Raw genomic sequence first — 51,898 nt, forward strand, 5'->3', positions numbered from 1 at the left:
GCTGACCGCGCGCACGCCGACGCCCTGGTCGATGCTGAAGCTGCCGGTCTTGACGATGCCCTCCTCGAGGCTCCAGCCTTCGCTGCGCGTGTACTGGAAGTACAGGTCGGCGTCGTCCACCCTGTGTGCGGTGATCTCGGCCAGGGCCTTGCCCAGGTGCGATTCGTCGAGGCCGAAGGGCGTGAGCAGGAGCTTTTGCGCCGTGGCGAGGCGCTCGATGGTGGGTTCGCGGGAGATCATTCCTGATTATTGCTCGCCCCCAGGCTTCGCGCACTTCGTGTCGCTTTCGCCCACCCCCTACCGGGGGCAACACCAGAGGCCCGGCAAAGCCGGTTCCTCGGTGTTTCTGGAATTAGTTCTGGGCCAGCTTCCTGGCCCGGGCGATCGACATCAGGATGCCCAGCCCCAGCCCCAGCGTGACCATGGCGGTGCCGCCATAGCTGATGAACGGCAGCGGCACGCCCACCACCGGCAGGATGCCGCTCACCATGCCCATGTTGACGAAGGCATAGGTGAAGAAAATCATCGTGACCGCGCCCGCGAGCAGGCGCGAGAACAGGGTCTGCGCCGCAGCGGCGATGGCCAGCCCGCGGAAGATCAGCAGGATGAAGGCCGCGATCAGCGCCAGGTTGCCGACCAGGCCGAACTCCTCGGAATAGGCGGCGAAGATGAAGTCGGTGGTGCGCTCGGGAATGAATTCGAGGTGCGTCTGCGTGCCCTGCATGAAGCCCTTGCCGCCGACGCCGCCCGAACCGATCGCGATCATGCCCTGGATGATGTGGAAGCCCTTGCCCAGCGGGTCCTTGCTGGGGTCGAGCAGCGTGCACACGCGCTGCTTCTGGTAGTCGTGCAGCACGCGCCAGTCGACGCCGTCGGCGCACAGCTGCGACTCGAAGCCCACGATCAGCGTGACCGCCACGGCGCCGATCACCACCGGCGGCACGATCAGCTTCCAGGGCAGCCCGGCAAAGAAGATCACCGCCATGCCGGCCGCCAGCACCAGCAGCGAGGTGCCCAGGTCGGGCTGTTTCATGATGAGCCCGACCGGCACCGCCAGCAGCACCGTGGCCACCACGAAATCGAGCGGCCGCAGCTGGCCCTCGCGGCGCTGGAACCACCAGGCCAGCATCAGCGGCATCGCGATCTTGAGGATTTCGCTGGGCTGGATCACCACGCCCACGTTGATCCAGCGCTGTGCGCCCTTCTTGGTGATGCCGAACAGCGCCACCGCGATCAGCAGCGCCACCCCGGTCGCGTAGAGCGGCACCGCAAACATCATCAGCCGCTGCGGCGGCACCTGGGCCACCACGAACATGATGAAACCCGCCAGCAGCATGTTGCGGCCGTGGTCGGCAAAGCGCGAACCATGGTCGTAGCCCGACGAATACATGGTCAGCAGCCCGGCGAAAGCCAGCAGCAGCACGGCGAAGGCCAGAAAACCGTCGAAGCCCTGGAAGATGGGCGCGACCCGGCGCGCCAGGGAGGGCTGGTTGAACACTGCGGACATGGGGGCGGATTATCCGCGCCCCGCGGCGCACCTCAGCCGAAGCCGAGCTGAACGACCGTGCGCCCCGGTCGGCTTTCGAGCGCCAGCCGGGCGCCGATGGCGGCGGCGCGCTCCGCCAGCGCCCTGGGCACCTGCAGCGCATCGAAGCCCCGGCCGTCGTCGATCACGCGCAGCTGCACGGCGCCGGCCAGCGCTTCGGCCTCGATCCGGAGGGTCCTGGCCTGGGCGTGCTGCAGCACGTTGGAAATCGCCTCGAACAGCAGGAACTGCAGTTGCCGCATGGCTTGGGCGTCGAGCCGCTTCACGTCGGGCACCTCGTCCACCGCCCATTCGAACTGAATGCCCGCGGCCGCCAGGCGCGGCTCCAGCCGGTAGCGCAGTGCCGCCAGCAGGGCGCCGACGTCGCCTGGCGGCAGGTGAATGGAGTCGATGGCCAGCTTGAGCTGGTCGAGCGAGTCGCACAGCGTCCGCAGCAGTTCCTCCGGCCTGGCCTGGCCCGACTGCAGTTGCCGGATGGCCGAGCTGATGTGCGAGCCCACGCCGTCGTGCATGTCGCGCAGGATGCGCTCGCGCTCGTGGGTGCGCGCCTGGTCGCGCGCCACCTGTTCGAGCGCGGCGAAGGTGGATGCGAGTTCACGCTCGCGCTGCGCCACGCGTTCGGCCAGGGCAGCGACCGAGCCGCGCGCCTGCACGCTTGCGGCATGGAAGCGCCGCAAGACGATCAGCAGCAGCGCGATGCCGAAGAACACGGAGGAATAGCGCACCCAGGTGGTCTCGCCGTAGGTGTCGCTCAGGCGGATCACGAGCCAGTCGCGGGTGCCGAAGCCCAGCGTCACCAGTGCGGCGGCAGCCACGAGCACGCGGCCCACGTTCGGCCGCCGGATGGTGGCCACGGCAAAGGCACCGACGAACAGCGCAACGAACACGATCTCCAGTGCGAGCCAGCCGGTGAGCCAATAGGGCTGTTCGCGGTGGAGCGCGAGGGCGGTGGCCATCACGGTTCCGGGCACCACGCCGGCCATCGGCCAGCGCAGCCAGCGCATGCGCGGGCTGCCGTCCCAGCCTGCGAGCTGGTAGCAGAACATCATGGCGGACGCGGCCCAGCCCGCATAGCAGGCGGCCATGAGCACGCCCCAGGCGCCCCAGGGCAGCGGCGGCTCGGCGATCACGCCGTCGGCCACCCGGATCGCCCAGCAGAACTCGGCCAGCGCGGCCCAGAAATAGAGGCTGTCGCGCCGGCGCCATCCGGTGGCAGCGGCATCCACCTGCGTGAGCCACAGCGCCAGCGCGATGCTGCCGACAATCAGGCTGAAGGCGGTCAGGAGCACCGAGCCGGTGAAGCGCCAGGCATAGGCGCTTTCGAAGAGATCGGTGCGCACCGGCGCCGCGGCTCCGATGGTCACGCGCGAAAGCCCGGCCCGGCGGGCGCTGTCGGCGCGTATGCGAACCTGCAGGCGGTTCTCGCCGGCCTTCAGCAGGTGCCCCGGCACCGGCACGTACAGCGGCGCCTTGGCGTAGTCCGCCCCGTTGCCGCGGGTCAGGTCGCCGTAGACCTGCAGCAGCGCGTCATTGAGCCACACCTCCAGAACGCTGCCGGCGCGTGGAATGAAGATGCCCCAGGGCACCTCGGGCTCGGCTTCGAGCGTGAATGGCAGCTCGAAGGTCGCGTAGCCGGGGCGTCCGCCGTGCTGGCGGTCCCAGTGGTAGGAGAGTTCGACGGGCGCCTTGTGCGTGGCGCCGTCGACGGTGGTCCACACGGTGCCGCGGCGCAGTTCGATCGTGCCCTCGGCCGGCGCGGCCGCCGCCGGCTGCGCCGCCAGCATCAGAGTTGCCGCGAGCCATAGCTCAGCAAGCGCCCTGCCCGCCCGCCCGAACATGCGTCCGGCCACGCGATTCACCCCGGATGGGACAGCAGGCCGAGGCGCGTGGCCTCGAACACGGCCTCGCTCTTGGAGTGCACGGCCAGCTTGCCGTAGAGATTCTTGATGTGCGTCTGCACTGTGTGCACGCTCAGGCCCTTGAGGCGCGCGATCTCGGCATAGGAAAAACCGCGCGCTATCAAGGTCAGCACCTCGTGCTCGCGCGCGGACAGCAGGCTGGGCGCCGTGGTGGTGCCGAGGGCCGCCTCGGGTGGCGCGGCGGCGAGCGTTCCGGCCAGCTGCAGGCTGCGGTACTTGGCCAGCACGCGCCGCGCGATCATGGGCGAGATCGGCGAGGCGCCGGCCTTCATCTCGACGATGGTCTGCGCAATGTCTTCCGGCGCAGCGTCCTTGTGGATGTAGCCGACGGCGCCGGCCTCGATGCTGGCAAGCACGTTTTCCTCATCGCCGAAGACCGAGATCACCAGCGGCTCGCAGCCCGGAAAGCGCGCCACGGCCTCGCGGATCACGTCGAGCCCGCTGCCGTCGGGCATGCCGAGATCGACGAGCAGCACGTCGGGAATGATGGTGGTCTGGGCCATCCACGCCAGTGCCTCGTGCACCGTGCCGGCGCTACCGAGCCAGAAAAGGCTGGCGCTGCGCTGCACGCTCGCCTCGAAGAAGGCGCGCGCGCGGCTGTCGTCCTCGACCACGAGCACGCCCCAGCGGTGCGTCTTCCCGGTGTCCGTTGCCTCGATATTCATGGGCTTGAGCATAAGCTTCGGCGCAACGCAAAAGAGCCGGCGGACCTCCCGTTTTCATGGGATGCGGACAGCGGCGCGGGCCGTTGAAACTCGCTTCGACTTGCGAGTCCGGTCGCGCATTTCGGTTGAATACTTTTTGCCTCTCGGCATCGTCCATGGACCCTGTGGCAAACCAGCTTGCCCGTGCAGTAAGCCCTCATATCGAAGCCTCGTGCGCCGACGACCGCGTCGGGCGCACGGTCCTCATGCAAAATCAACCGGCTCCTTCCAGGGAGCTGTGTAGACCGCACCACTTCCAGTCTCCGCCCCGCATGGACCCGCAAACCACTCACCTGTTGTATCTGCACGGATTCCGCTCCTCGCCCCGCTCCACCAAGGCGCGGCTGATGGCAGCGCGCGTGGCCCGCGAGCACCCGGACCTGCAGTGGTGGTGCCCGCAGCTGCCACCCTCGCCACGCGAGGCCATCGACATGGTGATGAAGGGCATCGCGGACTGGCCGCGCAAGTCGATGGCCGTGGTCGGGTCCTCGCTGGGCGGCTTCTATGCCACCTACGTGGCCGGCATGACGCGCTGCCGCGCCGTGCTGCTGAATCCGGCGGTGCATCCGGCGCGCGACCTTGCGCGCTACATCGGCGACCAGACCGCCTGGCACGACCCGGCCGAGCACTTCTATTTCAAGCCCGAATACATCCAGGAGCTGCGCACCATGGAGGTCGGCGCGCTCACCCGCCCCGAGCGCGTGCTGGCCATCATCGCCAAGGGCGACGAAGCGCTCGACTGGCACGAAACCTCGGCACGCTACCCCGACAGCAACATCAAGCTGATCGAGGGCGGCGACCATGCGCTGTCCGATTTCGAGGAAAACCACCTCGACGACGTGATCGCGTTCATCAATCCCGTCTGAAGCCCGGCAGGCATCGCGCAGCAGCCAGGCCCGTGCGCGTCCCCAAGTCTGGGACAATCCGGGCATGTTTGTATTGTTTGAAGAAGCCGGCAAGTACCTCGGCGGCCGCGTGCTGTCGGAGGCCGAAGCATCGGCGCAGGTCGAGCTCGACACCGGCAAGCGCGTCAAGGTCAAGGGCGCCAACATCGTTCTGCGTTTCGAGAAGCCGGCCCCGGCCGAGCTGATCGCCGAGGCGCGCGCGCTCGCAGCCACGATGGACCTCGACCTGGCCTGGGAATTCGCGCCGGAGGGCGAGTTCGGTTTTGCCGACCTCGCGTCCGACTATTTCAGCGACAAGCCCACGCTCGCGCAGCAGGCCGCGGCGCTGTTCGCGCTGTTCGAAGCGCCGCACTACTTCCGCCGCGCGGGCAAGGGACGCTTCAAGAAGGCGCCAGCCGAGATCCTGCAGCAGGCGCTGGCCGCCATCGAGAAGAAGAAAGTGGTGCAGGCGCAGATCGTCGAATGGGCCGCCCAACTGGCCGAGGGCATCTGCCCGCAGCCAATCCGCGAGCAGCTCTACAAGATCCTGTTCAAGCCCGACAAGAACGCGCCCGAATACAAGGCCGTGGTCGACGCCGCGCGCGCCACCCAGCGCCCGCCGCTCGAGTTGCTGGAACGCGCCGGCGCCATCGACTCGCCCTACCAGTTCCACTGGCGGCGCTTCCTGTTCGAGAACTTTCCCAAGGGCACGGGTTTCCCGGCACTCGCCGCGCCGCCCATCGTGGACGAGCTGCCGCTGGCCGAAGGCGTGCAGGCATTCTCGATCGACGACTCGCAGACCACCGAAATCGACGATGCACTCTCGGTGCAGGGCCTTGGCAGCGGCAGCGTCACGGTCGGCATCCACATCGCCGCGCCCGGCCTGGCACTGACGCCGGGCAGCGCCATCGACCAGGTGGCGCGCGCGCGCATGTCCACGGTCTACATGCCGGGCCACAAGATCACCATGCTGCCCGACGATGTCGTGAGCACCTACACGCTGCTCGAAGGCGGCGACCGGCCCGCGGTGTCGCTCTACGCGCGCTTCGACGAAGCCACGCTCGAACTGCAATCGACCGAGACGAAGCTCGAACGCGTGCCGATCGTGGCCAACCTGCGGCACGACCGGCTCGACGCGGTGGTCACGCAGCCCTGGCTCGAAGACGCTTCGTTCACGAGCGAGAACACGCCCGAGGCCGCTGCAAAGCTGCGCGCGCCGCTGTCCTTCCTGTTCCGCCTCGCGAAAGAGCTGAAGGCCCGGCGCGAAGTGGTGCGCGGCAAGCCCGAGAACTTCAACCGGCCCGACTACAACTTCCGCCTCGTGGGCAACGACGGCGAACCGGACGGCAGCGAGCAGGTGCAGATCACCACGCGCCAGCGCGGCGCGCCGCTCGACCTGATCGTGTCCGAAGCCATGATCCTGGCCAACAGCAGCTGGGGCGGCTGGCTCGGCGAGCTCGGCGTGCCGGGGCTCTACCGCAGCCAGGCCAGCCTGGCGCCCGGCATCAAGGTGCGCATGGGTACGCGGGCCCTGCCGCATGCGGGCCTGGGCGTGAAGAGCTATGCCTGGAGCACCTCGCCGCTGCGCCGCTACACCGACCTGGTGAACCAGTGGCAGATCATTGCCGCCGCGCGCCACGGCAAGACCGCCGCGCTGGCCGCGCCGTTCAAGCCCAAGGATGCGGACCTGTTCTCCATTCTCTCGGGCTTCGACGCCGCCTACGCAACGTACAACGCCTACCAGGGCGGCATGGAGCGCTTCTGGACGCTCAAGTACCTGCAGCAGCGGGGCATCACCGAGCTCGAGGCGACCGTCATCAAGGACATCCCGAACGGCGCGCTGGTGCGCGCGGACACGCTGCCGCTGGTGTTCCCGGTGGCGGGTCAGCAGGAGCGCGGCGCGCGCCTGCGCGTGAAGCTCGGCGAGATCGACGAAATCGCGCTCGACGTGCACGGCACCGTGCTCGAGCGCCTCGACGCGCCCAAGGTGGATGTCGAGGCCGAGGAGGAAGGCGGCGACGAGGAAGCGGAAGAAGTCGCCGGCCCCATCGCCATTGCAGTCGACCTCAGCGACAGCGAGGCGGCCCCGGAAAACACGCCGGCATGAGCACCGGTCATCCCATGCGCGCCAAGGAACGTCGTCCATGAACTTCAGGGATCTGAGCACGCTGCAGATCGCACTCGGCGTGTCGGTCATCGCGCACGCCGCACTTCTGGCGGTGCGTTTCGTCGATCCCGAATCGTTCAACCGGGTCTTCAGCGAAACCCCGCTCGAGGTGATCCTGGTCAACAGCAAGACCAATGACAAGCCCGACGCCAAGACCCGCGTGATGGCCCAGACCTCGCTCGCGGGCGGCGGCGACCTCGAGCGCGGCCGCGCCACCAGTCCGCTGCCGCCCTCGAGCTTCACCGCCGTCGGCGACTCGATCGAGGAGGCGCGGCGCCAGGTCGAGGCCATGCAGGCCCAGCAGATGCAGCTGCTCGCGCAGCTCAAGCGCGACCTGGCGGCCATGCCTGCGCCGGACCCGCGCGCCTCGGGCGATCCGAAGGAAGCCATCGCCCGCGAGGAAAAGCGGCGCCAGATGGTGGAGCTGCTGGCCGAGATCGAGCGGCGCGTGAATGAAGAAAACGCGCGCCCCAAGAAGCGCTACCTGAGCCCTTCCACGCGCGAGGCGGCCTACGCCATCTACGTGGACACGCTGCGCCGGCGCATCGAGGTGCGGGGTACCGAGAACTTCCCCACGGCCGCCGGCAAGAAGCTCTATGGCGAGCTCAAGATGACGATCACCATCAACCACGACGGCAAGATCCTCGACACCGTGGTCGACGAAAGCTCGGGCGACATCGTGCTCGACCGCCGCGCCAAGGCCATCGTGCACAGCATCGGCAGCTTCGGAAAGTTCACCGACGCAATGCGAAAAGAGACCGACCAGATCGTGCTGCAGTCGCGCTTCAAGTTCACGCGCGACGAGACCATCGAGCTCTCCTCCCAATAGACAACAGCGAATCCACGCGCCATGGATCTGTATTGCGTAATGGGCAACCCCGTCGAGCACAGCCGCTCGCCGCGCATCCATGCCCGGTTTGCCGAACTCTGCGGGCAGCAGATGGACTACAGCCGCCGGCTCGTTCCGGTCGGCGCCTTTGCCGAAGGCGTGGCCGCCTTCCGCCGGGAAGCCGCCGAGCGCGGCGACACGGCGCGCGGCTGCAACGTGACCGTGCCGTTCAAGTTCGACGCCGCCGCGCTCGCGCTGCACACCAGCGAGCGCGCCGTGCTTGCGCAGGCGGTGAACACGCTGCGCTTCGAGGCCGACGGCAGCATCCACGCCGACAACACCGACGGCATCGGGCTGGTCAACGACATCGTGCGCAATGCCGCCGTGCCGCTGGCGGGCCGCGAGCTGCTGCTGATCGGTGCGGGCGGCGCCGCAGCGGGCGTGCTCGGGCCGCTGCTGGACGCCGGCGCTGCGCGCATCGTGGTGGCCAACCGCACGGTCGGCAAGGCCATGGCGCTGGTGCAGCGCCATGCGGCATTGGCGCTGAGTCATGGCGCGGCGCTCGAAGCCTGGGCGCTCGACGAGGTGACCGGCAATTTCGACGTGGTGGTCAATGCCACGGCCTCCAGCCTCGCTGGCGATGCGGTGCCGGTGCGCGCGCAGGTGCTGCGCCCCGGCGCGCTCGCGGTCGACCTGATGTACGGCCCCGCGGCCGCCGGCTTCATGGCCTGGGCCGAAACGCACGGCGCCGTGCCGCGCGACGGGCTCGGCATGCTGGTCGAACAGGCGGCCGAAGCGTTCGAGTTCTGGCGCGGCGTGCGCCCGCCCTCCGCGCAGGTGCTGGCCGAATTGCGCGCTTCACTCGCCGCCGGCCAATGAAGCGGCTGCTGCGGCTGGTGGCCTGCCTGCTGGTGGCGGGCGTGGCACTGGAGCTTTTCTTCGTGGGGCGCATCGCGGCCATGGCGGTGATCGATCCGCAAAGCACCGCGTTCCAGCGCAGCGAAGCCTGGCAGATCGCCATCCACCAGGGCCGCAAGGGTGCCTGGCGCCAGGAATGGGTGCCCTACGCGCAGATCAGCGACAACCTCAAGCGCGCCGTCATCGCGAGCGAGGATGCCGACTTCATCGACCACAACGGCGTGGAATGGGAAGCCATCGAGCGTGCGCGCCAGCGCAACGCCAAGGCCGAGGAGCTGGCGGCCAGGCGTGCGGCGCGCGCCATTGCGCGCGGCAAGCCGGTGCGGCCGGTGCAGCTGCGCGGCGGCTCCACCATCACGCAGCAGCTGGCGAAGAACCTGCTGCTCTCCGGCGAGCGCACGCTGCTGCGCAAGGGCCAGGAGCTGGCGCTTGCGATGGCGCTCGAGGTGCTGCTCGACAAGCGGCGCATCCTCGAGATCTACCTCAACAACGTCGAATGGGGCGAAGGCGTGTTCGGCGCCGAGGCGGCGGCCCAGTACTACTTCAGGAAGCCCGCCTCGCGCCTGAGCGCAGCCGAAGCCGCGCGCCTCGCCGTGATGCTGCCGAGCCCCAAGTTCTTCGAGCGCCGCATCGGCTCGTCCTACCTCAGCGGGAGGGCGTCGACGATCGTGGCGCGGATGCCGTCGGCCGAGCTGCCCTGAGGGCTTCGCGCAGCGCTTCGATGGCCAGCACGGCTGCGAAGCCGATCACATAGGCCAGCACGTCCCACCAGTCGGCGGTACTGCCGAGCACGATGCGCAGGGCGCGGTTCGAAATGTGCAGGTGCCAGGCCGATGCCAGGAACTGCCCCAGCTCGACCGCCAGGCCCACGCCGAGCGCGGCCAGCCCCACTGGCAGCACGCGCGCGGCGACGAAGGTCTTGAAGACGAGGTAGACCCACGCCACGGCCAGCACGTCGCCGAAAAAGCTCCGCAGCCAGCCCCAGAGCGCGCCGATGGTGGCCAGCAGGATGAGAACAAGGAACAGGGCCATCGCCCACGCCAGACAAAGAGGATCGAAACGCCATCGCATGCCCCGTATCATCGCGCCCATGCTGGCAAAGCTCACGGGTTGGTTGTTGTTGGGGATCGTCCGGTTGCTCACCGGCGCCCAGGCACGCTGGTACGGCTGCCCGCCGAAGGCCGAGCAGCGCATCTATTTCGCCAACCACCAGAGCCACGCCGACCTGGTGATGATCTGGGCGGCCCTGCCCGAGGAACTGCGCAGCATCACGCGGCCCATTGCGGCGCGTGACTACTGGGCCAATACGCCGTTCAAGCGCTGGATCACGACCGAGGTGTTCAACGCGGTGTATGTGGAGCGCGCGGCCACGGCGCCGGCCGCGCCTGCCGAAGCGCCGGCGGAACCTGAAGCGCCGCTGCCGCCCGTCCGAGATGCCGCTGCTGCGCCACAGTCCGAGCGCATCGAACCCTCGATGGAGCCCCTGTTGCCGATGGCGCCCATGGCACCGCCCGTCGTCGACATCACGCCCGAAGCCTTCGACGAAGTGCAAGGGCGGCTCGACCTTCCCGCTCCGCCGCCTCCTCCACCACCGGCCGCGCCGCTCGCCGTCACGCCGCCGGCCGTGGAGCCGGAACCTGCCGCGCCCGTCTCCGATCCACTGGCGCCGCTGATCGAAGCGCTGCGCAGCGGCGACTCGATCATCATCTTTCCGGAGGGCACGCGCGGCCACACGGGAGAGCCGCAGAAGTTCAAGTCGGGCCTCTACACGCTCGCGACGATGTTCCCCGAGGTGGTGCTGGTGCCAGCGTGGATCGACAACGTGCAGCGCGTGATGCCCAAGGGCGAGATCGTGCCGGTGCCGATCCTGTGCTCCGTCACCTTCGGCGCGCCGATCCGCGTCGAGGAAGGCGAGGAGCGCCGCCCCTTCCTCGACCGCGCGCGTGCCGCGGTGATCGCATTGCGCGAGGTCTGACATGAACCAGTTCCTGCGCAGCCTCACCCCGACCCAGCAGGTCGCGGCCCTGTTCCTCATCGTCTTCGGGCTGCTCGTGGTCGTGAGCACCACGGCCTTCTTCCTCACCTTCAAGGAACGCCGCAACCCCGTGCACGACGCCGCCTGGCAGGCCGAGCTGGCGCACTACCGCAAGCTGCTGGGCACCACCTGGTTCATGGTGATCGTGTTCTGGGTCGGCTGGGCGCTGGGCGAGACGGTGGCCACCGTGCTGTTCGCGCTGATCGCCTTCTTCGCGCTGCGCGAGTTCATCACGCTCTCGCCCACGCGGCGCGGCGACCACCGCAGCCTGATCCTGGCCTTCTTCGTCGTGCTGCCGATCCAGTTCTGGCTCGTCGCCACCGCGCGCTTCGACCTGTTCACCGTGTTCATTCCGGTCTACGTGTTCCTCGCGATCCCGGTGGCCAGTGCGCTGGCCGACGACCCGAGCCATTTTCTGGAGCGCAACGCCAAGCTGCAGTGGGGCATCATGGTCTGCGTCTACGGCATGAGCCATGTGCCGGCGCTGCTGCTGCTGAGCTTTCCGGGCTACGAGGGCAAGAGCGCCTTCCTCGTGTTCTTCCTGGTGTTCGTGGTGCAGACCTCGGTGCTGGTGCAGCACGTGATCTCGCGCCGCACCCAGCGCAAGCCCTTCGCGCCCAACGTGAGCCGCAGCTTCAACTGGACCAGCTGGGGCATCGGCATCGCGGTGGCCAGCCTGGTGGGCGCGCTGTTCTCGTTCATCACGCCCTTCAAGTTCGGCCAGGCCCTGGCAGTGTCCGTCATCGCCTGCATCGCGGGCTCCATGGGGCACCTGGTGATGAAGGCGCTCAAGCGAGATCGCGGCATTCCCAACTGGGGCAAGAAAGGCGTGGGCGTGACCGGGGCCAACGGCCTGCTCGACCGTGTCGATGCGCTGTGCTTCGCGGCCCCGATCTTCTTCCATTCGATCCGCTGGTACTTCAACCTCTAGGATGAAACCCACCCCCGTCCCTCGCTCACTTCGTGTAGCTCGACTCCCCCCTCCAGGGGGCAACACCAGCGGCCCGGCAAAGCCGGTTCCGCGGTGTTCCTGGCCTGGGGCCGTGTCGGTTTCATGCTCGTGGGTCGCCCACAGCGCGGTGGAAAACTGACATGCGCATTCTCGGCATCGACCCCGGCCTCCTGACCACCGGTTTCGGCGTGGTCGACTCGGACGGCCATGCGCTGCGCTACGTGGCCAGCGGCACCATCAGCACGCGCCACCTGGGCAGCGGCAACCTGCCGGCGCGGCTCAAGGTGCTGTTCGACGGCATTGCGGAAATCGCCGCGCGCTACCAGCCCGATGCCTCGGCGGTCGAGATCATTTTCGTCAATGTCAATCCGCAGTCGACGCTGCTGCTGGGCCAGGCGCGCGGCGCCTGCGTGACCTCGCTGGTCAACAGCAAGCTCACGGTGGCCGAATACACCGCGCTGCAGATGAAAAAGGCGGTGGCGGGCCACGGCCAGGCCGCCAAGGCGCAGGTGCAGGAGATGGTGAAGCGCCTGCTCGACCTGCCGGGCCTGCCGGGCGCCGATGCGGCCGACGCGCTGGGCATTGCCATCACGCATGCGCAGGTGGGCCGGTCGATGGCGCGGCTGGCCGAGGCGGCCGAGCTGTCGAAGACGCACGCCGGCACCTACCGGCAGGGACGCTCGCGCTGACTCAGCGCACGATGTAGCGCAGGCCGCCGAGCCGCGCGCGGCGCTCGCGCACCTCGGCCGCCACGGACGCCGCATCGCCTTTCAGCGCACGCGCGATCCACGACGCAAGCTGCGGCATGTCGTCGGGCGTGAAGCCGAGCCGCACGATCTCCGGCACGCCCAGACGCAGGCCGTTGATGTCTCCCTCCACCGGTGCGATCGGCAGGCCAATGCCGCAGGCCAGCAAACCACCCCCGGCCAGTTTCCTCGCGGCGCGCTGCCCACCGCCCCAAGGCGCAGCCTCGAGCGCGAACTGGTGCGACTGCGTGAAGCCGCGCGCCTTCGCGAACACCGGCAGGCCCTCGGCGTCGAGCGCGCGTGCCAGCGCCTGCGCGGTCTCGCGCATCGCCGAGGCGTAGGCCGTGCCGTGCGCCTTCCAGTCGAGCAGCCCGCGCGCCAGCGCCGCGGTGCGCCCCGCATCGGAGTTGGCCGTGAGGCCGGGGTAGGCGATGGCGTCGATGCGCTCCATCAGCGCCGCATCGTTCGACACGATCAGCCCGCCGGCCGGACCGCCGAGGCTCTTGTAGGTGCTCATGGTGATCGCATGCGCGCCCTCCTCGAGCGGCTGCGGCCAGGCCTTGCCGGCCACCATGCCCGAGAGGTGCGCGGCATCGAACAGCAGCCGGGCGCCCACGCTGTCCGCAATCTCGCGGATCGCCGGCACCGGGTGCGGAAACAGATTCAGGCTGCCGCCGATGGTGATGAGCTTCGGCTTCACCTCGCGCACGAGCCTGGCCAGCGCCGTGACATCGACCGTGTAGCCGTCGGCATCGACCGGCGCGGACACCGTCTTCAATCCATAGAGCCCGGCCGCGCCGGCCGCATGGTGCGTGACGTGGCCGCCGATGGCCGGCGGCGGCGCGATGATCGTGTCGCCGGGCCGGCAGGTCGCCATGAACACATAGAGGTTCGACAGCGCGCCGGAGCTCACGCGCACCTCGGCAAACTTCGAGCCGAACACCTCGGCGGCCAGCTCGGCCGCGATGACCTCGATGCACTCGATGGCCTCCAGCCCCACTTCGTACTTGTCGCCCGGGTAGCCCAGCGATGCCCGCGAGCCGAGCCCGCGCGACAGCAGCGCCTCGGCGGCAGGATTCATCACGTTGGTGGCGGGGTTGAGGTTCAGGCCCTCACGGTCATGGATGCGATGGTTGTCGTCCGCGAGCCTTTCGATCTCGGCGGCGATGCCGGCCGCATCGCGCGCGGCCGCATCGGCGGCAATCGCGAGCACATGGTCTTCGCTGGCAGCGGGAACCCAGGAACGGCGTTGGAGGGCGGCAGGCATGCGGCAGATCTCGCTGGAAGTGGCAGGTGGCCGCATGGTCGCCTGCGCCATCACTGCGGGCAACACGGATAATCTGGGCCCGAGCGATAGAAAAACTTGGGCCTCCACGCCGCATGCCCCTCGCACCACCCCGCCCTCGCCTGCCCCCGCACACAGCCGTTCGCGCCTTCGAGGCTGCGGCACGCCACGGCAGCTTTGCGCGTGCGGCCGAAGAGCTGTTCGTCACGCCGGCCGCCGTCGCGCAGCAGATCAAGGCGCTGGAGACCTGGGCCGGCGGTGCGCTGTTCGAACGCCACAGCCAGGGCATCCGCCTCAGCGCGCACGGACGGCGCGCACTGCCCGCCCTCAGCGCCGCGGTCGACCAGCTCGGCCTCGCGGTGCAGGCGCTGCGGCACGAGACGCAGACTGCCGCGCGCCGCAGCACGCTGCAGGTCGCGGCCCTGCCGGCGATGGCGCAGCTGTGGCTGTCGCCGCGGCTTTCGCGGCTGAAGGCGGCGCTGCCCGGCGTGCAGGTGTCCGTGACGGCGCTCGAGCAGCCGCCGAACTTCCGGCGCGAACCCTTCGACCTCGGCCTCTTCTATGCACGCGCCGGCGATCGCATCGAAACCGCCGTCGGCGCGCAAGGCATGGCGCTCGCGCGCGACCGGCTCGTGCCGGTGTGCAGCCCGCGCCTCCAGCAGACGCTGCCAAGCGGGCGCCCGCGCGCGCTCGACGACCTGGTCGATGTACTGGCCCGCTGCGGCGGACTGCACGACACCGTGTGGCACGACGACTGGGCGCGCTGGCTGCAGGCCGTGCGTCCCGGTATCAACGCAGCCGAGGCCGATGCGCTGGCCGCCGGCCCGGACTTCTCGCTTTACAGCCTCGCGCTGCAGGCGGCGCTCGACGGCGAAGGCGTGCTGATGGGCCGCGAGCAGCTGGTGGCGCCGCTGCTCGCGCAAGGCAGGCTGCATGCGCCCTGGGGACGCCCGAAGACATTGGGCGACACGCTCATGCTGCTGGTGCCCGCGCACCGCAGGGGGCTGCTGCTGGCACAGCAGGTGCAGGCGTTGCAGACCCTGGCCGACTGAGATCGATCACCGGCCACGAAGTGCCGCGCAGCCTGGGGGCGAGCCGACTACACCACGCGTTCGGCAATCAACACTGCGAAGAAGCCGAAGGCCGCAAGCAGCGTCCACTTGAGCACGATCCAGCCGAAGCGCCGGTACTTGGCCTGGCCCGTGCCCGCATAGAACGCGAACGACACGCCCGCCACCAGCAGAAGCAGCAGGATGGCCCAGCGGAAGAGAAGCATTGCGAACGCGGCCTACCAGGCCCGCGCCACTTCGCCGAAGCCGCGCGGTGCGCGCTTTTCGTCTTCGAAGGTGACGACCTCGTAGGCGTCGCTGTGGGCCAGCAGTTCGCGCAGCAGCTTGTTGTTGAGCGCATGGCCCGAGCGGAACGCGGTGTAGGCCGCGAGCAGCGGCTTGCCGATGATGTAGAGGTCGCCCATGGCGTCGAGGATCTTGTGCTTCACGAACTCGTCGTCGTAGCGCAGGCCCCCGGCATTGAGCACCTTGGTGTCGTCCATCACGATGGCGTTGTCCAGGCCGCCGCCGAGCGCCAGGCCCTTGCTGCGCATGTACTCGACTTCCTTGGTGAAGCCGAAGGTGCGCGCGCGTGCGATGTCGCGGCTGTAGGAGTCGGTGCCGAGGTCGAACTCCACGCGCTGGCCGGTGGAATTGACCACGCGGTGGTCGAAGTCGATCTCGAAGCTCAGCTTGTAGCCGTGGTAGGGCTCCAGGCTCGCCCACTTCTCGTTGGCGCCCTCGCCCTCGCGCACCTCGACCTTGCGCGTCACGCGGATGAAGCGGCGCGGCGCCTTCTGCAGCTCGATGCCCGCGCTTTGCAGCAGGAACACGAAGGACGAGGCCGACCCGTCGAGGATCGGCACTTCGTCGGCCGTGATGTCGATGTAGAGGTTGTCGATCCCGAGGCCGGCGCAGGCCGACATCAGGTGCTCGACCGTCTGCACCTTGGCGCCGCCGGTCGAGACGGTGGAGGCCAGGCGCGTGTCGGTCACCGCTTCGGCGGTCATGCGGATGTCGACCGGCTCGGGCAGGTCGACACGCCGGAACACGATGCCGGTGTCCACCGGAGCGGGGCGCAGCGTGAGTTCCACGCGCTGGCCGCTGTGAAGCCCCACGCCCACGGCGCGGCTGATCGACTTGAGGGTTCGTTGTTGCAGCACGCCGAAGATTTTAGGCGCGCGGCGCCCGTGCCGCCCTATTCCCCTCGCTATGGCAGCGATAGACATGGGTTCTATGCCCACCGACCGGCGATGGACGCAAAGGGCACGAAGCGGACGCAGCGCCTAGAGCCGGCAGAAGTCCCTTTCAGGTCTTCCCCGTACCCCTTGCGAACCTTCGTGCCCTCTGCGTTCGGTTGCCTTGCCGTCAATCGGCTTGACGGCGCAGGAATGCCGGGATCTCGAAATCGTCCATGCCGCCCGACGACAGCGCGTCCACCTTGGCCGCGGCCATGGTGCGGTTCGTGCGCCACACGCTGGGAACGGCCATGCCGTCGTAGTTCGGCTGGTTGCCGCCGCCGTGGCCGGCGTGGCCCGCATGGCCGGCGCCGAGCGTGGGCACGTTGAACGGGATGTTGTCGGTGCCGGTGCGGATCACTTCGAGCGTCGGTGCCTGGCGGCGCGCATCGGCGCGCGACAGGCCGGTGGCGACCACCGTCACGCGCATCTGGTCGCCCAGGCTCTCGTCGTAGGCCGCGCCATAGATCACGTGCGCATCGGGCGAGGCGTAGGCGCGGATGGTGTTCATCGCGAGCTTCGACTCGTTGAGCTTCAGCGAGCCCTTCGATGCGGTCACCAGCACCAGCACGCCCTTGGCGCCCGAGAGGTCGATGCCTTCGAGCAGCGGGCAGGCCACGGCCTGCTCGGCGGCAATGCGCGCGCGGTCCGGGCCGGCAGCAGCGGCCGTGCCCATCATGGCCTTGCCGGGCTCGCCCATCACGGTGCGCACGTCTTCGAAGTCGACGTTCACGCCGCCGTACTCGTTGATGATTTCCGAGATGCCGCCCACCGCGTTCTTGAGCACGTCGTTGGCATGCGCGAAGGCTTCGTCCTGGGTGATGTCCTCGCCCAGCACGTCGAGCAGCTTCTCGTTGAGCACCACGATCAGCGAGTCGACGTTGGCCTCGAGCTCGGCCAGGCCGGCGTCGGCATTGGTCATGCGGCGGCCGCCTTCCCAGTCGAAGGGCTTGGTCACCACGCCCACGGTGAGGATGCCCATTTCCTTGGCCACGCGCGCGATCACCGGTGCGGCGCCGGTACCGGTGCCGCCGCCCATGCCGGCCGTGATGAACAGCATGTGCGCGCCGTCGATGGCGGCGCGGATGTCGTCCACCGCGGCTTCGGCCGCGTCACGGCCCTTGTCGGGCTTGCTGCCCGCGCCCAGGCCGCTGGTGCCCAGCTGGATGATCTTGTGCGCGTTGCTGCGCTGGAGCGCCTGCGCGTCGGTGTTGGCGCAGACGAACTGCACGCCCTGCACGCCGCGCTCCATCATGTGCGCGACGGCATTGCCGCCGCCGCCGCCGACGCCGATCACCTTGATCTGGGTGCCTTGGTTGAATTCTTCGACTTCGATCATTTCGATGGTCATTTCTAACTCCTTGAATTTGCAGTTGCCGTTGTGTATCTATGAATTTTTCTGGTGTCTTGACGAGTTCAACGAAGCTGTCGTCGCGGCGGTGGACCCGTGCGCCGCCATCGCTCGTTGAAATGCAAGGGCGGACCGCCGCGTGCGAGCCAGAGTGGGGAGTGGTTCATGGTCAGAAGTTCCCCACGATGAAGTCCTTGAAACGCCCGAACGCAGTCTTTACGGATCCGTTCTTCTGCGCGACCTTGAAGCCGCGCATGCGTGCGAAGCGTGCTTCCTCGAGCAGGCCCATCACGGTGGCGGCGCGCGGCTGCGCCACCATGTCGGAGAGCGCGCTCGAATACTTCGGAATGCCGCGCCGCACCGGCTTCAGGAAGATGTCCTCGCCGAGCTCGACCATACCGGGCATCACCGCGCTGCCGCCCGTGAGCACCACGCCCGAGGACAGCACCTCTTCGTAGCCCGACTCGCGCACCACCTGCTGCACCAGCGAGAAGATCTCCTCGATGCGCGGCTCGATCACGCCGGCCAGCGCCTGCTTGCTCAGCATGCGCGGACCGCGGTCGCCCAGGCCCGGCACTTCCACCTGCGTGTCGGGGTCGGCCAGCAGCTGCTTGGCATAGCCGTTTTCGACCTTGATGTCTTCCGCGTCCTTGGTGGGCGTGCGCAGCGCCATCGCGATGTCGCTGGTGATCAGGTCGCCCGCGATCGGGATCACCGCCGTGTGGCGGATCGCGCCGTTGGTGAAGATGGCCACGTCGGTGGTGCCCGCGCCGATGTCCACCAGCACCACGCCGAGCTCGCGCTCGTCCTCGGTCAGCACCGCCTGGCTGGAGGCCAGCGGATTGAGCATCAGCTGGTCGACCTCGAGGCCGCAGCGGCGCACGCACTTGATGATGTTCTCGGCCGCGCTCTGCGCGCCGGTCACGATGTGCACCTTGGCCTCGAGCCGCATGCCGCTCATGCCGATCGGCTCCTTCACGTCCTGCCCGTCGATCACGAATTCCTGCGGCTCCACCAGCAGCAGGCGCTGGTCGCTCGAGATGTTGATGGCGCGCGCAGTTTCCACCACGCGGGCCACGTCGGCGGGCGTGACCTCCTTGTCCTTCACCGCCACCATGCCGCTCGAATTGATGCCGCGGATGTGGCTGCCGGTGATGCCGGTGTAGACGCGGCTGATCTTGCAGTCGGCCATCAGCTCGGCCTCCTTCAAGGCCTGCTGGATGCTCTGCACCGTGGCGTCGATGTTCACCACCACGCCTCGCTTGAGGCCGTTGCTCGGCGCGATGCCGAGCCCCGCCAGCTTGAGTTCGCCGCCGGGCAGCACCTCGGCGACGACCACCATCACCTTGGCGGTTCCGATGTCGAGTCCGACAACCAGGTCTTTGTATTCTTTGGGCATTGAATGTCCTCGGTATTCGCTATCTATTTCTTCTTCGTCTTGGGGTCGGCAACGACCGTGGTGACACCGCGAAGACGCAGCGCATAGGCGTCGTTGTGCCGCAGGTCGGCCCCCTCGACGTCCGCCGCGGTGCGGCGGTACTGGCCCGCGACCTGGGTCACGGTCTTCAGGAAACGCTGCGTGCGGGCCGTCACCTCCTCGGCCTGGCCGCGGCCCAGCTCGATCTCGGCGCCGGTGTCCAGCACCGCCTTCCAGCTGCCCCGGCTCGACAGCGTGAGTTCTTCCACGCTGAAGTCGTAGGGCGGGAACAGCGGCGCAATCACGCGGTACATGCCAAGCACCTGCCCGGCCTGCTCGATGGGACCGTCGAGCCGCGGCAGCCGGTCGTCCACCTCGGCCACGTTGGCTTCGAACACCTCGCCAAAGCCGTTGATCAGCTTCGAGCCGGCCTCGTCGCCCCAGTTGGCCACCGGCACCTGCTCGGTCAGCGTCACGCGCAGCTTGTTCGGGAACTCGCGCCGCACCACCGCCTTGCGCACCCAGGGCACCGACTCGAAAGCGGTTCTCGCACGCGCCAGGTCGACGGTGAAGAAGTTGCCCGCGAGTTGCGGCGCGACGTTGGCGCGCAGCGTCACGGCGTTGTTGTGCGTCACGTCGCCATCGACCTTGATGCCGCCGATCGGAAAGAACGGCTGGCGCAGCACCCACCATGCGCCCGCCGCCAGCAGCATGAGCGCCACCACCACGAACGCCAGGTTCGAGACGATGTTCATGAGCTTGACGTCGAACGGAACAGGGATGCTGTCGGCCATGGCTATTGCGCTCCCCCCGCGGCATCCAGCGAAGCCGAGGCCAGCACGCGCAGGCACAAGTCTTCGTAGGCGATGCCCGATGCGCGCGCCGACATGGGCACCAGCGAATGGCTGGTCATGCCGGGCGAGGTGTTCATCTCGAGCAGGAAAGGCTTGCGGTCGCTCGCGCGGATCATCACGTCGGCGCGGCCCCAGCCGCGGCAGCCGAGTGTGTGGTACGCGGCCAGCGTGATGCGCTGGATCTCGTGCTCCTCGGCTTCGGGCAGGCCGCTCGGGCAGTGGTACTTCACGTCGTCGGTGAAGTACTTGTTCTGGTAGTCGTAGGCGCCTTCGGGCGCGGCAATGCGCACCACGGGCAGCGCACGGGCGTCGAGGCCGCTGCCGAGCACGGCGCAGGTCACTTCCTCGCCTTCGATGAACTCCTCGCACAGCACGTCGGCGTCGTACTTCGCCGACAGCGCCACGGCATCCTGCATCTGCGAGTAGCCCTCAACCTTGGTCACGCCGATCGACGAGCCCTCGCGCGGCGGCTTCACGATGAGCGGCAGCCCGAGCACGTCGGGCACGGCGCGGATCTGCTCGCGGCTTTGCTGGTCGAAAGCCAGGCGCACGTACCTGGGCGTCGGCAGCCCGTCGGCCTGCCAGATGCGCTTGGTCATGACCTTGTCCATGGCCACGCTCGAAGCCATCACGCCCGAGCCGGTATAGGGAATACCGAGCAGCTCGAGCGCGCCCTGCACCGTGCCGTCCTCGCCGTGCCGGCCGTGCAGCGCGATGAAGCAGCGCGCGAAACCCTCGCGCCGCAGCTCGACCAGGTCGCGCTCGGCGGGATCGAAGGCATGCGCATCGACACCGCGCGAGCGCAGCGCCCCGAGCACGCCATTGCCGGAAAGGAGCGAGATTTCGCGCTCGGCGGAGCTTCCGCCGAACAGCACGGCCACCTTGCCGAATTGCTTTGGATCCTGAAGGCTCATGCTGCCTCCCCCTTGCGCCTGCTGCGCGTTGTTGGCGGCAGCGATGCCGCGGCTGCGATTTCAACCACCTTGCCCGGCACGGCGCCAATGGAGCCCGCACCCATGCAAAGCACCACGTCGCCGGCGCGCGCGTTGTCCAGGATGGCCTGCGGCATGGCGCCGATGTCGTCGACGAACACCGGCTCCACCTTGCCGGCCACGCGCAGGGCGCGCGCCAGCGTGCGGCCGTCCGCTGCCACGATGGGCGGCTCGCCCGCGGCATAGACCTCGCCCAGCAGCACCGCGTCGGCATTGCCGATGACCTTGACGAAGTCCTCGAAGCAGTCGCGCGTGCGGGTGTAGCGGTGCGGCTGGAAGGCCAGCACCAGCCGGCGCCCCGGGAACGCGCCGCGCGCGGCGGCAATGGTCGCGGCCATCTCGACCGGGTGATGGCCGTAGTCGTCGATCACCGTGAAGCTGCCGGCCGGCTCGCCCTGCGCGGCCACCTCGCCATAGCTCTGGAAGCGGCGGCCCACGCCCTTGAAGCCGGCCAGTCCGCGCTGCACCGCTTCGTCGGGAATGCCGAGCTCCACCGCCACCGCGATCACCGAAAGCGCGTTGCGCACGTTGTGCTCGCCCGGCAGGTTCAGCACGATCGGCAGGTCGGGCAGCGTGACGCCGTTGCGCCGCTGGGCCGTGAAATGCATCTGGCCGCCCACCGCGCGCACGTCGATCGCGCGCACCTGGGCTTCCTCGCCGAAGCCGTAGCTCGTCACCGGGCAGGTGACTTCGGCCACGATGTCGCGCACCGCCGGATCGTCGGTGCACAGGATGGCCACGCCATAGAACGGCATGCGGTGCAGGAAATCGACAAAAGCCTTCTTGAGCCTTGCGAAGTCGTGCCCGTAGGTTTCCATGTGGTCGGCATCGATGTTCGTGACCACTGCCATCACGGGCAGCAGGTTCAGGAACGAGGCGTCCGACTCGTCGGCTTCCACCACGATGTAGTCGCCGCTGCCGAGCTGCGCGTTGGCGCCGGCGCTGTTCAGGCGCCCGCCGATCACGAAGGTGGGATCGAGCCCGGCCGCATCGAGCACGCTCGCCACCAGGCTGGTGGTGGTGGTCTTGCCGTGCGTGCCCGCGATCGCGATGCCCTGCTTGAGCCGCATCAGTTCGGCCAGCATCAGCGCACGCGGCACCACGGGAATGCGCTTCTCGCGCGCGGCCAGCACCTCGGGGTTGTCCGACTGCACCGCGGTGGAAGTGACGACCGCATCCGCGCCGTCGATGTGCGCAGCGGCATGGCCCACGAAGGTGCCGATGCCCAGGCCCGCGAGCCGGCGCAGGGTGGCGCTGTCGGCCAGGTCGGAGCCGGTGATGCGGTAGCCCAGGTTGAACAGCACCTCGGCGATGCCGCTCATGCCCGAGCCGCCGATGCCCACGAAATGGATGTGACGGATCGCGTGCTTCATCTGGCAAGCTCCTCGCAGGCGCGGACGACGGCCTCGACGGCTTCGGTCTTCTGCATGGTTTTGGCCCTGGTGGCCTTGTCGATCAGCGCGGTGCGCTCGGTTTTCTGTAGCAAATCAGCCAGCAATTCAGGAGTGAGGTCGGCCTGCTGCACCAGCCATCCGCCGCCCGCGTCGACGAGGAAGCGCGCGTTGGTGGTCTGGTGGTCGTCGACCGCCGAGGGAAAAGGCACGAACAGCGCTGCTGCGCCGACGGCCGCGATTTCTGTCACGGTGCTGGCCCCGGCGCGCGCGACGATGATGTCGGCGTCGGCATAGGCCTGCGCGGTGTCTTCGATGAAGGGCGTGAGTTCGCCCTCCACGCCGGCTGCCGCATAGTTGGCGCGCAGCTCGTCGATCTGTTTGGCGCCGCTCTGGTGCAGCACCCGCGGGCGCGCGGCCGGCGCGATGCGCGCCAGCGCCTGCGGCACCACGGCGTTGAGCGCCTTGGCCCCCAGGCTGCCGCCCACCACCAGGAGCCGCAGCGGTCCGCTGCGGCCTGCGAAGCGCACGGCCGGCTCGGGTTGCGAGGTGAACGCCGCGCGCAGCGGGTTGCCCACCCACTGCGCCTTCTTCAGCACGTTGGGGAAGGCCGTGAACACGCGGTCGGCCACACCCGCCAGCACCTTGTTGGCAAGGCCGGCCACCGAGTTCTGCTCATGCAGCACCAGCGGCTTGTTGAGCAGCACGCTCATCATTCCGCCCGGAAAGGTGATGTAGCCGCCCAGGCCGACGACGACGTGGGGCTGCACGCGGCGCACCACGCCGATGCTCTGCCAGAACGCGCGCAGAAGCCGCAGCGGCAGCAGGAACAGCGTGAGCGGCCCCTTGCCGCGCACGCCGCCGAACTGCACCGGCTCGAAGGCAAAGCCGCGCGGCGGCACGAGCTTTTCTTCCATGCTGCCGGGCGCGCCCAGCCAGTGCACGCGCCAGCCGCGCTCGCGCAGCGCCTCGGCCACCGCGAGCCCCGGGAAGATGTGGCCGCCGGTGCCGCCGGCCATGACGAGTGCGGTGCGGCCGGTCATATGCGTCCCCCCCGCATCAACACGCGGTTCTCGTAGTCGATGCGCAGCACGACAGCGAGCGCCACCAGGTTCATCAGGATGGCCGAGCCGCCGAAGCTCATCAGCGGCAAGGTGAGCCCCTTGGTTGGCAGTGCGCCGAGGTTCACGCCCATGTTGATGAAGGCCTGGAAGCCGATCCACACGCCCACGCCCTGCGCCACGAGGCCCGAGAACACGCGGTCGAGCGCGATCGCCTGGCGGCCGATGTGCATGACGCGGCGCGTCAGCCAGAGGAACAGGCCGATGATCAGCAGCACGCCGACCAGGCCGAACTCCTCGCCGATCACCGCGAGCAGGAAGTCGGTGTGTGCCTCGGGCAGCCAGTGCAGCTTCTCGACGCTGCCGCCCAGGCCGACGCCGAAGACCTCGCCGCGGCCGATGGCGATCAGCGAGTGCGACAGCTGGTAGCCCTTGCCCAGCGCGTGCTCCTCGCTCCATGGATCGAGGTACGCGAAGATGCGCTCGCGGCGCCACGAGCTGGTGGCCACGATGGTGCCGAAGGCCACCACCACCAGCGCCGCGATCACGAAGAACATGCGCGCGTTCACGCCGCCCAGGAACAGGATGCCCATGGCAATCACGGCAATCACCATGAATGCACCCATGTCGGGTTCGGCCATCACCAGCATGCCGACCACCACCACCGCCACGCCCATCGGCAGCACGGCGCGGAAGAAGCGTTCCTTGATCTCCATCTTGCGCACCATGTAGCTGGCGGCATAGAGCACCATCGCGAGCTTGGCGAGCTCGGACGGCTGGAAGCGCATGAAGCCCAGCGGCAGCCAGCGCCGCGCGCCATTGACGTTGATGCCGATGTGCGGGATGAGCACCGCCACCAGCAGCAGCAGCGAGGCCACGAAGAGCCAGGGCGCGGCGCGCTCCCAGGTCTTCATGGGAATCTGGAAGGCCAGCAGCGCCGCGATGAACGCGAACACCACCGAGGCCGCGTGCCGCGTGAGGAAGAACGACGCGCTGTAGCCCGCACGCGCGAAGCGCGGGTTGTCCGGCAGCGCGATGGAGGCCGAATAGACCATCACCAGGCCCCAGGTGAGCAGCGCCACGGTGACCCAGACCAGCGCCTGGTCGAAGCCCAGCACGCGCATCGGCGCGGCCTTGGTCTGCGTGACGCCGGCGCCGCCCAGCCGCACCGGCAGGTGCACCGGCAGCGAGTCGATGCCGCTGCGCGCGCGCCGGAACCAGCCGCCGAACCGGCTGGTCTTTGCATTGGGCGTGGCGCCGGCGGCCGTGGTGTTCAAACCGGGTCTCCCGAAGAAAAGTCGGCATCGTTCGACGACGGGGCCGCCTCGCGCGGGTCGTCCGCAAGCGCCTGCACGGCCTCGCGGAACACGGCCGCGCGGTGCTCGTAGTCCTTGAACATGTCGAAGCTCGCACAGGCCGGTGACAGCAGCACGGCATCGCCGGGGTTGGCGCGCGCGGCGGCCAGCTTGACGGCCTCCTGCATCGAGCCCGCGTGCATCAGCGAAGCACCGGTGGCGGCCAGCGCCTGCTCGATCAGCGGCGCATCGCGGCCGATGAGCACCACGGCGCGCGCGTACTGCGCCACGGGCCCGGCCAGCGGTTCGAAGTCCTGGCCCTTGCCCTCGCCGCCGAGGATCACGACCACGCGCCGGTCTTCGCCCAGGCCGTTGAGCGCGGCGACCGTTGCACCGACGTTGGTGCCCTTGCTGTCGTCGAAGTACTCGACCTCGTCGACGATGGCGATCGGCTCCACGCGGTGCGGCTCGCCGCGGTATTCGCGCAGGCCATAAAGCATGGGGCCGAGCGGGCAGCCGGCGGCGCTGGCCAGCGCGAGCGCCGCCAGTGCGTTCATCGCGTTGTGGCGGCCGCGGATGCGCAGCACGTCGGCGGGCAGCAGGCGCTGCAGGAAGATTTCTTCCTCGACCACCGCGCCGCGCTTGCGCTTCTGCGTCTCGTCGGCTTCGAGTGCGCGCACCAGCCAGGCCATGCCGTTGACGCGTTCGATGCCGTAGTCGCCGGGGCGCTGCGGCATCGAGGCGCCGAAGGTGACATGGGCACGAACCTGCGGGCGCTGCAGCTTCACCTTGACGGGCGCAGGCAGCATGGCCATCACGCCGGGATCGTCGCGGTTGAGCACCATGAGCCCCTGCGTGCCGAAGATGCGCGCCTTGGCCGCGGCGTAATGCGGCATGTCGCCATGCCAGTCGAGATGGTCCTGCGTGAGGTTGAGCACCGTGGCGGCGGTCGGCTCGAAGCCCTGCACGCCGTCCAGCTGGAAGCTCGAGAGTTCGAGCACCCAGACGTCGGGCAGCGTCTCGGCATCGATGTGCGCGGCCAGGGTGTCGAGCAGCGTCGGCCCGATGTTGCCGGCCACGGCCACGCTCTTGCCCGCGCGCTCGACCAGCTGGCCGGTGAGCGCGGTGACGGTGGTCTTGCCGTTGGTGCCGGTGACGGCGAGCACCGCGGGCGTGTAGCCCTTGGGCGCCGGCGGCTCCTCGATCGGCACCAGCTTGAGCTGCGGCGTGTCTTCTTCCTCGACCGCGGCGGAGGCCGGGTTGGTGGCGGAGAGTTCGGCGATCTTCGCGACGAACTCGGCGGCCTCCCTGGCGGCCGTGGGGACGTAGGGCTGGCCGGGGGTCGGCAGGCGCGACACGGTGGCGGAGGCCGGTGCGGGTGCCGGCGCGGGGGCTTCTTGCGCCTCGGCTGCCGGCGCCTCTTCCTGCGCCGGCTGTTGCTCTTCTTCGGGCGGCGGCGCGGCGGGAACGCTCAGCGACGGGTCGCGCGGCATGGCTTCGGCCTGCGCGGTGGGCGGTGCGGGTTCGGCTTCTGCCGCATCGGCAGCGGGCTCTGCCGCTTCCGGCATCTCGGGCGTTGCCGGCTCTTGCGGTGCCGGGGCCGCCACAGCTTCCGCCGGTTCGCCAGCGAGTGGCAATTCGCCCTGCGCCTCGAGTTCTGCGACGGGCTCCGCCGGCACCTCCACCACAGGCTCGTCTTCCGGCACTTCAGCTGCCGCTTCGACCGCGGGCAGCTCGACGGTCCGCAGGTCCAGCAGCGCGCGTGCAAACAGATCCAGTTCGCCGCCGACCGCGAGCCCCACGGCCCGCGCCGCATCGACGACCGGTGCAATGGTCGCGGGGGACAGCCCCGGCGAGCGGTACACGGCACAGATCGGTGTGCCTTCGACCAGCGCGGCCGAGAACGGCCCGCCGATGAACGCGACCTCGGGCCATTCCGCCCGAAGCGTCGCAAGCAGCGCCGGCGCCTCCCGCGTATCGGCCACCGTGACGGCCGCGCCGTGGCGCGCGCACCAGCGCGCCATCGCCAGCCCGGACGCACCGAGGCCGAGGATCAATACGGGGAGGTCTTTCAGGTGCCGCATGTGATTTCTCTTCTTTTCACCGCAGCTTCAGCGTCGACAGGCCCACGAGGCACAGCAGCATCGTGATGATCCAGAAGCGCACCACGACCTGCGTCTCGCGCCATCCGCTCTTCTCGAAGTGGTGGTGCAGCGGCGCCATCTTGAGCACGCGGCGGCCCTCGCCGTAGCGCTTCTTGGTGTACTTGAAGTACATGACCTGCGCCATCACCGAGATCGCCTCGACCACGAAGATGCCGCCCATGATGAAGAACACAATCTCCTGGCGCACGATGACCGCGATGGTGCCCAGTGCGCCGCCGAGCGCCAGCGCGCCCACGTCGCCCATGAAGACCTGCGCCGGATGGGTGTTGAACCAGAGGAACGCGAGGCCCGCGCCGGCCATGGCCGAGCAGAACACCAGCAGCTCGCCCGAGCCCGGGATGTTGGGGAACAGCAGGTACTTGGAATACACCGCGCTGCCCGTGACGTAGGCGAACACGCCCAGCGCCGAGCCCACCATCACCACCGGCATGATCGCCAGGCCGTCCAGGCCGTCGGTCAGGTTGACCGCGTTGCTCGCGCCCACGATCACCAGATAGGTCAGGATCACGAAGCCGATGCCGCCGAGCGGATAGCTCACTTCCTTGAAGAAGGGCACCAGCAGGTTGATCTTGGGCGGAAAGTCGAGGTCGAAGCCCGACTGCACCCAGGCGAAGAACAGCTGCAGCACGCGCCAGTTCGAGCTCTCCGAGATGCTGAAGAGCAGGTAGAAGCCCGCGATCAGGCCGACCACCGACTGCCAGAAATACTTCTCGCGCGAACGCATGCCCTCCGGGTCCTTGCGCACCACCTTGCGCCAGTCGTCGACCCAGCCGATGGCGCCGAAGCCCAGCGTGACCCACAGCACGATCCAGACGAAGCGGTTGGAGGGGTCGAACCACATCAGCGTGGCGAAGGCGATGGCGAACAGCACCAGCACGCCGCCCATGGTGGGCGTGCCGCTCTTGGTCAGGTGCGTTTCCATGCCATAGCCGCGCACCGGCTGGCCGATCTTGAGCGCGGCCAGCCGGCGGATCACGTAGGGGCCGGCCACCAGGCCGACGACCAGCGCCGTCAGCGCAGCCATCAGCGCACGGAACGTGAGGTACTGGAAAACGCGCAGGAACCCGAACTCGGGCGAAAGTGTCTGCAGCCATTGGGCCAGGCTCATCAGCATGTGGTGTCGCGCGGCTCATGCGTCATGACCGGCCTCCTTTTGTTGTTGTCGTGATTGCTCGATCGCCTGCACCACGCGCTCCATCTTCATGAAGCGCGAGCCCTTGACGAGCACGCTCCCCACCTGGGGCAGCCGCGCCAGCACCGCGGCGACGAGCGCCTCGATATCCGGGAAGTGGCGGCCGTTGTCGCCGCCGTTGAAGGCCGCGATGCTGTGCGCGGTTTCGGCGCCGAGCGCATGCACGGCCTCGATGCCGCGCTGGCGCGCCCAGTCGCCGACCTCGGCATGGAACTCGGGCGCGCGGTTGCCGACCTCGCCCATGTCGCCGAGCACCAGCAGGCGCGGGCCGGGCAAGGCCGCAAGCACGTCGATGGCCGCGCGCACGGAATCGGGATTGGCGTTGTAGCTGTCGTCCACCAGCGTGAGCGAATGCCCGCCGGGCAGCACCACCGCGCTCGCCTTGGAGCGGCCCTTGACCGGTGCGAAGGCCGTGAGGCCGCGGGCAATGACTTCGGGCGGAATGCCGGCGGCGAGCGCGCACGCGGTGGCTGCCAGCGCATTGACGACGTTGTGCCGGCCCGCGATGTGCAGCTGCGCATCGAAGTCGCCCAGCGGCGTGCGGATGCGCGCTTGCCATGCGCCCTGCCGCCATTCGGCGGCCACCAGCGAGATGTCGGCGTCTTCCTGCTCGCCGAAGGTCATGCAGCGGCGCGTGGCGCCGTCGTGCGCCATGTCGTTCCACAGCGGCGTGAATTCGTCGCCGTGCGGGAACACCGCGGTGCCGTCCTCCGGCACGAAGGAAAACACCGCGCCGTTCTCGAGCGCCACGGCTTCCACGGTGGCCATGAACTCCAGGTGCTCGCGCTGCGCGTTGTTGACCAGCGCGACGGTCGGACGCGCGATGGCCGCCAGCCGTGCGATCTCGCCCGGATGGTTCATGCCCAGCTCGACCACCGCATGCTGGTGCTTCGCGCGCAGGCGCAGCAGCGTCAGCGGAACGCCGATCTCGTTGTTGAAATTGCCGGCCGTCGCGAGTGCGCGATCGCCCCTGAAGGCCACGAGCACGGCCGCGATCATCTGCGTGACGGTCGTCTTGCCGTTGCTGCCCGTCACGGCGATCAGCGGCAGATCGAACTGCGCGCGCCAGCCGGCGCCGAGCGCGCCGAGCGCGGCCAGCGAATCGGGCACCTCGAGGCCGGCCAGGCCGGCCGCCTCGAGGCCGCCGTGCGCAACGGCGGCGACGGCGCCACGCGCCTTGGCATCGGCCAGGAATTCGTTGGCGTCGAAGCGTTCGCCCTTGAGCGCCACGAACAAGTCGCCCTCGGCGAGCGTGCGGGTGTCGGTATGGACGCGGGCAATGGTGGTTGCCGGGTCGCCCACCAGGCGTGCGCCCGAAATCCATTGCTGCGCCTGGGCCAGCGTGAACATCATCGGCGAATGGCTCATGCGGCACCTCGCCGGGTGAGTGCATCGAGCGCATGGATGCGGTCCGAGAACGGAATGCGCTGGCCGGCGATTTCCTGCCAGGCTTCATGGCCCTTGCCGGCGAGCAGCACCACGTCCTGCGGTGCGGCCTGCGCAATGGCGTCGGCGATGGCGGCCGCGCGGTCAGGCTGCACCTGGGCCGCTTCGGGGCGCGCGAGGCCGAGCAGCACCTGGCTGATGATCGCGTCAGGGTTCTCGCTGCGCGGGTTGTCGCTGGTCACGATCACGCGGTCGGCCTGGCGCTCGGCCACCGCGGCCATCATCGGGCGCTTGATCGGGTCGCGGTCGCCGCCGCAGCCGAACACGCACCAGAGCGCGCCGCCGCGCTGCTGCGCGAGCGGGCGCAGGCCGGCCAGTGCCTTGTCGAGCGCGTCGGGCGTGTGGGCGTAGTCGACTACGGCCAGCGGCGCATTGGCAGCCGCGCCCACGCGCTCCATGCGGCCCGGCACGCTGGTGAGCCCGGCGCAGGCCGCCACGGCCTGCGCGAGCGACAGCCCCAGCGCCCGCAGCGTGCCGAGCACGCCCAGCAGGTTGGCCACGTTGTACTGGCCGATCAGGCCGGTCGACATGCGCTCCACGGCATCGCTGTCGTGTTCGGCCACCGAGAACCGCAGGCCCTGCGCGTCGTAGCCGACGTCGCGCGCCATGAGCCGCGCCGGCGCGCCGGCAGCCGAGACGGTCCAGACGTCGAGCGCGCCGATGCCGGCCTCGAGCAGGTTCGCGCACAGGCTGGCGCCGTGCACGTCGTCGATGTTGATCACCGCGGCGCGCAGGCCGGGCCAGCGGAACAGCTCGGCCTTGGCCTGCCAGTAGGCCTCCATGCTGCCGTGGTAATCGAGATGGTCCTGCGTGAAATTGGTGAACACCGCCACCGCGATGCGCGCGCCGTCGAGCCGGCGTTCGGCGATGCCGATCGACGAGGCTTCGATGGCGCAGGCGCCGAAGCCGCGCTCCACGAGCGCGCGCAGTTCGCGCTGCATCATCACCGGGTCGGGCGTGGTGAGGCCGGTGTAGACGAGCTCCGGCGGCACGCCGATGCCCAGCGTGCCCATCACCGCGCAGGGAGAAGGCACGCCGCGCTCGGCGCTGCCGTCGAGCCGCGGCGCGCGAACGCCGCCGGGCACGGCCAGCGCGGAGAGCGATTCGGCGAGCCACCATGCGGTGGAGGTCTTGCCATTGGTGCCGGTCACGGCCAGCACTTCGAGCGCGGCCGAGGGGTCGTCGTAGAAGGCCGATGCGATCGGACCGGTGGCGGCCTTGAGCCCCGGGTAGCTTGCGATGCGCTCGTCGCCATCGAAGCCGAAGGCCTCGACGCCCTGGTGCTCGACCAGGCAGGCCGCAGCGCCCTGCGCCAGTGCCGAAGCCACGTGCATGCGCCCGTCGGTGGCCGCGCCGGGCCAGGCGATGAAGCCGTCGCCCGCGCCCACCGGCCGGCTGTCCGCATGCAGCGCGCCCTGCACGCGCTCCTTGAGCCAGAGCGCGGCGAGCGAGGGGGAAGTGAGTGTCAGCATGCTCAGAAGCTCTCGTCGACGCCTTGCGTCACCACCAGCGGTTTGACCGCGAGGTCGGGCGGAACGTTCATCATGCGCAGGGTCTGCTGCACGACCTCGCTGAAAACGGGCGCGGCGGCCACGCCGCCGAAATACTGGCCATCGCTCGGCTCGTCGATCATCACGCCGACGATGATGCGCGGCTTTTCGATCGGTGCCATGCCGGTGAACCAGGCGCGATATTTGTTGCTCGCGTAACCTTTGCCAACCTGCTTGTGCGCGGTGCCCGACTTGCCGCCGACCGAGTAGCCGATGGTCTGCGCGCGCGTGCCGGTGCCGCCCGGGCCGGCCGCCATCTGCAGCATCTTGCGCACGGCCAGCGCGTTCGACGGCGAGAACACCCGCACGCCCACGGGTGACTCGGTGCTCTTGAGGATGGTGACCGGAATGATGGCCCCGTCATGCGCGAAGGCGGTGTACGAATGCGCCATCTGGAACAGCGACGCCGACAGGCCGTAGCCATAGGCCATGGTGGCCTGCTCGACCGGCTTCCAGGTCTTCCACGGGCGCAGGCGCCCCGTGACCGCGCCGGGGAACTGGATCTGCGGCTTCTGGCCGTAGCCGAGCGCCGTGTAGGTGTCCCACATCTCGTGCGGGGTCATCTTCTGGGCGATCTTGAGCGCGCCCACGTTGCTCGACTTCTGGATCACGCCCTCGACCGTGAGCGTGCCGTAGTTGTGCGTGTCGCTGATGGTGAAGCCGCCCAGCTGGAAGCGGCCGGGCGAGGTCTCGATCAGCGTGGAGGGCTTCACGCGGCCGGCCTCCAGCGCCATGGCCACGGTGATCGGCTTCATGGTCGAGCCGGGCTCGAAGGTGTCGGTAAGCGCGCGGTTGCGCAGCTGCTCGCCCGTGAGGTTCTGCCGCTTGTCGGGCACGTAGCTCGGATAGTTGGCCAGCGCCAGCACCTCGCCGGTGACCGCATCCAGCACCACCACGCTGCCGGCCTTGGCCTTGCGTGCCGTCACCGCGTCGCGCAGCTTCTGGTAGGCGAAGAACTGCACCTTGCTGTCGACGCTGAGCTGGATGTCCTTGCCGTCGACCGGCGGCACCTGCTCGCCCACGCCCTCGACCACGCGGCCCAGGCGGTCCTTGATGACGCGGCGCGAGCCGGCCTTGCCGGCCAGCTCCTTGTTGAAGGAAAGCTCGATGCCTTCCTGTCCGTTGTCCTCGACGTTGGTGAAGCCCACCACGTGCGCCGCGGCCTCGCCCTCGGGGTACTGGCGCTTGTATTCCTTGCGCTGGTAGATGCCCTTGAGGTTGAGCGCGGCAATCTGCTTGGCGATCGGCTCGTCGACCTGGCGCTTGATCCAGACAAAGGTCTTGTCCTCGTCCTCGAGCTTCTTGTCGAAGTCCTTCTGCGGCATCTCGAGCAGCTTGGCCACCTGCTTGAGCTTGGCCCGCACCTCGGGGTCGTCGCGCTCGATGTCTTCCGGAATGGCCCAGATGCTCGGCGCCACCACGCTGGACGCCAGGATGAGGCCGTTGCGGTCGAGGATGCGCCCGCGGTTGGCCGGCAGCTCGAGCGTGCGCGCAAAGCGCACTTCGCCCTGCCGCTGGAAGAAGCTGTTGTTGAACACCTGCACGTAGGCGGCCCGGCCCGCGAGCACCACGAAGCCGAAGGCGATGCCGGCGACGATGAACTTGCTGCGCCAGACCGGCGTCTTGCTCGCGAGCAAGGGACTGGTGGTGTAGCGGACGCTGCGACGGCTCATTGGTGCACCCTTGGCGCTGCGCGCCTTCCCGCCGAGCGGGAGCGAGCTTGCTTGGGACGGCCCGGCGCGGCGCTCATCGCTGGGTCCTCGCGACGGGTTTGGCCGCTGGCGTCGCAGGCGGCGCCGGCGGCGGCGCCACCACGGCCGGGATCACCGTGCCGTCGGGCCGCACGTACTGCGTGATGGCCGGCGTGGTGGTGCGCATCTGCAGCTGCTCCTTGGCCAGCTTCTCCACGCGCAATGGCGTGGCCTGCGCGCGCTTTTCCACCTGCAGCCGGTCGTGGTCGAGCTCGAGCCGCCGGGCCTCCTGCTGGGTGCGGTCGAGCTCGGTGTAGAGCTGGCGCGACAGGTACTGCGTGTGCACGAGGTAGAGCGCGGAGGCGACCACCGCGAGCAGCAGGAGCAGGTTGAGGCGGGCCATGTCAGACAGACTCGGCGGTGCGCTCGGCCACGCGCAGGATCGCGCTGCGCGAGCGCGGGTTGCCGCTCACCTCTTCGGCCGAGGGCTTGATGCGCTCGAGCGCGCGCAGCTTCATGGCCTTCGGGGCGGCGAACGGCGCGCGGCGGTCGTACACCTCCTTCGAGTGCCTGGCGATGAACTGCTTCACGATGCGGTCTTCCAGCGAATGGAAGCTGATCACCGCGAGCCGGCCTCCGGGTTGCAGCACGGAAAGGCTTGCCTCTAGCGCCTGTTGCAGCTCTTCAAGCTCGGCGTTGATGAAAATCCGAAAAGCCTGAAATGTGCGCGTTGCAGGGTTCTGGCCCGGCTCGCGGGTTTTGACCGCGCCAGCCACGAGCTCGGCCAGTTCGGTGGTGGTTGAAATTGCGCCCCGTTCTTGTCTGCGAGCAACAATCGCCTTTGCAATCTGAACAGCAAACCGTTCTTCGCCATAGTCACGGATCACCTCTGCAATCTGCTGAAGTTCGGCCGTTGCCAGCCAATCGGCCACGCTCTCGCCGCGCGTGGTATCCATGCGCATGTCGAGCGGACCGTCGAAACGAAAACTGAAACCGCGCACCGGGTTGTCGATTTGCGGCGAACTCACGCCCAGGTCCATCAGCACACCCGCCACGCTGGCATCGGGCAATTCGCCCAGCGAACGGAATCCCTGGTGCCGGATGGAAAAACGCGCATCCGAGATGCGCGCTGCTTCGGCCACCGCTTCCGCATCCTTGTCGAATGCGATCAGCCTGCCTTCCGGCGCCAGCCGCGCGAGGATTGCGCGCGCATGCCCTCCACGCCCGAAGGTCGCATCCACGTAGGTGCCGGTGGCTGCCGTGCTGCCGGAAAGAAGGGCTTCCACCGCTTCGTTCAGCAAGACGGTCGTATGGGTCCATGGAGTGTTCACGTCGGTCCTCAGAACGCGAAGTCCTGAAACACATCCGGCATCTCGCCCTGGGTGGCCTCGGCCTCCTTGGCCTCGTAGGTCGCCTTGTCCCAGAGCTCGAAGTGGTTGCCCATGCCCAGGAGCAGCGTGTCGCGCACGATGCCCGTGGCGGCACGCAGTTCGGGCGACACCAGGATGCGTCCGGTGCCGTCCATCTCCACGTCCATGGCGTTGCCGAGGAAGACGCGCTTCCACCACTGTGCCGACATCGGCAGCGCGGCGATGCGCTCCCTGAATTTCTCCCACTCGGGACGCGGGAACACCATGAGGCAGCCGTGCGGATGCTTGGTGATCGTGAGCTGGCCGCCCGCCGTGGCGCTCAGGACGTCGCGATGCCGGGTCGGCACGGAGAGCCGCCCCTTGGCATCCAGACTGAGCGATGAAGCGCCTTGAAACACGACCAGAACCCCTGTATTGGGAATGCCGCAGCACCCGAAAGAGGCACCACCCGCACTTTTTCCCACTTAACTGCACTTTTTTGCACTGTAGCAGGAAACACTTCAGACGCAACTGGCCGTTGGTGCTATTTTTTGTAATGGAATCAACGACTTAGCACCGATTTCCAAACCTGGAAATCGGCGAATTTCGTTGAGAATTAAGCACTTAGCTCACGCAGTGAATGTGATGCGTGAAGCGCAGCCGCCGTTACAGGGGCCGCAAAGCGGCTTCAGAGGATGAAGCGCGAAAGATCTTCGTCGTGACTTAGTGCCGCAAGGCGCTCGTCGACATAAGCGGCATCGATGCGGATGGTCTGCCCCTCGATGCGGGTCGCGTCGAAGCTTACCTCATCCAGCAGGCGCTCCATCACGGTCGACAGGCGGCGTGCGCCAATGTTCTCGGTGCGCTCGTTGACTTCGTACGCGATGGTGGCCAGGCGGTTCACGCCGTCGGGCGTGAATTCGAGCGTGACGCCCTCGGTGGCAAGCAGCGCCTGGTACTGCTTCACGAGCGAGGCGCGGGTCTGCGTGAGGATGCTCTCGAAATCGGACACCGAGAGCGACTGCAGTTCGACGCGGATCGGAAAGCGCCCCTGCAGCTCGGGGATCAGGTCGCTCGGCTTGCTCAGGTGGAAGGCGCCGCTCGCAATGAAGAGCATGTGGTCGGTACGCACCACGCCGTACTTGGTGCTCACGGCCGTGCCCTCGACCAGCGGCAGCAGGTCGCGCTGCACGCCCTGGCGCGACACGTCGGAGCCCTGGGCTTCGCTGCGCGTGGCGACCTTGTCGATCTCGTCGATGAAGACGATGCCGTTCTGCTCGGCGTTGGTGATGGCCTGGGTGCGGATCTCGTCCTCGTTGACGAGCTTGGCCGCTTCCTCGTCGATCAGCAGACGCATCGCCTCGGCGATCTTGAGCTTGCGCGTCTTGCGCTTGCCGCCGCCGAGCTGGCCGAACATGCCGCGCAGCTGCTCGGTCATTTCCTCCATGCCGGCCGGGCCCATGATCTCGAGCGGCGCGCGGGCTTCGGCCAGGTCGAGCTCGATTTCCTTGTCGTCGAGCTGGTGCTCGCGCAGCTTCTTGCGGAAGGCCTGCCGGGTGGGGTTGGGGCCGTCCAGCGCCGGCGTTGCGCCGTCGGCGCCGCGCGCGGGCGGCAGCAGCACGTCGAGGATGCGGTCTTCGGCGGCGTCCTCGGCACGGGCGCGCACCTTGGCGCTCTCGGCCTCGCGCGTCTGCTTGACGGCAATTTCGGCCAGGTCGCGAATGATCGAGTCGACGTCCTTGCCGACATAGCCCACCTCGGTGAACTTGGTGGCTTCCACCTTGATGAAGGGCGCATCCGCCAGGCGCGCAAGGCGGCGTGCGATCTCGGTCTTGCCCACGCCCGTGGGGCCGATCATGAGGATGTTCTTGGGCGTGATCTCGGTGCGCAGCTTCTCCTCGACCTGCTGGCGGCGCCAGCGGTTGCGCAGCGCAATGGCCACGGCGCGCTTGGCGGCGGGCTGGCCGACGATGTGGTTGTCGAGCTCGGAGACGATTTCCTGCGGGGTCATGGACATGGTCAGAGCGCTTCCACCGTGTGGTTCATGTTCGTGTAAATGCAGATTTCACCGGCTATCGCCAGCGATTTGCGCACGATCTGTTCGGCCGTGAGCTCGGTGTTGTCGATCAGCGCCTTGGCGGCGGACTGGGCGTAGGCGCCGCCGGAGCCGATGGCGATCACGCCGTCTTCGGGCTCCAGCACGTCGCCATTGCCGGTGATGATGAGCGAGGTGGTGGCATCGGCCACGGCCAGCATGGCCTCGAGCTTGCGCAGCACGCGGTCGGTGCGCCAGTCTTTCGTGAGCTCGACGGCGGCGCGGGTGAGGTGCCCCTGGTGCTTCTCGAGCTTGGCCTCGAAGCGCTCGAAGAGCGTGAAGGCGTCGGCCGTGGCGCCGGCAAAGCCCGCGAGCACCTTGCCGTGATAGAGCCGCCGCACCTTGCGCGCGGTGCCCTTGATGACGATATTGCCGAGAGTGACCTGCCCGTCCCCGCCAATGGCGACTTGGTCGCCCTGGGGGGTCTTGCGGCGCACGCTCACGATGGTGGTGCCGTGAAACTGTTCCATCGAAGCCATCTGGGGATGCCGCTGGGCAATGCAAGCCCGCGGCTGCTACCGAATGTGCGCAGCGCCAGGGCGCCCTAGTTCTTCCGCAGGGCCACGGTCGCATGGTCGGCGATGCCGACCAGGTCGAACAGCACCGCGATCAGCCGATGGGCATCCACGAACTGCACGCGCTCGCCCTGGGCGTCGCGCGCCCGCACCCAGCCAAGCAGCGTGCCGGCGGCAGCCAGGTCCATGCGCAGCAGCGCGGCGCACGAGATGACGGGCGCCGTGGTGTTGCGCAGGTCCGTATCGAGACGCTGCAGGCTCGAATGCGCCTCGCCGCGCAGATCGCCGGCCAGCGCGGCAAAGCCGGTGTCGGTGGTGGGAAAGCTCTCCGATTCGCCATTGACCGAGAGCAGCGACCACACGGAGTTCGAACGGCTTGCCGCCGGTGCGGCCACCGAAGTGCAGGCGCCCTTGGGGTCTTGCCAGGCCGGCGGCGACACCTCGTAGGTGATGCAGTAGTTGAGCGCCACCAGCTCGAAGTCGTCGGGCATGTTCATCATGCGCAGTGCAGCCAGATGCAGCTGCCACCAGACGTCCGGCGTGCCGCGCTCGTTGTTGGGCGTGGCCTCGGCCAGCACGGCCAGCAATTTCGCGGCGCCGATGAAGCGCAGTTGGACCGGCGAATCGGCCCAGTGTGCAAACAGCACGCGCAGCGGCGCGGCGGCGTCGGCCTCGATGGCGACCAGCGCGCGCCAGTCGAGCGTCCAGACCGAGCCGGCCTGCGACAGCGCCCGCGTGAGCTGGATCAAGCCGTCGCGCGCCAGGCGTGCCGGGCTGGCCCAGTCGGCGCCGGCCGGCGCCAGTTCTGCGAGTTCGCTGGCGGCCACCGCCTTCACGCTGCGCGCCAGTTCGTCGAGCGAGACCCAGTCCGGTCCCATGCGCTTCATGCGCTGCGCATAGCGCATGCGTGCCGCGGCGAACCTGGCGGCGTCGCCGGTGGCGCGATACAGGTCGAACAACGTGCGCCAACGCGCGTCGTCGCGCTCGGTGGTGGCGTGGTCGCCCTCGGCCGCTGCGCTTTCGGAGGCCAGGGCCTGAAGAAGAATGGCCTCGGCGCCGGCATCGTCGCCGTGCGCGAAGCGGATCACGGCTTCTTCGAGCGCGCCGTCGCGCGCGAGCCGTGCCGACAGCAGCGAGGTGCCGCTGGCCGCCGGAACGCCCGCAGCGGGCGCGGCAGGCGCAGCCGCGGCAACCACGGCCGGTGCCGGCACGACGGCAGGCGCCGGCGCGGGGCCGTAGGCCGGCGCGGCAAGCAGGCTGGCCAGCTCGGCTGCGTCGACGGGCGGCGGCAGGGTTTCGGCGCCGGCATCGGGCGGCGCATTGGACAGCACCTCGCCGTTGGGGCCGCGGCCCTTCCACCACTGCTGCGACATCTGCTCCTCGATCTCGTCGATCTTCTTGAGCGTGAGCGCGCGCCCCTCGGATTTCTCCGTGGTGCTGTTCAGGTTGAAGGAAGACGGCGTGACCGTTCCTTCGAAGGCGTGGGCGGCGGCTTCGCGCTGGCGAAGCTTGCGCAGCATGTCGAACTCGCGCCGGCGAACGAAATCGTTGCGCTGGCGCCGCTCGATCATCTCCTTGAGCATTTCGCGGCTGTAAGCCTGCTCGGGCAGCGTGGAATCCGCAGTCGAATTCAGCTCGGACCAATCCTTGAGCGGATTGCGGACGAACTTTGCCACCTTGGAAAAAAGGCGGCCCGACTCTTCCTTTGGCATCGACGAGGTTTCGAGGCGAACAGGTTCTCTTCTTCGGCCGCTCGTTCAGTCCCCGAACATCTTCTGCTTGAGCTCGCGGCGCTGCTGCGCTTCGAGCGACAGCGTGGCGGTGGGACGCGCCAGCAGGCGGCCGACGCCGATGGGTTCACCGGTTTCGTCGCAATAGCCGTAGTCGCCGGCATCGATGCGCTGGATCGACTGCTCGATCTTCTTGAGCAGCTTGCGCTCGCGGTCGCGCGTGCGCAGCTCGAGCGCGTGCTCTTCCTCGATGGTGGCGCGGTCGGCCGGATCGGGCACCACCACGGTGTCTTCGCGCAGGTGCTCGGTGGTTTCGCCGGCATTTTCGAGAATGCCGCGCTTGAGTTCGACCAGCTTCAGGCGGAAGAACGCCATCTGCTTTTCATTCATGTACTCGGAGTCGGGCATGGCGATCACCTCGGCATCGGTCAACTCGGCAGCCGACTTGGCTTTCCAGTTGTTGGCGAGCTTCGGGTCTTTTTTCACCGCGACGGGAGGCGGCGGCACCAGTGCATTGGAAGGCGCCTGCGAGAAGGAGGACTTGGCCGCGGTGGAAGCCACCGATTGCGGCATGGAAGGCACGGTCAGCTGCGACAGCCGGGACACGCGGCCACCTCGCGCGGGGGCGGGTGCAGCGGTCTGAGCGGGCATCGAAGGTGTCGCCGTGGCGGAAGAAGAGGCGGCAGCCGTTTTTTTCATTGGGATCGGAGGGGCAGAAGGAACGGCAGCAGTGCGGCCGACGGTTTTGGATGGCGGTTGACCCGCGACTGCAGTTTTGGTTGCGCTCCTGTCCGGGGCGGATGCCACCGGCGGCGCAGCAGACTTTGCAGACTTGACGGGCTTCTTTGCAACGGTCGCGGCCTTGGCCGACGGCGTTGCTGGCTTCTTTGGAGCGCTTTTTGGTTTCGTGGCCGGGGCCTTTGCAGCGGAAGAACTCTTTTTTGCCGCGGGTACAGCCGGCTTTGCAGCCGCCGCTTTCTTGGCGGCGGGCTTGGTTGCTGGCGTGGCCTTGGCGGCGGGCTTCTTCACGGTGACTGGCTCCTTGAACGAACTGGAACGCGCTTTCACTGGGTGTCTCCTCCCAAGGGAACCACGGCGGGTTTCAAGCCGCGCGGGCTCCACTCGTCGGAGTGCTCGCAGTGACGAACCCCGGGGTTATACCCCCGAAAGCCCGCCAGGAACCTGCGGCGTCCCGCACCGTCAGCCACATCCCGCCCCATCGGGCGAAGGCGTGGCTGCCGGAACAGGCGCGCGATTGTATAGAGAACTCGAATCGAAGGGTGATGTGCCTGCAACCCCCTTGTCTCCGGTAGCATCGCCGGCGCTGCCGGAGGGGGTAGCAAGACCTGCCGAAATCGCCAGGGGAGCGGTGCGGGTCGATCTCATTCATACAAAAGAGAAATCAATCTTGAGCAAAAAAGCAGTTCTGGGCGTGCTGGCTGCGGCCATCGCACTTGCCTATGGTGGCGGCACGTGGTTGGCCGGCTCGAAAGTAAAGTCCAGCTACGAGGCCGCGCTGGACGAGGTGCCGAAGCAGACTGCGCTGGTGCGCGTGGTCGAGCGCAGCTACGAACGCGGCTTCTTCGGTGCCGTCAGCACAGTGACGATCGAACTCGGCTGCGCAGCCGATGCGGCCGCCGCGGCGCAGGTGCCTGCCGCCAAGCCCGGCGAGGAAGAGGATGAGGAAGAAGAAGCGGAAGAAGCCGCCACGCCGTTCAAGGCGGTGCGTATCACCTTCCGCGACACCATCCGCCACGGCCCGCTGGCCGGTGGCACGCTGGCGGCAGCCATCATCGACAGCGAACTGGTGCTGGACGTGAAGGGCCAGGCCAAGGCCGAACAGATCTTCGGCAAGGCCAAGCCCCTGACGGCGCACACCAAGGTGTCGTTCGACGGCGCCTACACCACCGACCTGGCGGTGGCGCCCGCCAGCCTGGCCGAGGAAGGCAAGGCCCGGTTCGCCTGGCAGGGCGCGCAGGCCCGCATCGAGATGAACGGCGCCCGGACCCGTGTGCACTACGACCTGACGATGCCGGGGCTGGATGTCAGCGATGCGCGCACCGGCGCCACGCTGAAGATGGGCAAGCTGGCCGGCAAGGCCGACATGGACAAGAGCGAGGGCTGGATCCTGGCCACGGGCAAGACCGAGGCCCGGCTCGACAGCCTCGAATTCGCAGCCCCCAAGGGCCTGGGCGGCGCCGCGGGCGGCGAAGGCAAGGCCCTGCCGGCCGTACTGCTGCAGAACATCGACATGCTTGCCGAAGCCACCATCGCGGACGGGCTCTACGCATCGACCGGTACGGTCAAGGGCACCGGCAAGATCGGCGAGACGAAGATCGACAAGTTCGAGATGAGCAGCGGCGGACGCCGCATCCACGCCGCCGGCTACAAGAAGCTGGCCGATGCCTGGATGCAGTCGAGCGCCGCGAACGGCTGCGGCAAGGGCGGCAACAAGGCCTCGCAGGCGGCGATGAAGGTGCTGTTCGACCAGCTGGCGCCCGACCTCAAGGCCATGGCCAAGTACAGCCCCGAGATCGGGCTCGACAGGATGCTGGTCGAAATCGGCGGCAAGCGCGGCGAGATCAGCTACACGGCCGGCATGGCCGGCGTGACCGACGAAGACCTGCAGGCACCCGGCATGGCACTGCTCATGAAGCGCGGCGTGCTCAAGGCCAGCGCGCGGCTGCCGATGCAATGGCTGGAACAGCTGGCCGCCACCGGCGCTGAGAGCGGCCAGACGCCGCCGCCCGAAATGATGGCGGGGCTGGTCGAGCAAGGCGAGCAAAAGGGCTTCGTCAGGCGCGAGGGCGATGACGTCACCGCGCAGATCGAATACGCCGAAGGCGGCCTGAAGCTCAACGGCAAGCCGCTGGGCACGCCGGGCCGGTAATTCCTCCCTCCCCTTCGGGGGGAGGGCCGGGGTGGGGGCACGGCAGCCCCGAAAAAAGCACGGCGCCTGATCGGCGGCCCGCCCCCATCCCACCTTCCCCCAACGGGGGAAGGAGCAAGTCAGGGCCTCAGACCAGGCACTGCTCCAGGCCTTGCTCCAGGATCTCTCGCGGCAGCTCGATGCCGATGAACACCATGCGGCTCTGGCGGGCTTCGTCCTTGCCCCACTCCGGGCCCAGGTCGCTGCCCATCAGCTGGTGCACGCCCTGGAAGATCACCTTGCGCTCGGTGCCCTTCATGTTCAGCACGCCCTTGTAGCGCAGCATGCGCGGACCGTAGATGTTGACGATGGCGCCCAGGAAGTCTTCCAGCTTGGCCGGGTCGAAGGGGCGGTCGGCCTTGTAGACGAAGCTCTTGACGTCGTCGTCGGTGTGGTGATGGTGGCCGTGGCCCTCGTGCTGGTGCGAGGGGTGGTCGCAATGCTCGCCATGCGCGTGGTCATGGTCGTGATGGTCGTGGTCGTCTTCCTTGAGGAAGTCGGGGTCGATGTCGAGCTTGGCGTTCAGGTTGAAGCCGCGCAGGTCGAAGATGTCCTTGAGCGGCACATCGCCGAAATGCGCCTTCTGCTGCGGCGCGCGCGGGTTCATGTGCTTCAGGCGATGAATCAGCGCATCGGTCTCCTCGGCCGACACCAGCTCGCTCTTGCTGATGAAGATCTGGTCGGCAAAGCCCACCTGGCGGCGCGCCTCCTGGCGGTCGTTGAGCTGCTGCGGCGCATGCTTGGCGTCGACCAGCGTCAGGATGGAGTCGAGCAGGTAGCTCTCGGCGATTTCGTCGTCCATGAAGAAGGTCTGCGCCACGGGGCCGGGGTCGGCCAGGCCGGTGGTCTCGATCACCACGCGGTCGAAGTCGAGCAGGCCCTGGCGCTTCTTGGCGGCCAGCAGCTGCAGCGCCTCGCGCAGGTCTTCACGGATGGTGCAGCAGACGCAGCCGTTGCTCATCTGCACGATCTGCTCCTTCGACTCGGTCACGAGGATGTCGCTGTCGATGTTCTCTTCGCCGAACTCGTTCTCGATCACCGCGATCTTCTGGCCGTGGGCCTCGGTCAGGATGCGCTTGAGCAGCGTGGTCTTGCCCGAGCCCAGGAAGCCGGTGAGGATGGTGGCGGGAATGAGGGCCATGGGTGTGCTCCGGAAACGGAAAACAGGAAGAAAAGGGATTGGGCCGGCAGTTTAGCCAATGCCACTCAGTTGCGTTGGCGCGGGGTCAAGCAGGCTTCCTCACCACCACCAGGCCCTTGAGGTATTCACCCTCGGGAAACTCGATGGTCATCGGGTGGTCGGGCGCCGCGCCCAGCCGTTCGCTGATGTAGCCATCCACTTGTGCGTCGATGCCGGCCGAAGCCACGATCTTGTGGAAAAGATCGGCGCTGATGCCGCCCGAGCATGAAAAGGTCAGCAGGACGCCGCCGGGCTCCAGCAGCTTGAGCGCGAGGCGGTTGATGTCCTTGTAGGCGCGGGCGGCGCGCTCGGCATGGGCCGCCGTGGGCGCGAACTTGGGCGGATCGAGCACGATGGCATCGAAGCTTCGGCCCTGCTCGATGAACTCGCGCAGCACGGTGTTGACGTTGGCGTCCAGGAATTCCGCCTTCAGGCCCGGGCCCTCGCCGCCGAAGCCGTTCAGCGCGAGGTGCGCCCGAGCCCGCTCGAGCGCCGGCTGCGACGAATCGACCGACACCAGTTCGGCGCCCTCCACCGCATCCGCCGCCCGCAGGCCCGCGAGCGCGGCCACCGTGAAGCCGCCGGTGTAGCAGAAGCAGTTGAGCACGCGCCGAAAGCGCCGATGCTGCGCCAGTTCGGCAAAGCGCTGGCGGCTGTCGCGCTGGTCAAGGTAGAAGCCGGTCTTGTGGCCGGTGGCGATGTCGAGCGAAAGCTTCCAGCCGTGCTCGCGAATCGTGATCTCGGTGGCGCCCTCCCCGCGCAGCCAGCCGGTGACCGGCTTCAGGCCTTCGCGTTCGCGGCCGCTGGCGTCGGAGCGCTCGTAGAGCTTGTGCAGGCCGGTCGCCGCGAGCAGCGCATCGGCAATCGCGGCCTTCCAGCGCTCGACGCCGGCCGACAGGAACTGCGCCACCAGCGTGTCGCCATACCGGTCGACGATCAGGCCCGGCAGCCCGTCGGCCTCGCCGTGGACCAACCGGACACCGTCGCTCTGCAGGTCGAAAAGCGCCCTGGCCGCCACCGCGCGGGCGCACACCGACGCCAGGAAGGCGGCATCGATGCGCTGCGTTTCGACAAAGCTCCAGGCCCGCGCACGGATCTTGGACACCGGGCTGAAGGCGGCCCAGGCCAGGAAGGCGCCGTCATGGGATTCGACGCGCACCGTCTCGCCCGAATCGGCACCGCCGCGTGCAATGGCGGATTCGAAGATCCAGGGATGGCGGCGCTGCAGCGAGCGCTCCTTGCCGGGCTTGAGGCGGAGGGTTTTCATTTGGTTGGCTTGTTGTCGTCGTTCTTTGGCTTGGACCGCGCGCCTTCGGGGCGCGCCTGCGCGCGCGGGTGTGCCGCGTCATACACCTTGGCCAGGTGCTGGAAGTCCAGCCGGGTATAGACCTGCGTGGTCGCGATGTTGGCGTGGCCCAGCAGTTCCTGCACCGCGCGCAGGTCGCTGCTCGACTGCAGCACATGGCTCGCGAACGAATGCCGCAGCATGTGCGGATGCACCGGCGCCGCAAGGCCGGCCTTGAGGCTGCGCTCGCGCAGCAGCTTCCACACCGCCTGCGAGGACATGCGCACGCCCTTGCTGCTGATGAAGAGCGCCGCCGCGCCCGCCGGGTCGCGCAGCGCGGCCGTCGACAGCGCCGCGCATTCGCCGCGCACCGCGAACCAGTCGCGCAGCGCCTCGGCCGCCTTGCTGCCGATCGGCACGATGCGCCGCTTGCTGCCCTTGCCGAGCACGTTGGCTTCCAGCGCGTCAAGATCGACCCAGCCGCGGGCCGTGCCGCTGGCGCGCGCATCGAGGCCGGTGAGCTCGCTCACGCGCAGGCCGCAGCCGTAGAGCACCTCGACGATCGCGCTGTCGCGCGCCTCGGTCCAGGGGTCGGCCTCGGGGTCGTAGAGTTCGGCAAGCCGCACCGCATCGTCGACCGCCAGCGCCTTGGGCAGCGGCCGCGCGGCCTTGGGCGCATGCACGTCCTTCACGGGATTGAAGCCCACCAGCCCCTCGTTGCCGAGCCAGCGGTAGAAGCTGCGCCAGCACGAGAGCACCAGCGCAATGCCGCGCGGCTCGCGTCCCGCGCCGTGCAGCTGCGCCATCCAGCGCCGGATGTGCGCGGTCTGCACGCGGTCGAGCGAGAGCCCGGCCTGTGCGGCATGGGCCGCGAGCGCCTGCAGGTGGATGGCGTAGAGCTCGACCGTGCGCGCCGCCAGCCGGCGCTCGACGCGCACATGCTCCAGATACTTGTCGACCCAGCCGGTCCCCGCCGTCTCAGTGGAGGTAGCCATTGAACGCATTGTTCACGACAGCCAGAGGCTCGCGCAACGCACCCTTGAAAACCATGCCCCAGCGGCGCCAGCAGCGCGTGCTCGCCGCCGCGTACTGGACATCGAAGTCCCTGTCGAAGCCGCTGGCCCGCACCAGGCGCTCCACGCGCCACAGGTGGTAGGGCTCCGACACCACGATCACGCCGTGCACGCCCGCCGCCTGCAGCAGCGGACGCGACATGGCGAGGTTCAGGCGGGTCGAGGTCGATGCCGGCTCCAGCAGCAGCGGCCCGGCGTAGCCCTGGGCGCGCGCATGCCGCTGCATCACCTCGGCCTCGATGCGGCCGTCTTCCTTGTCGACGCCGCCCGACAGCACCAGCTTCTTCGCAAGGCCCGCATCGGCCAGCGCGATGGCGGCATCGACCCGGCCCGTCAGGCAGGGATTGGGCTTGCCATCGAGGTAGGCGCGGTTGCCCAGGACCAGCGCTGCGTCGGCCGGCCATTGCGGCGGATTGGCAAGCGCCTCGACCGCGCGCCGCCAGATGACGGCCGCAATGACCAGGTAGGCCAGCAGTCCGGCCAGCAGCACCGTCCACAGCACGGGCCGCGCGGCGGCCCGCCAGGACCGGCGCTGCCCGCTCAAGGCCGCAGCCGCGACAGCGCGCCCGAGGCCAGTTCCGCGATGCGTTCGAGAAAGTCGGTGCCCATTTCGGCGTTGAAGCGCTGCGCGTCCGGCGAGGCCAGCACCAGGAGGCCGAAGGCCGGCGACTCGGCATCGGGCCGCAGCGGGATCAGCGCGATCGACATCGCGCCGGCCGGCTCGGGCAGCCAGTTGGCCGCCTCGAAGCCCGAGTTGAGCCCGCAGTAAGGCGAGGTCAGCGAGGTGGCCAGCGCCTTCACGTCGTCGCTCACCCACTGCGCATAGGCTTCGTTGAGGTAGTCGGCGCCGCAGTCCCACACCTTGATGGCGGTCTGCGGCACCAGGAACAGCGACTGCAGGTCGACCGCGATGCGGTAGGGCAGGCTGCGCGGGTCGCGCGTGGTCAGCAGGCCGCTGGTCCAGCGCTGCAGGCGGTCGGCGATGACCACGTTCTCAGTGCCGTGGCGCACCATGTCCATCAGTCGATGTTCCAGCGCCTTGATCTTCTCGCGCAGCATCTCGGCCTGGCGCTCCTGCAGGCTCACGGCGCGGTTGCCGTGCGGGCTGGTGAGCTGCACCTGCGCCAGCAGCTGCGCGTGCCGCTCGAAGAAGTCGGGCGTGTTCGCCAGGTAGTTGGCGATGTCGTCTTCGGTGATCGGGTTCATGGCGTCGTCTTTGTTGTTTCTGAAGTGGGTCATGGCAGCTCGGGCACCTCGATGTCTCCCTCGAAAACCGTGGTGGCCGGGCCGGTCATGAGCACCGGATGGCCCTCGCCTTCCCAGCCGATCGTGAGCACGCCGCCATGCGTCTGCACATCGACCCGGCGCTCCAGCAGGCCGAGCCGGATGCCCGCCACCACCGCCGCGCAGGCGCCGGTGCCGCAGGCCAGCGTTTCGCCGGCGCCGCGCTCGAACACGCGCAGCCTGACGTGCGTGCGGTCGACCACCTGCATGAAGCCGGCATTCACCCGCTGCGGAAAGCGCGGATGGTGCTCGATCTGCGGGCCCTGCCGGGCCACGGGCGCGGTGTCGACGTTGTCGACCACCTGCACCGCATGCGGGTTGCCCATCGACAGCACCGCGACCGACACGATGGCCGAGTCGGCATGCGTGCCGAGGGCCAGGTGCCAGGTGTGCCAGGCGCCGTCGGGCTGCGGATCGAGGCCGGCGGTGTCGAAGGGCACGCGGGTGGGCTCGAAGACGGGCGGCCCCATGTCGACCGTGACGCGGCCGTCTTCGCCCATGCGCGGCTCGATGATGCCGGCCAGCGTTTCGACGCGCACCGTGTCCTTCTCGGTCAGGTGGTGCTCGCGCACGAAGCGCATGAAGCAGCGCGCGCCGTTGCCGCACTGCTCCACCTCGCCGCCGTCGGCGTTGTGGATCACGTACTGGAAATCGACCCCCTCGGCCGCGCCCTTGGAGGGCGGCCGCACCGTGAGGATCTGGTCGGCGCCGACGCCGAAATGGCGGTCGGCCAGGAAGCGGTACTGCGCGGCCGTGAGGCCCAGCGTGCCGCGCGTCTCGTCCAGCACGACGAAATCGTTGCCGGCACCCTGCATCTTGGTAAAGCGGATTCGCATCGGGGGATTATCCGCCCGTGGAATGGCGGCGCCTGTCGAGCGCCCGGTCCAGAAAGGCCAGCCGGTCCTGGCCCCAGAAGCGCTCGCCGTCGAGCACGAAGGTCGGCGCGCCGAACACGCCGGCCTGGATGGCGTCGGCGCTGTTGGCGCGGTAGACCGCCAAGATCTCGGGCGCCTGCTCCAGCGCCTGCAGCGCCGCGCCGTCATAGCCGTTTTCCTCGGCCACCGCAATGCGCACCGCGGCCTCGGAGGTGTCGCGCTCTTCGGCCCAGAGCGCGCGCAGCAGCGCATGCGAAAGCGGCTGGGCATCGAGCCCCTGCAGCTGCGCGGCAATCACCATCCAGCCCGGGTACTTGTTCCAGTTCGGATCGACCGGCGCACCCTTGGGATAGTAGGCGGGCTCCAGGTTGAGCGGCATGCCCAGGTAGTCGCGCCAGCGCGCCAATTCGAGCGCGTGGTAGCTGCGGCGCGGCTCGGGCCGCGTCTTCAGCGGAATGCCGCCGGTCTGCGGCACCACGGCCTGGAAGTCGTAGGGCTTGAGCGTGAGCCGCACATGGTGGCGCCGCACGATGTCCTGCAGCTGCGGGCCGCCCAGGTAGGCCCAGGGCGAGGAAAGGCTGTAGTAGCAGTCGAGCGCGATGGCAGCGGGGGTCGGGTGGGTGGTCATCCCGGAATTATTGACTTTCAGCCGCAGCGCGCGGCAACCACCCTGCCCTGCGCATCGACGTCGACATTGAGCCGCGCCGGATCGGCCGGCGCCGGCAGCGGCGCGCCGGCGGCCGAGGTGCGCGCGGACTTGGAACCGGTGCGCGTGCGCATCTGCTCCAGCAGCAGCGGATCGAGCGCCTGGCCGAGCGCATAGCGCGCCTGCGCGGCCTGGCAGGTTTCTTCTTTGGGCACGGTCACGAAGGTGGGCGGCGGCGGCGCCTCGGAGGTGAGCGGGCGGAATTCGGGCTGCGTCTCGCAGCCCGCCATGAACAGCGATGCAGCACAGACGGCGGCCGCCAGGATGCCGCGCGTACCAGGGAAAAAGATGAAACCGGGTCGAGGGAAGATGGGCATGGTGTGGTGTCTTGCTTCTTTCGGTGGATCGTAGCGTTGCCAGTGGTCAAATCCACCCGCCATGATCAACCTGAACCGTTTCGATCTCATCTCCCTGCGGCTTTTTGTCGCGGTCGTCGATGGCGGAAGCCTGACGGCGGGCGCAGACCGGTTCGGCGTATCGCTTCCGGCGGCCAGCAAGCGCATCACCGATCTCGAACAGCACTGCGGCATGGCGCTGCTGCAGCGCGGCCAGCGCGGCGTGACCGCCACGCCCGAAGGCCAGACCCTGCACCGGCACGCGATCGAGGTGATCGCGCGCCTGGAACAGCTCGTGCAGGCGGTCGACGATCTTCAGTCAGGTGCCACCGGCCACCTGCGGCTGTGCGCCAATCCCTCCGCTTTCGGCGGCTTCCTGCCCAGCGTGCTGGCCGAGTACGCCCGCCGCTATCCGCAGGTGGTGATCGACATGGAAGACGCCTTGAGCGAGGACGGAATCCGCGCCGTGCTCAAGGGCACGGCGGAGCTGGCCGTGATCGGCGACAACGTGCCGCACGAAGGCCTGGAAACCCTCGTCTGCAATGTCGACCAGCTGGTGCTGCTGGTGCCGGCGGGCCATGCGCTGGCCGGCCGGCAGAACGCCTCCATCGAGAACGTGCTCGACCACGACCTGGTCACGCTGGCACGCAGCGCATCGCTCACGCGCAAGGTGATGGCGGCGGCCGACGCGGTCAAGCGCACGCCGCGCATCCGGGTGCAGGTGCGCAGCTTCGATTCGATGTGCCGCATGGTCGCGTTCGGGCTCGGCCTGGCGATCCTGCCGCGCGCGGCTGCCGCGCTCTATGCCCAGGCCCTGGGTCTCGTGCAGGTCGGCCTCGAAGGCGTCGAGATGGAACGCGTGCTGCTGCTGGCCATGCGCAGCCGCGCGGAGCTCTCGACGCCGGCGGCCGCCCTGGTGGAAATGATCGAGGAAAGCGCGGCACCCTTCAGCGGAGCACGGCACTCTCCGAAGCCTGCCGGATAAGGCGGTCGCGGTCCGCAGGAAGGAGAAAACCCTCGGCGAACGCCTTCTCGGCAGCGGCGCGCACCGCGGCCACGTAGCCCTCGCGGCTGCCGTAGCGCTCCTCGAGCGACAGGCGCGGATCGCCATTCGCCACCCGCTCGGCACGCGTGCGGGCGAACGGCACATAGCCGCCGACGTAGTTGCACACCTGGCCGCGGTGGAAGCCCTCGGCGGTGACGTTGAAGCCCAGGTACGTGCCCAGCGGCGCCATCACGAGCACCGTGGGGACGCCGTCGATCTCGTTGCCGTCGGCGTCGACCTTCGGAACTTTCATCGGAATCACCTTCTTGATGGACGGCGGCACCTGGGTGGGCACGCCGGAGGCTTCCGCATGATTGAATTGCGGCCCCCAGTCGTAGTCGAACACCGGAAACGCAAAGTTCTGCGGCAGGAAGATCGAGTCCGGAATGCCGGGCACGCCGCTCGGAAAGCCCATCGCCTTCTTGTTGGCGTCGACCAGCGTCCGGGCCGCGAGCGTCGGCCAGCGGCTGGGCGGCGGCGGTGTGCCGTTCAGCACCCAGTCGCGCATGGCCAGGCGCAGCACGTTGGTGATTTCCGTGTGCGGCACCGGGTTGGCCGCCAAGGTGCCGCGGCCGAAGTTGTTGCCGGGACAGGTGGGGCCGGTGGCGGCCGCGGGCATGTGCGTGAAGCCGCCCGCGCCGCCGCCGTGGTGACTGCCCGGCACGTAGTAGCGCCGCACGTTGCGCGGCAGCGGAATGTCCGCGTCGCCGGCCGTGCCAATCCACTCGGGCGTCAGCTTCAGTGCATACACCTCGGCCGATCCGAAATGTTCGATCACCTTCGGGCAGGTGTCGTTGGCGCTGCAGCGCGAGAAGATGCTGCCGGTGGGCTGCTTGCGCACCGGGTCCGGCCAGTCCACCCACCACTGCGGGCCTTCGCTGCCCTGCTGAAAGAGTTCCAGCACGCCGTCCGGCTGGGCCCAGCGCGAGTTGGCCGCCACCCGGCGGCCCGCGATGATCGGCCAGGCGCCGTCGTAGACCTTGCGGTTGCGCTCGTCCTGGTTCAGGCCCATGAAGATGAACTGCCGCACCATGTTCCCGGACTGCGACACACCGCGCACCGCCGTGCCCTTGACGAAGCCTCCCACCGGATTGCGCGTGCCGAAGTCGTCCGCCGTCTCGTAGCGGAAGAAGGTGCCCACGTCGCGGAACGCCGCCATGCCCACGCCCAATACGTAGGCGTTCTGGGCCGGATACACCACCTGGTACAGCAGCTTGGCATCGAAGCCGTTGCGCAGGCAGATGTGCACCGGCAGGTTGCCGGGCGCATTGGCGGGGTTGATGTCGATCGGCGTGCCGGGAAACGGGTTGCCGGCATCGCATCTGGCAAAGGCCCAGTCGCCCGCGGCGATGGCCGGCCCCTCGGTGACGACGCCATCGACGGTTTCCTTGATGTGCGTCTTCAGCGTTGCCTGGGCCGTGTCCAGCGTGGCCGGAAGGTAGGGCACGGGGTTGGTCTGCACCATCAGCGGCTGGGAGCCCGCGCCGCCGCGGTTGACGATGCGCGCGAACACCGTGCCTGTGACAGCCACGCCGTTCAGCTTGGCGATGGGTGCCGCCACCCAGTGATTGGTACCCTCGGCCCGATTGGCGGGAATGCCCGTGTTGCCGGCGTTGTCCGCCTGCCAGCCGCTGCGCAGGCCGACATCGCCCAGTTCGCGCTCCTCCACGGCGATGGTGCCGGCGCCGCCGCGGTTGGGCACGTCGTGCCAGAGGAAGCCACTCGCGCGGCTCATGTCGACCGGCTTCACCAGATTGAAGGTGGTTTCATACCGCACCTTGCCGTCGGCGTCCGCGCCGAGCTGGATGTCGGTGATGACGCTGTTGTGCGGATCGTTCGGATCGAGCTCGCCGAAGGCGCGGCCGCGGACCTGCTCGTATGGAATCGACTGCCCAGCGAGAGGCGCGACGCTGTCGATCACGATGCGGGTGACGCGGGCCTCGGCCGGTGCACCGGCGGCGATTGCCACCGCGGCCATCGCCGCCGCGAACCAGTGCAGGCGCGGCTGGCGCCCAGTCGGGCTTCTCGGGTGCATGCTGTCTCCTGTCTTTTTCTTGCGCGGATCCGACGGCGTCGGCGCTGTGCATCCTCACGATTCGAGGGCATGCCGACAATTCGCGTCTTGTTTAGCCGGTCTTAACCGATGGTTAAGGACGCTTCCTTCAGGACTGTTCCGCCCAAAAAAGAACCCGCCGAAGCGGGTTGAGAGGTAGCCAAAAAAACCTTCATTGAAGGGTTCAGGGAGAACAGAGCGTCAAAGACTCTTTGAATGGATTGGCTACCGGGACGGAATCTAGCAGAGCGGCTGTCCATCGGACACCGATACGCGCCCGCGGCACACGGCGATGTGCATTGCTTCACGAATTGCGCATCTGCGTTCGCGATGACTACTTTGGGCTGCTTCCGGGCCTGCAACAGCGGCTTACATAATCCTCCCACAAAACGGCCCCCCAGCCTCTGAGGGCGGCCAGGGAGCTTTCATGTCAATGTTCGATCGCGCGAGCCCGCTCGCCCGCGCCCGTGGTTCGTCCGCGTCCATGAGAAGGCGCGTCATCCTGCACTCGCCCCTGGGCGATGCCTTGCAGTTCCATCGGCTGGCGGGACGCGAGGCGCTCAGCCAGGCCTATGCCTTCGACCTCGAGCTGCTGGGCAGCAGCAATGCCATCGATGCGAAGGCCCTGCTCGGCAAGACGGCCACCGTCGTGATGGAAACCGAGAGCGGCGCCCCGCGCTACCTCGCCGGCCTTGTCACCCGCTTCGGCCTGTCGCACGAAGACGACCGCCAGGCCTTCTACGAGATGCGGCTGCGCCCCTGGCTCT

48 protein-coding genes (1 of these 48 only partly in view) are annotated in these 51,898 nt (G+C 68.5%); 12 read left to right on the forward strand and 36 right to left on the reverse strand.

The window, feature by feature from the left end; all coding sequences use genetic code 11:
- The 4 genes from tldD to IB278_RS08125 all read right to left on the reverse strand — a co-directional run.
- Nucleotides 1-240: the beginning of a metalloprotease TldD gene (gene tldD / locus IB278_RS08110; RefSeq protein ID WP_192323173.1), read on the reverse strand. Its footprint begins 1,221 nt before the window's first position; the window shows 240 of its 1,461 coding nt (coding positions 1-240); its start codon is at nucleotides 238-240; the stop codon falls past the left edge of the window.
- Nucleotides 241-352: 112 nt separating this feature from the next.
- A complete protein-coding gene (rodA, locus tag IB278_RS08115) occupies nucleotides 353-1,507 on the reverse strand; it encodes a rod shape-determining protein RodA (protein WP_145740686.1) in 1,155 nt (384 codons plus the stop codon).
- Nucleotides 1,508-1,539: 32 nt separating this feature from the next.
- Entirely contained in the window at nucleotides 1,540-3,330 is a 1,791-nt protein-coding gene (locus tag IB278_RS08120) for an ATP-binding protein (protein ID WP_225612798.1), read from the reverse strand.
- A gap of 71 nt (nucleotides 3,331-3,401) precedes the next feature.
- Nucleotides 3,402-4,142 carry a response regulator transcription factor gene (locus IB278_RS08125; protein WP_145740684.1) on the reverse strand — a complete coding sequence of 247 codons (741 nt, stop codon included), beginning with the start codon at nucleotides 4,140-4,142 and terminating at the stop codon, nucleotides 3,402-3,404.
- A gap of 299 nt (nucleotides 4,143-4,441) precedes the next feature.
- Here IB278_RS08125 and IB278_RS08130 point away from each other — a divergent pair, with 299 nt between their 5' ends.
- The 5 genes from IB278_RS08130 (at nucleotide 4,442) to IB278_RS08150 (ending at nucleotide 9,668) form a co-directional block, all read left to right on the forward strand.
- Complete coding sequence (locus tag IB278_RS08130; protein ID WP_145740682.1) at nucleotides 4,442-5,035, forward strand: YqiA/YcfP family alpha/beta fold hydrolase; 594 nt, start codon at nucleotides 4,442-4,444, stop codon at nucleotides 5,033-5,035.
- 64 nt (nucleotides 5,036-5,099) lie between these two features.
- Nucleotides 5,100-7,160: a ribonuclease catalytic domain-containing protein gene (locus IB278_RS08135; protein ID WP_192323174.1), complete on the forward strand. Its 2,061-nt coding sequence runs from the start codon at nucleotides 5,100-5,102 to the stop codon at nucleotides 7,158-7,160.
- A 37-nt stretch (nucleotides 7,161-7,197) separates the two neighbouring features.
- Nucleotides 7,198-8,049, forward strand: coding sequence for an energy transducer TonB (locus IB278_RS08140; RefSeq protein WP_145740678.1), 852 nt, complete (start codon nucleotides 7,198-7,200; stop codon nucleotides 8,047-8,049).
- A gap of 21 nt (nucleotides 8,050-8,070) precedes the next feature.
- A complete protein-coding gene (gene aroE / locus IB278_RS08145; protein ID WP_145740676.1) occupies nucleotides 8,071-8,928 on the forward strand; it encodes a shikimate dehydrogenase in 858 nt (285 codons plus the stop codon).
- A complete protein-coding gene (locus tag IB278_RS08150; protein ID WP_145740674.1) occupies nucleotides 8,925-9,668 on the forward strand; it encodes a transglycosylase domain-containing protein in 744 nt (247 codons plus the stop codon). The genes aroE and IB278_RS08150 overlap by 4 nt, the downstream gene beginning before the upstream one ends.
- Here the strand turns inward: IB278_RS08150 and IB278_RS08155 are convergent.
- Nucleotides 9,613-10,059: a DUF2809 domain-containing protein gene (locus tag IB278_RS08155; RefSeq protein ID WP_374710105.1), complete on the reverse strand. Its 447-nt coding sequence runs from the start codon at nucleotides 10,057-10,059 to the stop codon at nucleotides 9,613-9,615. The genes IB278_RS08150 and IB278_RS08155 overlap by 56 nt on opposite strands.
- Here IB278_RS08155 and IB278_RS08160 point away from each other — a divergent pair.
- From IB278_RS08160 to ruvC, 3 genes are all read left to right on the forward strand, one after another.
- Nucleotides 10,058-10,942 carry a lysophospholipid acyltransferase family protein gene (locus IB278_RS08160; protein WP_192323175.1) on the forward strand — a complete coding sequence of 295 codons (885 nt, stop codon included), beginning with the start codon at nucleotides 10,058-10,060 and terminating at the stop codon, nucleotides 10,940-10,942. The genes IB278_RS08155 and IB278_RS08160 overlap by 2 nt on opposite strands.
- 1 nt (nucleotide 10,943) lies before the next feature.
- Nucleotides 10,944-11,933, forward strand: a complete 990-nt coding sequence (locus IB278_RS08165; protein WP_145740671.1) for a phosphatidate cytidylyltransferase — start codon at nucleotides 10,944-10,946, stop codon at nucleotides 11,931-11,933.
- Between the two features lie 161 nt (nucleotides 11,934-12,094).
- Complete coding sequence (ruvC, locus tag IB278_RS08170) at nucleotides 12,095-12,643, forward strand: crossover junction endodeoxyribonuclease RuvC (protein ID WP_145740669.1); 549 nt, start codon at nucleotides 12,095-12,097, stop codon at nucleotides 12,641-12,643.
- A 1-nt stretch (nucleotide 12,644) separates the two neighbouring features.
- On the opposite strand, the gene glyA is transcribed toward ruvC, so the two are convergent.
- The gene (glyA, locus tag IB278_RS08175; protein ID WP_192323176.1) at nucleotides 12,645-13,967 is read right to left on the reverse strand and encodes a serine hydroxymethyltransferase; all 1,323 of its coding nucleotides are present in this window, start codon (nucleotides 13,965-13,967) and stop codon (nucleotides 12,645-12,647) included.
- Nucleotides 13,968-14,080: 113 nt separating this feature from the next.
- On the opposite strand from glyA, the gene IB278_RS08180 reads away from it, so the two are divergent.
- On the forward strand, nucleotides 14,081-15,037 hold the full coding sequence (locus tag IB278_RS08180) for a LysR family transcriptional regulator (RefSeq protein ID WP_145740666.1): 957 nt from the start codon (nucleotides 14,081-14,083) through the stop codon (nucleotides 15,035-15,037).
- A gap of 47 nt (nucleotides 15,038-15,084) precedes the next feature.
- On the opposite strand, the gene IB278_RS08185 is transcribed toward IB278_RS08180, so the two are convergent.
- From IB278_RS08185 to dksA, 21 genes are all read right to left on the reverse strand, one after another.
- Entirely contained in the window at nucleotides 15,085-15,261 is a 177-nt protein-coding gene (locus IB278_RS08185; RefSeq protein ID WP_012746075.1) for a hypothetical protein, read from the reverse strand.
- 12 nt (nucleotides 15,262-15,273) lie between these two features.
- Nucleotides 15,274-16,197 (reverse strand): UDP-3-O-acyl-N-acetylglucosamine deacetylase, encoded by a 924-nt coding sequence (lpxC, locus tag IB278_RS08190; protein ID WP_012746074.1) that lies wholly within the window; start codon nucleotides 16,195-16,197, stop codon nucleotides 15,274-15,276.
- Nucleotides 16,198-16,402: 205 nt separating this feature from the next.
- Nucleotides 16,403-17,623, reverse strand: a complete 1,221-nt coding sequence (ftsZ, locus tag IB278_RS08195; RefSeq protein ID WP_012746073.1) for a cell division protein FtsZ — start codon at nucleotides 17,621-17,623, stop codon at nucleotides 16,403-16,405.
- Between the two features lie 169 nt (nucleotides 17,624-17,792).
- Complete coding sequence (gene ftsA / locus IB278_RS08200; RefSeq protein WP_007832444.1) at nucleotides 17,793-19,022, reverse strand: cell division protein FtsA; 1,230 nt, start codon at nucleotides 19,020-19,022, stop codon at nucleotides 17,793-17,795.
- 23 nt (nucleotides 19,023-19,045) lie between these two features.
- A complete protein-coding gene (locus IB278_RS08205; protein ID WP_012746072.1) occupies nucleotides 19,046-19,834 on the reverse strand; it encodes a cell division protein FtsQ/DivIB in 789 nt (262 codons plus the stop codon).
- A gap of 2 nt (nucleotides 19,835-19,836) precedes the next feature.
- Nucleotides 19,837-20,808, reverse strand: a complete 972-nt coding sequence (locus tag IB278_RS08210) for a D-alanine--D-alanine ligase (RefSeq protein WP_145740664.1) — start codon at nucleotides 20,806-20,808, stop codon at nucleotides 19,837-19,839.
- Nucleotides 20,805-22,259 carry a UDP-N-acetylmuramate--L-alanine ligase gene (murC, locus tag IB278_RS08215; RefSeq protein ID WP_145740662.1) on the reverse strand — a complete coding sequence of 485 codons (1,455 nt, stop codon included), beginning with the start codon at nucleotides 22,257-22,259 and terminating at the stop codon, nucleotides 20,805-20,807. The genes IB278_RS08210 and murC overlap by 4 nt, the downstream gene beginning before the upstream one ends.
- A complete protein-coding gene (murG, locus tag IB278_RS08220; protein WP_145740661.1) occupies nucleotides 22,256-23,320 on the reverse strand; it encodes an undecaprenyldiphospho-muramoylpentapeptide beta-N-acetylglucosaminyltransferase in 1,065 nt (354 codons plus the stop codon). The genes murC and murG overlap by 4 nt, the downstream gene beginning before the upstream one ends.
- Nucleotides 23,317-24,615, reverse strand: coding sequence for a putative lipid II flippase FtsW (ftsW, locus tag IB278_RS08225; RefSeq protein WP_145740659.1), 1,299 nt, complete (start codon nucleotides 24,613-24,615; stop codon nucleotides 23,317-23,319). The genes murG and ftsW overlap by 4 nt, the downstream gene beginning before the upstream one ends.
- Nucleotides 24,612-26,717: a UDP-N-acetylmuramoyl-L-alanine--D-glutamate ligase gene (gene murD / locus IB278_RS08230; protein ID WP_192323177.1), complete on the reverse strand. Its 2,106-nt coding sequence runs from the start codon at nucleotides 26,715-26,717 to the stop codon at nucleotides 24,612-24,614. Before murD ends, ftsW begins: the two co-directional genes overlap by 4 nt.
- Before the next feature lie 16 nt (nucleotides 26,718-26,733).
- Nucleotides 26,734-27,912, reverse strand: a complete 1,179-nt coding sequence (mraY, locus tag IB278_RS08235; RefSeq protein ID WP_145740656.1) for a phospho-N-acetylmuramoyl-pentapeptide-transferase — start codon at nucleotides 27,910-27,912, stop codon at nucleotides 26,734-26,736.
- A 15-nt stretch (nucleotides 27,913-27,927) separates the two neighbouring features.
- Nucleotides 27,928-29,358 (reverse strand): UDP-N-acetylmuramoyl-tripeptide--D-alanyl-D-alanine ligase, encoded by a 1,431-nt coding sequence (locus IB278_RS08240; protein WP_192323178.1) that lies wholly within the window; start codon nucleotides 29,356-29,358, stop codon nucleotides 27,928-27,930.
- Nucleotides 29,355-30,908 carry a UDP-N-acetylmuramoyl-L-alanyl-D-glutamate--2,6-diaminopimelate ligase gene (locus tag IB278_RS08245; RefSeq protein WP_192323179.1) on the reverse strand — a complete coding sequence of 518 codons (1,554 nt, stop codon included), beginning with the start codon at nucleotides 30,906-30,908 and terminating at the stop codon, nucleotides 29,355-29,357. The genes IB278_RS08240 and IB278_RS08245 overlap by 4 nt, the downstream gene beginning before the upstream one ends.
- A gap of 2 nt (nucleotides 30,909-30,910) precedes the next feature.
- Nucleotides 30,911-32,659, reverse strand: a complete 1,749-nt coding sequence (locus tag IB278_RS08250) for a peptidoglycan D,D-transpeptidase FtsI family protein (protein ID WP_145740652.1) — start codon at nucleotides 32,657-32,659, stop codon at nucleotides 30,911-30,913.
- Between the two features lie 73 nt (nucleotides 32,660-32,732).
- Nucleotides 32,733-33,080, reverse strand: a complete 348-nt coding sequence (gene ftsL, locus IB278_RS08255; RefSeq protein ID WP_145740650.1) for a cell division protein FtsL — start codon at nucleotides 33,078-33,080, stop codon at nucleotides 32,733-32,735.
- Between the two features lies 1 nt (nucleotide 33,081).
- Nucleotides 33,082-34,008, reverse strand: coding sequence for a 16S rRNA (cytosine(1402)-N(4))-methyltransferase RsmH (gene rsmH / locus IB278_RS08260; RefSeq protein WP_192323180.1), 927 nt, complete (start codon nucleotides 34,006-34,008; stop codon nucleotides 33,082-33,084).
- An 8-nt stretch (nucleotides 34,009-34,016) separates the two neighbouring features.
- Nucleotides 34,017-34,445, reverse strand: a complete 429-nt coding sequence (gene mraZ, locus IB278_RS08265) for a division/cell wall cluster transcriptional repressor MraZ (RefSeq protein ID WP_012746060.1) — start codon at nucleotides 34,443-34,445, stop codon at nucleotides 34,017-34,019.
- A gap of 269 nt (nucleotides 34,446-34,714) precedes the next feature.
- Nucleotides 34,715-36,043 (reverse strand): ATP-dependent protease ATPase subunit HslU, encoded by a 1,329-nt coding sequence (hslU, locus tag IB278_RS08270; RefSeq protein WP_192323181.1) that lies wholly within the window; start codon nucleotides 36,041-36,043, stop codon nucleotides 34,715-34,717.
- Between the two features lie 2 nt (nucleotides 36,044-36,045).
- On the reverse strand, nucleotides 36,046-36,591 hold the full coding sequence (gene hslV / locus IB278_RS08275; RefSeq protein WP_012746058.1) for an ATP-dependent protease subunit HslV: 546 nt from the start codon (nucleotides 36,589-36,591) through the stop codon (nucleotides 36,046-36,048).
- 74 nt (nucleotides 36,592-36,665) lie between these two features.
- The gene (locus tag IB278_RS08280) at nucleotides 36,666-38,348 is read right to left on the reverse strand and encodes an STAS domain-containing protein (RefSeq protein ID WP_145740644.1); all 1,683 of its coding nucleotides are present in this window, start codon (nucleotides 38,346-38,348) and stop codon (nucleotides 36,666-36,668) included.
- 45 nt (nucleotides 38,349-38,393) lie between these two features.
- Nucleotides 38,394-39,017 carry an RNA polymerase-binding protein DksA gene (gene dksA, locus IB278_RS34200; RefSeq protein WP_012746056.1) on the reverse strand — a complete coding sequence of 208 codons (624 nt, stop codon included), beginning with the start codon at nucleotides 39,015-39,017 and terminating at the stop codon, nucleotides 38,394-38,396.
- Between the two features lie 757 nt (nucleotides 39,018-39,774).
- Between dksA and IB278_RS08290 the strand changes: the two genes are divergently transcribed.
- Nucleotides 39,775-41,256 (forward strand): YdgA family protein, encoded by a 1,482-nt coding sequence (locus IB278_RS08290; protein WP_225612799.1) that lies wholly within the window; start codon nucleotides 39,775-39,777, stop codon nucleotides 41,254-41,256.
- Nucleotides 41,257-41,383: 127 nt separating this feature from the next.
- Here IB278_RS08290 and IB278_RS08295 read toward each other — a convergent pair whose 3' ends face one another.
- The 8 genes from IB278_RS08295 to IB278_RS08330 form a co-directional block, all read right to left on the reverse strand.
- The gene (locus tag IB278_RS08295) at nucleotides 41,384-42,436 is read right to left on the reverse strand and encodes a CobW family GTP-binding protein (protein WP_192323182.1); all 1,053 of its coding nucleotides are present in this window, start codon (nucleotides 42,434-42,436) and stop codon (nucleotides 41,384-41,386) included.
- Nucleotides 42,437-42,521: 85 nt separating this feature from the next.
- Nucleotides 42,522-43,742, reverse strand: coding sequence for a class I SAM-dependent rRNA methyltransferase (locus IB278_RS08300; protein ID WP_192323183.1), 1,221 nt, complete (start codon nucleotides 43,740-43,742; stop codon nucleotides 42,522-42,524).
- Nucleotides 43,739-44,755, reverse strand: a complete 1,017-nt coding sequence (locus tag IB278_RS08305; RefSeq protein WP_192323184.1) for a tyrosine recombinase XerC — start codon at nucleotides 44,753-44,755, stop codon at nucleotides 43,739-43,741. Before IB278_RS08305 ends, IB278_RS08300 begins: the two co-directional genes overlap by 4 nt.
- On the reverse strand, nucleotides 44,739-45,377 hold the full coding sequence (locus IB278_RS08310; RefSeq protein ID WP_192323185.1) for a YdcF family protein: 639 nt from the start codon (nucleotides 45,375-45,377) through the stop codon (nucleotides 44,739-44,741). The genes IB278_RS08305 and IB278_RS08310 overlap by 17 nt, the downstream gene beginning before the upstream one ends.
- On the reverse strand, nucleotides 45,374-46,072 hold the full coding sequence (locus tag IB278_RS08315; protein ID WP_021005622.1) for a DUF484 family protein: 699 nt from the start codon (nucleotides 46,070-46,072) through the stop codon (nucleotides 45,374-45,376). Before IB278_RS08315 ends, IB278_RS08310 begins: the two co-directional genes overlap by 4 nt.
- Nucleotides 46,069-46,953, reverse strand: a complete 885-nt coding sequence (gene dapF, locus IB278_RS08320) for a diaminopimelate epimerase (RefSeq protein WP_192323186.1) — start codon at nucleotides 46,951-46,953, stop codon at nucleotides 46,069-46,071. Before dapF ends, IB278_RS08315 begins: the two co-directional genes overlap by 4 nt.
- A gap of 7 nt (nucleotides 46,954-46,960) precedes the next feature.
- Nucleotides 46,961-47,620 (reverse strand): 2-hydroxychromene-2-carboxylate isomerase, encoded by a 660-nt coding sequence (locus IB278_RS08325; RefSeq protein ID WP_145740633.1) that lies wholly within the window; start codon nucleotides 47,618-47,620, stop codon nucleotides 46,961-46,963.
- Nucleotides 47,621-47,637: 17 nt separating this feature from the next.
- Entirely contained in the window at nucleotides 47,638-48,015 is a 378-nt protein-coding gene (locus IB278_RS08330; protein ID WP_225612800.1) for an I78 family peptidase inhibitor, read from the reverse strand.
- A gap of 61 nt (nucleotides 48,016-48,076) precedes the next feature.
- Here IB278_RS08330 and IB278_RS08335 point away from each other — a divergent pair, with 61 nt between their 5' ends.
- Nucleotides 48,077-49,018, forward strand: a complete 942-nt coding sequence (locus IB278_RS08335; RefSeq protein WP_145740631.1) for a LysR family transcriptional regulator — start codon at nucleotides 48,077-48,079, stop codon at nucleotides 49,016-49,018.
- Here IB278_RS08335 and IB278_RS08340 read toward each other — a convergent pair.
- Entirely contained in the window at nucleotides 48,981-51,113 is a 2,133-nt protein-coding gene (locus tag IB278_RS08340; protein ID WP_192323187.1) for an alpha/beta hydrolase domain-containing protein, read from the reverse strand. The two genes, IB278_RS08335 and IB278_RS08340, sit on opposite strands and share 38 nt — an antisense overlap.
- A gap of 502 nt (nucleotides 51,114-51,615) precedes the next feature.
- Between IB278_RS08340 and IB278_RS08345 the strand changes: the two genes are divergently transcribed.
- Nucleotides 51,616-51,898: contractile injection system protein, VgrG/Pvc8 family (locus tag IB278_RS08345; RefSeq protein WP_263864246.1), on the forward strand; the 283-nt coding region annotated here is incomplete at its 3' end.

Origin of the sequence: Variovorax sp. VRV01 (genome assembly GCF_014852545.1) — a bacterium.
GTDB classification, from domain to species: Bacteria; Pseudomonadota; Gammaproteobacteria; order Burkholderiales; family Burkholderiaceae_C; genus Variovorax; species Variovorax beijingensis_A.

Coding starts and splice junctions, on each gene's coding strand:
- mraY (WP_145740656.1), bottom strand. CDS start 27,912: ATGCTGATGAGCCTGGCCCAATGGCTGCAGACACTTTCGCCCGAGTTC.
- murC (WP_145740662.1), bottom strand. CDS start 22,259: ATGAAGCACGCGATCCGTCACATCCATTTCGTGGGCATCGGCGGCTCG.
- IB278_RS08280 (WP_145740644.1), bottom strand. CDS start 38,348: ATGCCAAAGGAAGAGTCGGGCCGCCTTTTTTCCAAGGTGGCAAAGTTC.
- glyA (WP_192323176.1), bottom strand. CDS start 13,967: ATGCCTGCCGCCCTCCAACGCCGTTCCTGGGTTCCCGCTGCCAGCGAA.
- dapF (WP_192323186.1), bottom strand. CDS start 46,953: ATGCGAATCCGCTTTACCAAGATGCAGGGTGCCGGCAACGATTTCGTC.
- IB278_RS08210 (WP_145740664.1), bottom strand. CDS start 20,808: ATGAGCCTTCAGGATCCAAAGCAATTCGGCAAGGTGGCCGTGCTGTTC.
- IB278_RS08165 (WP_145740671.1), top strand. CDS start 10,944: ATGAACCAGTTCCTGCGCAGCCTCACCCCGACCCAGCAGGTCGCGGCC.
- IB278_RS08150 (WP_145740674.1), top strand. CDS start 8,925: ATGAAGCGGCTGCTGCGGCTGGTGGCCTGCCTGCTGGTGGCGGGCGTG.
- IB278_RS08180 (WP_145740666.1), top strand. CDS start 14,081: ATGCCCCTCGCACCACCCCGCCCTCGCCTGCCCCCGCACACAGCCGTT.
- dksA (WP_012746056.1), bottom strand. CDS start 39,017: ATGCCCGCTCAGACCGCTGCACCCGCCCCCGCGCGAGGTGGCCGCGTG.
- IB278_RS08120 (WP_225612798.1), bottom strand. CDS start 3,330: ATGCTGGCGGCGCAGCCGGCGGCGGCCGCGCCGGCCGAGGGCACGATC.
- ftsL (WP_145740650.1), bottom strand. CDS start 33,080: ATGGCCCGCCTCAACCTGCTCCTGCTGCTCGCGGTGGTCGCCTCCGCG.
- IB278_RS08185 (WP_012746075.1), bottom strand. CDS start 15,261: ATGCTTCTCTTCCGCTGGGCCATCCTGCTGCTTCTGCTGGTGGCGGGC.
- murD (WP_192323177.1), bottom strand. CDS start 26,717: ATGCGGCACCTGAAAGACCTCCCCGTATTGATCCTCGGCCTCGGTGCG.
- aroE (WP_145740676.1), top strand. CDS start 8,071: ATGGATCTGTATTGCGTAATGGGCAACCCCGTCGAGCACAGCCGCTCG.
- IB278_RS08240 (WP_192323178.1), bottom strand. CDS start 29,358: ATGAGCCATTCGCCGATGATGTTCACGCTGGCCCAGGCGCAGCAATGG.
- IB278_RS08125 (WP_145740684.1), bottom strand. CDS start 4,142: ATGCTCAAGCCCATGAATATCGAGGCAACGGACACCGGGAAGACGCAC.
- IB278_RS08335 (WP_145740631.1), top strand. CDS start 48,077: ATGATCAACCTGAACCGTTTCGATCTCATCTCCCTGCGGCTTTTTGTC.
- rodA (WP_145740686.1), bottom strand. CDS start 1,507: ATGTCCGCAGTGTTCAACCAGCCCTCCCTGGCGCGCCGGGTCGCGCCC.
- IB278_RS08155 (WP_374710105.1), bottom strand. CDS start 10,059: ATGGGCGCGATGATACGGGGCATGCGATGGCGTTTCGATCCTCTTTGT.
- ruvC (WP_145740669.1), top strand. CDS start 12,095: ATGCGCATTCTCGGCATCGACCCCGGCCTCCTGACCACCGGTTTCGGC.
- IB278_RS08300 (WP_192323183.1), bottom strand. CDS start 43,742: ATGAAAACCCTCCGCCTCAAGCCCGGCAAGGAGCGCTCGCTGCAGCGC.
- IB278_RS08315 (WP_021005622.1), bottom strand. CDS start 46,072: ATGACCCACTTCAGAAACAACAAAGACGACGCCATGAACCCGATCACC.
- IB278_RS08305 (WP_192323184.1), bottom strand. CDS start 44,755: ATGGCTACCTCCACTGAGACGGCGGGGACCGGCTGGGTCGACAAGTAT.
- IB278_RS08250 (WP_145740652.1), bottom strand. CDS start 32,659: ATGAGCCGTCGCAGCGTCCGCTACACCACCAGTCCCTTGCTCGCGAGC.
- IB278_RS08140 (WP_145740678.1), top strand. CDS start 7,198: ATGAACTTCAGGGATCTGAGCACGCTGCAGATCGCACTCGGCGTGTCG.
- ftsA (WP_007832444.1), bottom strand. CDS start 19,022: ATGCCCAAAGAATACAAAGACCTGGTTGTCGGACTCGACATCGGAACC.
- IB278_RS08330 (WP_225612800.1), bottom strand. CDS start 48,015: ATGCCCATCTTCCCTCGACCCGGTTTCATCTTTTTCCCTGGTACGCGC.
- IB278_RS08325 (WP_145740633.1), bottom strand. CDS start 47,620: ATGACCACCCACCCGACCCCCGCTGCCATCGCGCTCGACTGCTACTAC.
- IB278_RS08205 (WP_012746072.1), bottom strand. CDS start 19,834: ATGGCCGACAGCATCCCTGTTCCGTTCGACGTCAAGCTCATGAACATC.
- IB278_RS08130 (WP_145740682.1), top strand. CDS start 4,442: ATGGACCCGCAAACCACTCACCTGTTGTATCTGCACGGATTCCGCTCC.
- murG (WP_145740661.1), bottom strand. CDS start 23,320: ATGACCGGCCGCACCGCACTCGTCATGGCCGGCGGCACCGGCGGCCAC.
- IB278_RS08135 (WP_192323174.1), top strand. CDS start 5,100: ATGTTTGTATTGTTTGAAGAAGCCGGCAAGTACCTCGGCGGCCGCGTG.
- ftsZ (WP_012746073.1), bottom strand. CDS start 17,623: ATGACCATCGAAATGATCGAAGTCGAAGAATTCAACCAAGGCACCCAG.
- IB278_RS08160 (WP_192323175.1), top strand. CDS start 10,058: ATGCTGGCAAAGCTCACGGGTTGGTTGTTGTTGGGGATCGTCCGGTTG.
- IB278_RS08295 (WP_192323182.1), bottom strand. CDS start 42,436: ATGGCCCTCATTCCCGCCACCATCCTCACCGGCTTCCTGGGCTCGGGC.
- hslV (WP_012746058.1), bottom strand. CDS start 36,591: ATGGAACAGTTTCACGGCACCACCATCGTGAGCGTGCGCCGCAAGACC.
- hslU (WP_192323181.1), bottom strand. CDS start 36,043: ATGTCCATGACCCCGCAGGAAATCGTCTCCGAGCTCGACAACCACATC.
- IB278_RS08340 (WP_192323187.1), bottom strand. CDS start 51,113: ATGCACCCGAGAAGCCCGACTGGGCGCCAGCCGCGCCTGCACTGGTTC.
- IB278_RS08245 (WP_192323179.1), bottom strand. CDS start 30,908: ATGCTGACACTCACTTCCCCCTCGCTCGCCGCGCTCTGGCTCAAGGAG.